The organism is Vibrio sp. 1978 (genome assembly GCF_033344345.1).
On record NZ_JAWPOP010000007.1, the window covers coordinates 1 to 57087 of the forward strand.

At 46.4% G+C, this 57087-nt stretch carries 59 protein-coding genes, 1 rRNA gene, 1 pseudogene and 1 riboswitch (1 of these 62 only partly in view); of the genes and pseudogenes, 36 read left to right on the forward strand and 25 right to left on the reverse strand.

Annotation, left to right across the window (positions count from 1 at the left end):
- Both R8N49_RS08845 and R8N49_RS08850 read right to left on the reverse strand, forming a co-directional pair.
- Positions 1-67: ribosomal RNA gene (locus R8N49_RS08845) — 16S ribosomal RNA — on the reverse strand; the annotation flags it as partial.
- A 468-nt stretch (positions 68-535) separates the two neighbouring features.
- The gene (locus R8N49_RS08850; RefSeq protein WP_170893875.1) at positions 536-1060 is read right to left on the reverse strand and encodes a DUF3087 domain-containing protein; all 525 of its coding nucleotides are present in this window, start codon (positions 1058-1060) and stop codon (positions 536-538) included.
- A gap of 158 nt (positions 1061-1218) precedes the next feature.
- Between R8N49_RS08850 and trmY the strand changes: the two genes are divergently transcribed.
- Positions 1219-1818, forward strand: coding sequence for a tRNA (pseudouridine(54)-N(1))-methyltransferase TrmY (trmY, locus tag R8N49_RS08855; RefSeq protein WP_017634347.1), 600 nt, complete (start codon positions 1219-1221; stop codon positions 1816-1818).
- Between the two features lie 78 nt (positions 1819-1896).
- Here the strand turns inward: trmY and R8N49_RS08860 are convergent, their stop codons facing one another.
- Positions 1897-3240, reverse strand: coding sequence for a TldD/PmbA family protein (locus R8N49_RS08860; RefSeq protein WP_054575237.1), 1344 nt, complete (start codon positions 3238-3240; stop codon positions 1897-1899).
- Complete coding sequence (locus tag R8N49_RS08865) at positions 3240-4625, reverse strand: TldD/PmbA family protein (protein WP_017820998.1); 1386 nt, start codon at positions 4623-4625, stop codon at positions 3240-3242. Before R8N49_RS08865 ends, R8N49_RS08860 begins: the two co-directional genes overlap by 1 nt.
- Before the next feature lie 311 nt (positions 4626-4936).
- Positions 4937-5044, forward strand: a riboswitch (TPP riboswitch).
- A 97-nt stretch (positions 5045-5141) separates the two neighbouring features.
- Here R8N49_RS08865 and thiD point away from each other — a divergent pair.
- The 8 genes from thiD (at position 5142) to R8N49_RS08905 (ending at position 11618) form a co-directional block, all read left to right on the forward strand.
- Positions 5142-5999 (forward strand): bifunctional hydroxymethylpyrimidine kinase/phosphomethylpyrimidine kinase, encoded by an 858-nt coding sequence (gene thiD, locus R8N49_RS08870; protein ID WP_186585539.1) that lies wholly within the window; start codon positions 5142-5144, stop codon positions 5997-5999.
- Positions 5989-6744 carry an ABC transporter ATP-binding protein gene (locus tag R8N49_RS08875; RefSeq protein WP_186585540.1) on the forward strand — a complete coding sequence of 252 codons (756 nt, stop codon included), beginning with the start codon at positions 5989-5991 and terminating at the stop codon, positions 6742-6744. Before thiD ends, R8N49_RS08875 begins: the two co-directional genes overlap by 11 nt.
- Positions 6737-7537, forward strand: a complete 801-nt coding sequence (locus tag R8N49_RS08880; protein ID WP_009706843.1) for an ABC transporter permease — start codon at positions 6737-6739, stop codon at positions 7535-7537. Before R8N49_RS08875 ends, R8N49_RS08880 begins: the two co-directional genes overlap by 8 nt.
- A 47-nt stretch (positions 7538-7584) precedes the next feature.
- Positions 7585-8535: an ABC transporter substrate-binding protein gene (locus R8N49_RS08885; RefSeq protein ID WP_005374293.1), complete on the forward strand. Its 951-nt coding sequence runs from the start codon at positions 7585-7587 to the stop codon at positions 8533-8535.
- Positions 8536-8589: 54 nt separating this feature from the next.
- Positions 8590-9258, forward strand: a complete 669-nt coding sequence (tenA, locus tag R8N49_RS08890) for a thiaminase II (protein ID WP_053304011.1) — start codon at positions 8590-8592, stop codon at positions 9256-9258.
- 12 nt (positions 9259-9270) lie between these two features.
- Entirely contained in the window at positions 9271-10062 is a 792-nt protein-coding gene (thiM, locus tag R8N49_RS08895) for a hydroxyethylthiazole kinase (protein ID WP_186585541.1), read from the forward strand.
- A gap of 63 nt (positions 10063-10125) precedes the next feature.
- A complete protein-coding gene (gene thiE / locus R8N49_RS08900) occupies positions 10126-10740 on the forward strand; it encodes a thiamine phosphate synthase (protein WP_167415781.1) in 615 nt (204 codons plus the stop codon).
- A 182-nt stretch (positions 10741-10922) separates the two neighbouring features.
- The gene (locus R8N49_RS08905) at positions 10923-11618 is read left to right on the forward strand and encodes a phosphatase PAP2 family protein (protein WP_167415782.1); all 696 of its coding nucleotides are present in this window, start codon (positions 10923-10925) and stop codon (positions 11616-11618) included.
- Between the two features lie 99 nt (positions 11619-11717).
- On the opposite strand, the gene R8N49_RS08910 is transcribed toward R8N49_RS08905, so the two are convergent.
- Both R8N49_RS08910 and R8N49_RS08915 read right to left on the reverse strand, forming a co-directional pair.
- The gene (locus R8N49_RS08910; protein WP_167415783.1) at positions 11718-14165 is read right to left on the reverse strand and encodes a trimethylamine-N-oxide reductase 2; all 2448 of its coding nucleotides are present in this window, start codon (positions 14163-14165) and stop codon (positions 11718-11720) included.
- Positions 14166-14187: 22 nt separating this feature from the next.
- Positions 14188-15306 (reverse strand): NapC/NirT family cytochrome c, encoded by a 1119-nt coding sequence (locus R8N49_RS08915; protein WP_318189931.1) that lies wholly within the window; start codon positions 15304-15306, stop codon positions 14188-14190.
- Positions 15307-15551: 245 nt separating this feature from the next.
- Here R8N49_RS08915 and R8N49_RS08920 point away from each other — a divergent pair, with 245 nt between their 5' ends.
- From R8N49_RS08920 to R8N49_RS08940, 5 genes are all read left to right on the forward strand, one after another.
- On the forward strand, positions 15552-16067 hold the full coding sequence (locus tag R8N49_RS08920) for a GNAT family N-acetyltransferase (protein WP_017634358.1): 516 nt from the start codon (positions 15552-15554) through the stop codon (positions 16065-16067).
- A 9-nt stretch (positions 16068-16076) separates the two neighbouring features.
- On the forward strand, positions 16077-16808 hold the full coding sequence (locus tag R8N49_RS08925) for a glucose 1-dehydrogenase (RefSeq protein ID WP_005374308.1): 732 nt from the start codon (positions 16077-16079) through the stop codon (positions 16806-16808).
- Between the two features lies 1 nt (position 16809).
- Complete coding sequence (locus R8N49_RS08930; RefSeq protein ID WP_005374310.1) at positions 16810-17280, forward strand: GNAT family N-acetyltransferase; 471 nt, start codon at positions 16810-16812, stop codon at positions 17278-17280.
- A gap of 119 nt (positions 17281-17399) precedes the next feature.
- Entirely contained in the window at positions 17400-17867 is a 468-nt protein-coding gene (locus R8N49_RS08935; RefSeq protein WP_005374312.1) for an HAD family hydrolase, read from the forward strand.
- 33 nt (positions 17868-17900) lie between these two features.
- Complete coding sequence (locus R8N49_RS08940) at positions 17901-18428, forward strand: GNAT family N-acetyltransferase (protein ID WP_005374314.1); 528 nt, start codon at positions 17901-17903, stop codon at positions 18426-18428.
- A gap of 37 nt (positions 18429-18465) precedes the next feature.
- On the opposite strand, the gene R8N49_RS08945 is transcribed toward R8N49_RS08940, so the two are convergent.
- From R8N49_RS08945 to R8N49_RS08955, 3 genes are all read right to left on the reverse strand, one after another.
- The gene (locus tag R8N49_RS08945; RefSeq protein ID WP_225474250.1) at positions 18466-19056 is read right to left on the reverse strand and encodes a type II secretion system protein; all 591 of its coding nucleotides are present in this window, start codon (positions 19054-19056) and stop codon (positions 18466-18468) included.
- A 153-nt stretch (positions 19057-19209) separates the two neighbouring features.
- On the reverse strand, positions 19210-19497 hold the full coding sequence (locus R8N49_RS08950; RefSeq protein ID WP_005374318.1) for a hypothetical protein: 288 nt from the start codon (positions 19495-19497) through the stop codon (positions 19210-19212).
- A gap of 66 nt (positions 19498-19563) precedes the next feature.
- Positions 19564-20463, reverse strand: coding sequence for a DMT family transporter (locus R8N49_RS08955; RefSeq protein ID WP_005374320.1), 900 nt, complete (start codon positions 20461-20463; stop codon positions 19564-19566).
- Between the two features lie 92 nt (positions 20464-20555).
- On the opposite strand from R8N49_RS08955, the gene R8N49_RS08960 reads away from it, so the two are divergent.
- A complete protein-coding gene (locus tag R8N49_RS08960; protein ID WP_005374322.1) occupies positions 20556-21992 on the forward strand; it encodes a PLP-dependent aminotransferase family protein in 1437 nt (478 codons plus the stop codon).
- Positions 21993-22088: 96 nt separating this feature from the next.
- On the opposite strand, the gene R8N49_RS08965 is transcribed toward R8N49_RS08960, so the two are convergent.
- The 3 genes from R8N49_RS08965 to R8N49_RS08975 all read right to left on the reverse strand — a co-directional run bounded on the left by R8N49_RS08965 (position 22089) and on the right by R8N49_RS08975 (position 25895).
- A complete protein-coding gene (locus R8N49_RS08965; RefSeq protein ID WP_005374325.1) occupies positions 22089-23225 on the reverse strand; it encodes a glycerate kinase in 1137 nt (378 codons plus the stop codon).
- Positions 23226-23241: 16 nt separating this feature from the next.
- Complete coding sequence (locus R8N49_RS08970) at positions 23242-24594, reverse strand: GntP family permease (RefSeq protein ID WP_005374327.1); 1353 nt, start codon at positions 24592-24594, stop codon at positions 23242-23244.
- Positions 24595-24752: 158 nt separating this feature from the next.
- The gene (locus R8N49_RS08975; RefSeq protein ID WP_005374330.1) at positions 24753-25895 is read right to left on the reverse strand and encodes a sugar diacid recognition domain-containing protein; all 1143 of its coding nucleotides are present in this window, start codon (positions 25893-25895) and stop codon (positions 24753-24755) included.
- Between the two features lie 234 nt (positions 25896-26129).
- Here R8N49_RS08975 and R8N49_RS08980 point away from each other — a divergent pair, with 234 nt between their 5' ends.
- The gene (locus R8N49_RS08980) at positions 26130-26303 is read left to right on the forward strand and encodes a hypothetical protein (protein WP_005374332.1); all 174 of its coding nucleotides are present in this window, start codon (positions 26130-26132) and stop codon (positions 26301-26303) included.
- A gap of 70 nt (positions 26304-26373) precedes the next feature.
- Here the strand turns inward: R8N49_RS08980 and R8N49_RS08985 are convergent, their stop codons facing one another.
- Positions 26374-26736, reverse strand: coding sequence for a hypothetical protein (locus R8N49_RS08985; protein ID WP_005374335.1), 363 nt, complete (start codon positions 26734-26736; stop codon positions 26374-26376).
- 276 nt (positions 26737-27012) lie between these two features.
- On the opposite strand from R8N49_RS08985, the gene R8N49_RS08990 reads away from it, so the two are divergent.
- The 5 genes from R8N49_RS08990 (at position 27013) to R8N49_RS09010 (ending at position 31046) form a co-directional block, all read left to right on the forward strand.
- Positions 27013-28860 carry a M3 family metallopeptidase gene (locus R8N49_RS08990; protein ID WP_054576491.1) on the forward strand — a complete coding sequence of 616 codons (1848 nt, stop codon included), beginning with the start codon at positions 27013-27015 and terminating at the stop codon, positions 28858-28860.
- A gap of 69 nt (positions 28861-28929) precedes the next feature.
- Positions 28930-29466: a DUF924 family protein gene (locus R8N49_RS08995; RefSeq protein WP_054576492.1), complete on the forward strand. Its 537-nt coding sequence runs from the start codon at positions 28930-28932 to the stop codon at positions 29464-29466.
- Positions 29467-29490: 24 nt separating this feature from the next.
- Positions 29491-29820 carry a DUF4144 domain-containing protein gene (locus tag R8N49_RS09000; RefSeq protein ID WP_186585542.1) on the forward strand — a complete coding sequence of 110 codons (330 nt, stop codon included), beginning with the start codon at positions 29491-29493 and terminating at the stop codon, positions 29818-29820.
- A 139-nt stretch (positions 29821-29959) separates the two neighbouring features.
- Positions 29960-30445: a VOC family protein gene (locus R8N49_RS09005; RefSeq protein ID WP_005374344.1), complete on the forward strand. Its 486-nt coding sequence runs from the start codon at positions 29960-29962 to the stop codon at positions 30443-30445.
- Positions 30446-30620: 175 nt separating this feature from the next.
- The gene (locus R8N49_RS09010; RefSeq protein WP_017634369.1) at positions 30621-31046 is read left to right on the forward strand and encodes a VOC family protein; all 426 of its coding nucleotides are present in this window, start codon (positions 30621-30623) and stop codon (positions 31044-31046) included.
- A 77-nt stretch (positions 31047-31123) separates the two neighbouring features.
- Here R8N49_RS09010 and R8N49_RS09015 read toward each other — a convergent pair whose 3' ends face one another.
- Positions 31124-32260, reverse strand: a complete 1137-nt coding sequence (locus tag R8N49_RS09015; protein ID WP_054576493.1) for an MBL fold metallo-hydrolase — start codon at positions 32258-32260, stop codon at positions 31124-31126.
- A gap of 181 nt (positions 32261-32441) precedes the next feature.
- On the opposite strand from R8N49_RS09015, the gene R8N49_RS09020 reads away from it, so the two are divergent.
- Positions 32442-32687, forward strand: a complete 246-nt coding sequence (locus R8N49_RS09020) for a Rho-binding antiterminator (protein WP_054576494.1) — start codon at positions 32442-32444, stop codon at positions 32685-32687.
- A gap of 96 nt (positions 32688-32783) precedes the next feature.
- Here R8N49_RS09020 and R8N49_RS09025 read toward each other — a convergent pair whose 3' ends face one another.
- From R8N49_RS09025 to ompW, 3 genes are all read right to left on the reverse strand, one after another.
- The gene (locus R8N49_RS09025; RefSeq protein ID WP_318189921.1) at positions 32784-34274 is read right to left on the reverse strand and encodes an MDR family MFS transporter; all 1491 of its coding nucleotides are present in this window, start codon (positions 34272-34274) and stop codon (positions 32784-32786) included.
- Complete coding sequence (locus R8N49_RS09030) at positions 34271-35296, reverse strand: HlyD family secretion protein (RefSeq protein ID WP_054576496.1); 1026 nt, start codon at positions 35294-35296, stop codon at positions 34271-34273. Before R8N49_RS09030 ends, R8N49_RS09025 begins: the two co-directional genes overlap by 4 nt.
- Before the next feature lie 214 nt (positions 35297-35510).
- Positions 35511-36155, reverse strand: coding sequence for an outer membrane protein OmpW (ompW, locus tag R8N49_RS09035; RefSeq protein ID WP_054576497.1), 645 nt, complete (start codon positions 36153-36155; stop codon positions 35511-35513).
- 495 nt (positions 36156-36650) lie between these two features.
- Here ompW and R8N49_RS09040 point away from each other — a divergent pair, with 495 nt between their 5' ends.
- From R8N49_RS09040 to R8N49_RS09050, 3 genes are read left to right on the forward strand one after another with little or no spacing between them, the layout of a single operon-like run.
- The gene (locus R8N49_RS09040) at positions 36651-37301 is read left to right on the forward strand and encodes a Qnr family pentapeptide repeat protein (RefSeq protein ID WP_005374358.1); all 651 of its coding nucleotides are present in this window, start codon (positions 36651-36653) and stop codon (positions 37299-37301) included.
- A gap of 9 nt (positions 37302-37310) precedes the next feature.
- Positions 37311-37622: a cupin domain-containing protein gene (locus tag R8N49_RS09045; protein WP_005374359.1), complete on the forward strand. Its 312-nt coding sequence runs from the start codon at positions 37311-37313 to the stop codon at positions 37620-37622.
- Positions 37623-37660: 38 nt separating this feature from the next.
- Positions 37661-38281, forward strand: a complete 621-nt coding sequence (locus tag R8N49_RS09050; protein ID WP_031778857.1) for an HAD-IB family hydrolase — start codon at positions 37661-37663, stop codon at positions 38279-38281.
- 116 nt (positions 38282-38397) lie between these two features.
- Here the strand turns inward: R8N49_RS09050 and R8N49_RS09055 are convergent, their stop codons facing one another.
- Together R8N49_RS09055 and R8N49_RS09060 are read right to left on the reverse strand one after the other, a co-directional pair.
- Positions 38398-39576 (reverse strand): lytic polysaccharide monooxygenase, encoded by a 1179-nt coding sequence (locus R8N49_RS09055; RefSeq protein WP_054578559.1) that lies wholly within the window; start codon positions 39574-39576, stop codon positions 38398-38400.
- A 214-nt stretch (positions 39577-39790) separates the two neighbouring features.
- A complete protein-coding gene (locus R8N49_RS09060; protein ID WP_318189922.1) occupies positions 39791-40231 on the reverse strand; it encodes an Lrp/AsnC family transcriptional regulator in 441 nt (146 codons plus the stop codon).
- Between the two features lie 114 nt (positions 40232-40345).
- Between R8N49_RS09060 and R8N49_RS09065 the strand changes: the two genes are divergently transcribed.
- Complete coding sequence (locus R8N49_RS09065; protein WP_054578560.1) at positions 40346-40930, forward strand: LysE family translocator; 585 nt, start codon at positions 40346-40348, stop codon at positions 40928-40930.
- A 179-nt stretch (positions 40931-41109) separates the two neighbouring features.
- Positions 41110-41883, forward strand: a complete 774-nt coding sequence (locus R8N49_RS09070) for a siderophore-interacting protein (RefSeq protein ID WP_053303996.1) — start codon at positions 41110-41112, stop codon at positions 41881-41883.
- A 99-nt stretch (positions 41884-41982) separates the two neighbouring features.
- Here R8N49_RS09070 and R8N49_RS09075 read toward each other — a convergent pair whose 3' ends face one another.
- Together R8N49_RS09075 and R8N49_RS09080 are read right to left on the reverse strand one after the other, a co-directional pair.
- Positions 41983-42855 (reverse strand): LysR family transcriptional regulator, encoded by an 873-nt coding sequence (locus tag R8N49_RS09075; RefSeq protein ID WP_017633836.1) that lies wholly within the window; start codon positions 42853-42855, stop codon positions 41983-41985.
- Positions 42856-42935: 80 nt separating this feature from the next.
- Complete coding sequence (locus R8N49_RS09080; RefSeq protein WP_017821026.1) at positions 42936-43742, reverse strand: arylamine N-acetyltransferase family protein; 807 nt, start codon at positions 43740-43742, stop codon at positions 42936-42938.
- Positions 43743-44035: 293 nt separating this feature from the next.
- Between R8N49_RS09080 and R8N49_RS09085 the strand changes: the two genes are divergently transcribed.
- The 5 genes from R8N49_RS09085 (at position 44036) to R8N49_RS09105 (ending at position 48503) form a co-directional block, all read left to right on the forward strand.
- Positions 44036-45184, forward strand: a complete 1149-nt coding sequence (locus R8N49_RS09085; RefSeq protein WP_017821027.1) for an S-(hydroxymethyl)glutathione dehydrogenase/class III alcohol dehydrogenase — start codon at positions 44036-44038, stop codon at positions 45182-45184.
- A 62-nt stretch (positions 45185-45246) separates the two neighbouring features.
- Positions 45247-46086, forward strand: a complete 840-nt coding sequence (gene fghA / locus R8N49_RS09090; protein ID WP_005374382.1) for an S-formylglutathione hydrolase — start codon at positions 45247-45249, stop codon at positions 46084-46086.
- Positions 46087-46530: 444 nt separating this feature from the next.
- Positions 46531-46986, forward strand: a complete 456-nt coding sequence (locus tag R8N49_RS09095) for a hypothetical protein (protein ID WP_005374384.1) — start codon at positions 46531-46533, stop codon at positions 46984-46986.
- Positions 46987-46991: 5 nt separating this feature from the next.
- Positions 46992-48089, forward strand: coding sequence for a GGDEF domain-containing protein (locus R8N49_RS09100; protein ID WP_005383270.1), 1098 nt, complete (start codon positions 46992-46994; stop codon positions 48087-48089).
- A gap of 24 nt (positions 48090-48113) precedes the next feature.
- On the forward strand, positions 48114-48503 hold the full coding sequence (locus R8N49_RS09105) for a hypothetical protein (RefSeq protein WP_005374387.1): 390 nt from the start codon (positions 48114-48116) through the stop codon (positions 48501-48503).
- 93 nt (positions 48504-48596) lie between these two features.
- Here the strand turns inward: R8N49_RS09105 and R8N49_RS09110 are convergent, their stop codons facing one another.
- Together R8N49_RS09110 and R8N49_RS09115 are read right to left on the reverse strand one after the other, a co-directional pair.
- Positions 48597-49400: an HAD family hydrolase gene (locus tag R8N49_RS09110; RefSeq protein WP_258474540.1), complete on the reverse strand. Its 804-nt coding sequence runs from the start codon at positions 49398-49400 to the stop codon at positions 48597-48599.
- A 94-nt stretch (positions 49401-49494) separates the two neighbouring features.
- The gene (locus R8N49_RS09115; protein WP_005383264.1) at positions 49495-50382 is read right to left on the reverse strand and encodes a LysR family transcriptional regulator; all 888 of its coding nucleotides are present in this window, start codon (positions 50380-50382) and stop codon (positions 49495-49497) included.
- A gap of 126 nt (positions 50383-50508) precedes the next feature.
- On the opposite strand from R8N49_RS09115, the pseudogene R8N49_RS09120 reads away from it, so the two are divergent.
- The 3 genes and pseudogenes from R8N49_RS09120 to R8N49_RS09130 all read left to right on the forward strand — a co-directional run bounded on the left by R8N49_RS09120 (position 50509) and on the right by R8N49_RS09130 (position 53786).
- Positions 50509-51375 (forward strand): annotated as a pseudogene (locus R8N49_RS09120) (MBL fold metallo-hydrolase).
- Entirely contained in the window at positions 51369-51989 is a 621-nt protein-coding gene (locus R8N49_RS09125) for a DsbA family protein (RefSeq protein ID WP_151515205.1), read from the forward strand. The pseudogene R8N49_RS09120 and the gene R8N49_RS09125 overlap by 7 nt, the downstream one beginning before the upstream one ends.
- Positions 51990-52106: 117 nt before the next feature.
- The gene (locus R8N49_RS09130) at positions 52107-53786 is read left to right on the forward strand and encodes an RluA family pseudouridine synthase (protein ID WP_253657607.1); all 1680 of its coding nucleotides are present in this window, start codon (positions 52107-52109) and stop codon (positions 53784-53786) included.
- A gap of 94 nt (positions 53787-53880) precedes the next feature.
- Here R8N49_RS09130 and R8N49_RS09135 read toward each other — a convergent pair whose 3' ends face one another.
- Positions 53881-55221 carry an MATE family efflux transporter gene (locus tag R8N49_RS09135; protein ID WP_025768746.1) on the reverse strand — a complete coding sequence of 447 codons (1341 nt, stop codon included), beginning with the start codon at positions 55219-55221 and terminating at the stop codon, positions 53881-53883.
- 507 nt (positions 55222-55728) lie between these two features.
- Here R8N49_RS09135 and R8N49_RS09140 point away from each other — a divergent pair.
- Entirely contained in the window at positions 55729-56877 is a 1149-nt protein-coding gene (locus R8N49_RS09140) for a GGDEF domain-containing protein (protein WP_025768745.1), read from the forward strand.
- 3 nt (positions 56878-56880) lie between these two features.
- Here the strand turns inward: R8N49_RS09140 and R8N49_RS09145 are convergent, their stop codons facing one another.
- Positions 56881-57087 carry the 3' portion of a hypothetical protein gene (locus R8N49_RS09145; protein WP_258490005.1) on the reverse strand. It continues 75 nt past the right edge of the window, so the window shows 207 of its 282 coding nt (coding positions 76-282); its start codon lies beyond the right edge, outside the window — the gene reads right to left on this strand; the stop codon is at positions 56881-56883.

Sequence of the window (57087 nt, forward strand, 5' to 3'; positions counted from 1 at the left end):
GCTCGACTTGCATGTGTTAGGCCTGCCGCCAGCGTTCAATCTGAGCCATGATCAAACTCTTCAATTTAAGATTTTGTTCGGCTCAATGAATACTGAACATTACATAAAGTAATGCTTGAATTGACTGTGCTGAATCCGAAGATTCAATGGTCACTTCGTTTCATTGAAACCTAATTTGATACCGAGGTATCTAATTGGATTATCATCAACGAGTGCCCACACAGATTGATAGGTCTATATTGTTAAAGAGCTTGCTTCGTAAGCTTTGCTATCGAAGCGGAGGCGTATTCTAAGGAATTAATTTTCAGTGTCAAACACTTTTTTAAATTAATTTTTAGAAGTTTTCTTTCGCCTTCTTGCCAACCGCTTTTGCGTTTCCGCTTTGCCCTGACAACGGAGGCGCATTATAGGGAGATGATTTTTCTTAGCAACCCCTTTTCAGAAAAAAATTCAAAAAAAAGCGTCGAATGATTAAATCTCACTCAAACGCTTATTTTTAGCACTCAGTTGTTAACTTCAAGTAGCAAATAGGCAATCAATATGTGTCTATCCAAGACTCTTCAAAGCCTGTGATATCGAGACTCAGTGATTGCGCCGCTTCGATTTGCTCGATAGCCTCTAGTTCTTTATTTACACTGCTCATCGTTAATGTGTTGTTGTCTAGCTCAAACACTTGGCGTTGCGTGGTGTAATAGAACTTAAGCGTAGTGAGCGCTTTTACATCGTCATTGCTCGCGGCTGCTTTAATGCTTTTTAGTTTACGAAAGATTTTGTTGTGCAGTTGCTTGAGTTTCCAAACGTACAGCACTTCTTCCATGTATGGTCGAGTTTTAATGTGATTCAATAAAGAGAGGGAAGTTGCAACTGCGAGAACGACACCAATCAAATTCCAATGGAAATTGCCCGTTGATTGTTCTGGTACGACTTCAGTGTTGCCAAACAAAACAATCAACAAGGTACTAAAGGCAAGAGAGGAGATGGCGAGCAACGCAACAAAACCGCCAATCACAAGGTTTACTTTCTTTTTATAAATGTCTTTATTTATCTGTTTGATTTCCATATACCGCTCCTAACAGGTTACCTCTATTTTAACCAGCACACTCCGCACGACAATCGAAGCTTTGTAAGTAAGTTCACATTTGCTATTAAACTCGCATCCCTTCCCTGCTTGGGTATATACTTCCGCGCATTCACTCTTCCTATATAGAGGCTAAATTCATGCGCTCTTTTGTTTTACGAGCTCGCGCGGCGCCAACCACCAGCAAAGCACTGTTAGAAGGTGTTGGTAATGAAGCGCATACAGAGATTCTTGCTCATACCATGATGAACACTATGTTCGTTGCTCAATCACACCGTGAAGATGTGGTTGTTCACTTGGTTTTGGAAAGCACAAAAGACTTCTCACGCACCATTACTATTCGCTCCAACGACATCACCAACATTGGCGGCTTCCATGAGTCAACCTTGATTGCAGCAGTGGCTCGCGCTTTGGATGCTTCGGTTGGTATGGGTAAAGAGCAACTTCGTGAAGTCGAACCTGGTATTACCGTTCGTACAGTGAGCTTTGAACGCCTAGTACAAGAGCTGGCAGAAGATCACCAACTATATATGTTGGATAAGAAAGGCGAATTTGTTCGTGATGCAGAAATTGGTGAAAATCCATGTTTCTTGCTAACTGACCATATACCGATGCCGAAAAAGTCTTTTAACAGCTTAAAGCGCCTTGGCACAGAGAAGATCAGCTTAGGTCCTAAGATGCTTTTCGCTTCTCAGTGTGTGGTATTGATCCACAATGAGTTGGACATACGCGAATTCTAGTTATTCGCGCACACGTTGCTAGGTAATGAAAGAGGACTCCATTGAGTCCTCTTTTTTGTTTCTATAGGGATGCTAAGTTTACTTACCACCAATGCTCAAACGAGCAAAACGAACGTCTGGCGAGAAGAAAGTTCGGCTATCGTTAATTAACTGAGTATCACCCACTGCCTCAACTTCTTGCAGCATCTTGTAGAAGTTACCCGCTACCGTGATCCCACGAACTGGTTGAACGCGCTCTCCATCACAGCACAAGAAGCCACTCGCACCAAATGAGAAATCACCACTCACTGCATCCGCACCAGAATGGACACCTTGAAGCTCGACTAACTCTAGGTACTCACCCGCTTTTACTTCTGACGCACTGCTGTTGCCTGTCGCAATCACTTTGTGATTCGCTGATACGTCTAGGCTCGATTTTGCACCGCGAGCGGCACTTGCTGTCGAGACTGCGCCCAAGTAACTTGCGGTCTGGCTGTTGTGTAGCAAGGTTTTCAACTCACCATTAGCAATCATGACATTATCTTGAGTAGCGAAGCCTTCACTATCAAAACTCGCGATTGCCATACCATTTGGCATGTAAGCCGTATCAGTAAAGGTAATTAAATCACTCGCAACACGTTGACCAAGCTTGTCACCCAGTGGCGTAATGCCTTTCATCGCGCTTACGCCAGAGAAAGCACTGCCGAAAGCACCGAATAAACTTGCTAGCGCATTGATGTGGAAGATAGCAGGGTAGTTACCCGTCGCAACCGGTGCGCCTTCAAGAAGATCGCGAGCAAGGTTGTAGCCACCCTCGATACAGTAAGCTGGATTCAACTCATCAAAACGGCGACCCAGTGACATTCTACCCGCCATTGACTGTTTGCCGTCTTTTTCAAACAAGGTATACGCGTAACAAGTGAACGAGCGCTCGAAGTGTTGACACAATGTGCCTTGAGTATTGGCAATGATCAGTTGTGTTTCGCCATCGCTGTAACCATTGTAAGGTGCGCTAGAGGCGTGAGGCAGAGCCACTACGCCTTGCTCAAGAGCGAGAGACAGTTCGATTTTTTCGTCAACAGAAGTTGTATCTTCTTGCGCAATCTCAGCAACATCAGTCGCGATTTGACTGTTCACGCAACTAATCGTCTGATGTTCATCTTGCTTGGAAAAGCGAGCGCTTTGCAGTGCGTTGGTCAGCATCAAATCCAAGCTTGGTTGCTCTAACGACTCAGAATAGCTTGTTGCAACACGCGCATCTTTCACAACACGAACACCCAGAACTTGGCTTGAGCTTACTTTGTACTCATCCAGCTTTCCTTGGTTCGCTTTCAAAGAAAAGCTACTGTTACGGTTTACAATGACGTCCGCTTCTGCACCTTGGCGTTTTGCTTCTGATAGGACGTAATCAACCGCATTAAGAAGTTGTTGTTCTTGGCTCATTAGTTACCGCCTCCTACCAGAATGTTATCTACTTTCAGCGTTGGCTGACCGACAGTTGTTGGTACTGAACCACTCACGGAACCACACATGCCCGGCGCAAGCGCCATGTCTTTGCCGACCATGCTGATTTCTTTCAACACTTTTGGACCCGTGCTGATCAGCGTTGCTGTTTTCAGAGGCTTGGTGATTTTGCCATTTTCAATGAGGTAGGCTTCACGAACAGCAAAGTTAAACTCCCCCGTACCCGGTTGAACAGAGCCACCGCCCATCTTCTTCGCATAGATACCACGTTCGATGCCTGCCAGCATGTCATTAAGTGAATGCTCGCCCTCTTCGATAAAGGTGTTACGCATGCGCGAGGTTGGTGCGAACTTGTAGTTTTGACGACGACCAGAACCCGTAGGCTCATAACCTGTCTTCATGCCACCCATTTTATCGACCATGAAGCTGGTTAGCTTACCGTCTTTGATCAGTTGAGTGCGCTGAGTCTTCATACCTTCATCATCAATGTGAATCGAGCCCCATTCGTTGGTCATGGTGCCATCATCGACTGCATTCACTGCGGTGTGAGCAACCATTTCGCCCATCTTGTCGTGGAAGACTGATGCTTTCTTCGCAACTGAAGTGGTTTCTAGCAAGTGACCACATGCTTCATGGAAGATAACGCCGCCAAAGCCGTTACCAATCACCACCGGCATTTCACCCGATGGACAAGCATCCGCGCCAAGTTTTACTAACGCTTGCTGCGCGATAGTTTGACCTAGCTCTTTGGCATCAAGCTGTTCACTGAATTCCCAACCAGCAAGAGCGCCAGGACCTTCCATACCAGAAGACTGCTCATTACCTTTTTGCGCGACAGTGTTACCAGCAACACGAATGTAGTGGCGAGTATCGTCAACGTGTAGACCTTCTGAGTTGAAGATAGACACTTGTTGCTCGCGCTGAAGAACGCTGCCAATAAACTGGCTGATATGTTCACTCTCAGCACGTGCGGCTTGGTCAACTTTCAATAGAAACGCGATTTTTGAATCTAGGTTAGCATCCTTACCTAGCGGCATGCGGCAACCATGTTGGATTGGGTAGCGGTTCAAATTCAAAGAACCCGCTGACGCGATTTGCTCACGCTTGTCTTTTGCAGCAAGCAGCGAGGTTACGCGCTTTAGTTCGGCTTCATCTGTGCTGTTGGTGTAACCGTAAAGCACCTTATGACCGAAAAAAAGACGAATACCGATACCAAAATCGATACCCGAGTTAACCTTATCCACTTCACCAGATGCGATCTGGACAGTGTTGGTTTGGTGATGTTCAACGAATAGTTCAGCGAAATCAGCCCCCAAAAAGAGCGCATGATCGATCACTGACTTCGCTGTTACAGAATTAAGCATGAAGTCTCCTTGCTCGATGATCGTCTTAGCCTTCCTAATTAACTGTGAAAAAGTTCAACAAAGTTAAATTGGCAACACGTTAAATTTTAACAGTTTTTTAACCTTGTTTTGTGCTAATCCTTGCTTAACGAGACCACGATTATTTATTAAATATTCCAGGTTCTGCTCATTCACCAGAGCGTTGCACTAGTAAATTCCACCCAGCAAACCATTTAGGTGCTTACTTTATCACTCACCTCGCATAATTGAATACTCATTATAATTACGCTCAAAAAACGTATCCCTTCCGCAATGGTCCTGCTATCATCCGAACGAAATAGTCGGGGGGCCACACGACAAGTGTTGGCTGAGATCGAAATTCGAGACCCGTTGAACCTGATTCAGTTAGCACTGACGTAGGGAACTATGCACACTTTGCCTTTCGTCGCCCCTCTTAGGTAAGCGATAGCGATCGAAAAATCGATCTATCTGCAACGGTCAAAGTCAGTTCCTATACGTCTTGTAGTAGGAGCGACCATGACGCAGCAATCACAACCTCATTCACATCACACGCCAGCCTTGCCTACCCCTATCGTATTGACCATCGCGGGCTCAGACAGTGGTGGCGGTGCAGGTATTCAAGCCGACATCAAAGCGATGTCCGCAACCGGCAGTTTTGCTTGCTCGGTAATCACGGCGATTACTTCGCAAAATACCCAAGGCGTTTCTGCGATTTTCCCCATTCCTCTCGACCATGTAGAGAGCCAACTTGATGCAGTATTTACCGACCTCAACATCGTTGCAGTCAAAGTGGGCATGCTGGCAGATTCCAACATCATCAAAGTCGTTGCAGACAAAATTAAACAATACCAGCCAAAACACCTCGTGATTGACCCTGTGATGGTGGCCACCAGCGGCGATCTATTACTGGAACAGTCGGCAATCAGCACTTTAAAAGAAGAATTGATTCCGCTCGCAGACATCATTACCCCTAACCTACCCGAAGGCGCAGCATTGACGGGTAAGCCAATGCCTCAATCAGAATCTGAAATGAACGATATGATTGCTGACTTGCGCGCATTAGGGGCAAAAGCGGTGCTGTTAAAAGGCGGTCATCTGGAAAAAGACAAAAACAGCAACGATCTGCTGATCATGCAAGACAATGCCGAGTTAATTAGCGCTAAACGCTTTCCAACCAAAAACACCCATGGCACAGGCTGCACACTGTCTTCTGCTATCGCGTCTTACCTTGGTCAAGGCAACAACCTGCACAAAGCGGTGCACCTTGGTAAGCAGTACATCAGCCAAGCTATCGCACACGCTGACGAATTGGATGTCGGTAAAGGTCATGGTCCTGTGAACCATTTTTTTGCAGGTCACACGCATGTGCGCTAATGCACTCGGCATTCAGCTTACCGAAGCAAGTCTGCAATACAAAGACAGCCAAACACCAACATTAGCTGGGTTGAGTATGACCATCCCTGCCAATCAATGGACGGTGTTACTTGGTCGCAGTGGTTGCGGAAAAACGACGATCCTTCGTTATCTAGCGGGTTTGTTAGACGACAAAGTTGAATGGCATGGCGAGTTAACGACCACGGATGGCATCACCTTACACAAGCGTATTGCCTACATGGCGCAGCAAGACTTGTTACTGCCGTGGTTAAATGTGTTAGACAACGTCTGCCTCAGTTCTCGATTTTCTCAAGACCAATCACCAGAGCAAAATAGACAACGTGCACTGACTTTACTAAGCCAAGTGGGACTCGCCGATTACGCGGATGCTAAGCCAGCTCAGCTCTCTGGCGGCATGAGACAACGTGTTGCCCTTGCTCGCACTCTGATGCAAGACAAGCCTCTAGTTCTGATGGATGAGCCTTTCTCTGCACTGGACGCGGTTACTCGTCATAAGTTGCAAACCTTGTCTGCCGAATTGCTGAAAGATAAGACGGTTGTTCTGATTACCCACGACCCACAAGAAGCGGTGCGATTAGCTCACCAACTCTATGTGTTGCAAGGCACACCTGCGCAAGCTCAGCACTTGGTCGTTCCAGACTCCAAGCCGCCCCGAGTTCTCGATGGAGAGTGCGCGGCGTTACAACAAGCGATTTTGGATCAACTGGAGAAAGACTATGAGTGATATGACTCAGTACAACTCCGTTTCGGCACGCATTAGTAAAAAAGAACGCGTGACCCATCCGGCTCTGCGCTTGGTCATTAGCACAGCGGTGATCTTGGGATTGTGGCAGTTGGTTGTTGTGGTATTCGACATGCCAAGCTTCATCTTACCTTCACCAATTGAAGTGCTGGATAGATTGGTCACTCGTTACGATGTCTTGCTCAAACATACTTGGGTTACCGCGCAAGAGATTTTACTTGGTTTGGCGCTTGGATTATCAATGGGTTTGCTGTTCGCATTGCAAATGCTGATGTTCGAACCGCTGAAGCGTTGGTTACTGCCCATTCTGATTGCTAGCCAAGCGATCCCTGTGTTCGCCATCGCGCCAGTACTCATGCTTTGGCTGGGTTACGGCATTGCATCGAAAGTCGTCATGGCGGCGATCATCATCTTTTTCCCCGTCACCACATGTTGCTACGACGGCTTACGTAATACACCAACAGGTTACCTCGACCTTGCCAAGACCATGGGCGCGTCTAAATGGCAGTTACTTCGTCATATTCAATTGCCAGCCGCCCTACCAACTTTAGCCTCAGGCATTCGTGTTGCCGTCGTTATTGCGCCGATTGGAGCAGTGGTCGGTGAGTGGGTAGGTTCAAGTGAAGGCTTGGGTTATCTGATGCTCCAAGCTAATGCTCGCATGATCATTGATGAGATGTTTGCGGCGCTGTTTATCCTAGCCGTGCTGTCTATCTCACTCTACTTCATCACCGATAAATTATTGAAAAAAGCCATCCCTTGGGAAAGCAAATAATTACAGAAAATAACCAAAGAAAATTGGGAAAGAAAAGGAAGAACCCCGTGAATAAAAACAAACTTATGAGCGCTGCTGCTCTACTCGCTTCAGTGGTATCAACCAATGTGCTTGCAGCAGAAAAAGAGATGACACTGATGTTGGATTGGTTCGTCAACCCAAATCATGGTCCTATCGTGATTGCCAAAGAGCGTGGTTACTTCAAAGAACAAGGTTTGAAGGTCAACATTCAAGAGCCGGCAGATCCAAGCACGCCACCTAAGTTGGTCGCGGCGGGTAAAGTCGACATGGCGATTTCTTACCAACCAAGCCTAACTATCGATGTCGCGGCGGGTTTGCCACTAATCCGCTCTGCGACTTTGATTGCTACGCCACTCAACACGTTGATGGTGCTGGATAACGGTAAGAATGAAAACCTTGGCGACTTGAAAGGCAAGAAGATCGGTATTGCGATCGCAGGCAACGAAGAAGCGACAATCGGCACCATGCTAGCGCAAGAAAACGTGAAGTTTTCTGACGTACAAATCATCAACGTAGGTTGGGCGCTGTCTTCGTCTCTTGCGTCTGGCAAGGTGGATGCGATTTGGGGCGGTCTACGTAACTTCGAAACCAACCAACTGGCACTAGAAGGTTATAAAGCTAAGGCCTTCTTCCCTGAAGAACACGGCGTGCCAGCGTATGACGAGTTAGTCTTCGTAGCCAATGCAAAAAACTACGACAAAGAAGCCATCAAGGCATTCAACAAAGCACTAGAGCAAGCGACCACTTACATCGTTAACCATCCAAAAGAGTCGTGGAAAGAGTTCGTGGCTTATTCACCAGACACGCTCAACAACGAGCTTAACCAACGCGCTTGGAACGACACGCTAACTCGTTTCGCTCTTCGTCCATCCGCAGTAGATCTGAAACGCTACGATGATTATGCGCAGTTCATGTATTCACAAAACATCATCGAAACACTGCCAAAAGCGAAAGATTACGTACCGAGCTTTGACTAATTCTACTGACCTTAGGATCTAAGCCTAGGGTCTTTTGATAACGAGATACTCATAATGAAATACCAAGATTTGATCGACGCTTGCCGCCAAGATTGGCAAGAATACACTGAGCATGCTTTCGTGCAGCAATTGGCGCAAGGCACTCTGGCTCAGCCTTGTTTTCTGCATTACCTAAAGCAGGATTTTCTTTTCCTAAAGCAGTACGCACGAGCTTACGCATTAGCGATCTACAAAGCACGTACTTTGGATGACATGCGCCGTGCCCTACCAAGCGTACACGCATTGCTCGATTCTGAAATCGCCCACCACGTGACTTACTGTGAGCAATGGGGACTGACAGAATCCGACTTAGAAAACGAGCCAGAAGATTTCGGCACTGTGGCTTACACCCGTTACGTATTAGATGCTGGCATGACGGGCGATCTTGTTGATCTATACGCGGCACTAGCACCATGCTCTATCGGTTATGCCGTAATCGGTAAGATGCTGATTGAAGACGAAAGCACTGTGCTCGAAGGTAACCCATACGCAAGTTGGATCAACCTCTACGGTGGTGAGGAATTCCAATCTGGTGTCGCAAAAGGTGCAGAACACTTTAATCAGTTATTGGCGGAAATCGATATCAATAGTCAGCGTGGTCAAAACCTGATTCAGGTATTCAAAACTGCAACGCGTATGGAAGTGGCATTCTGGCAACAAGGTCTAAACGCTCAGCAAGATTAATCGGAGAGTCTCATGTTAATTGAACAAATCACCCAAGCATTAACCGCAGTACGCCAGCAAAAGCCGTTAGTCGTCAACATCACTAACTACGTGGTGATGAATAACACAGCAAACGCACTATTAGCGATCGGCGCTTCTCCAATCATGGCGCACTCCAAACAAGAGATGGCAGAGATGATGTCGTTCGCTGGCGCACTGGTTATCAACATCGGTACCCTAGACAGCGTTTGGACACCGCGCATGAGCTATGCCGTAGAGCAAGCCAATTCCAATGGTAAAATCGTTGTACTCGACCCTGTCGGTTGCGGAGCAAGCTCACTACGTACCGAGACATCACGTGAGATCGCACGCCTTGCAAACAAGCTGATCATTCGTGGTAACGCCTCAGAAATCATTGCACTCGCTGGCGAGCAAGCACAAAGCAAAGGCGTCGATGCGTTAGACAGCAGCGACGCAGCACTTGGCGCAGCGAACTTCTTAGTCTTAGAGTACGGCGCGAGCGTAGTGATTTCTGGCGAGACTGATTACATCGTCACGAAAGGGCAAACCGTGCAGCTAAACAACGGTCACGAGATGATGCCATACGTAACCGGAATGGGTTGTACACTAACGGCTCTAACAGGCGCTTTCGCAGCAATCGGCGACGAAACGGGCCTTGCTGCGGCAGCGGTGCTTGGCGTTGTGGGTGAAATTGCGGCTGAGCAAGCGCGAGGGCCAGGTAGCTTGCAAATGCATCTTTTGGATGAGCTTTACCAACTGGATGAAGAAACACTGGCAACACGCCTTAAATTACAAGTGAGATAAATCGCTTCTCAATGCTTTAAACGCCTCTCACTCCAACGAAAGTGGGAGGCGAAAGGAAACACAATGAACGCCTATCGTTTGTATTTGGTCACCGACGACCAACAAGATTTAGCCACACTAAAACGTGTCGTGAGAAAAGCCGTGGAAGGTGGCGTGACCATGGTACAAGTCCGCGAAAAACACGGCGATGTGCGTGCGTTTATCGAACGTGCTCAAGCCGTCAAAGACATCCTTAAAGATACCGATGTGCCCTTGATCATCAATGACCGCGTTGATGTCGCACTGGCTGTCGATGCTGATGGGGTTCACCTCGGGCAATCAGACATGCCAGCAAATATCGCTCGTGAGTTGATTGGACCAAACAAAATCCTCGGCTTATCCATCGAAAATGAAGAGCAGCTTGCACAAGCGGATTCTCTTCCAATTGATTACATCGGTTTGAGCGCAATCTTCGCGACGCCAACCAAAACCAACACCAAAAAACATTGGGGTATTGATGGTTTGAAAATGGCGTTAGAGACGACTTCACTGCCGATTGTTGCCATTGGCGGCATTAACGAAACCAACATTCCTGCCCTGAGTGCGACAGGTGTACATGGTTTGGCTTTGGTTTCTGCCATTTGTCATGCAGAAAACCCAACCAAAGCAGCAGAATACTTACTTTCTCTGATGGATTAAGACCCCAGCGCTTAAGGATGAGCGCCTTTACCCTCCGGATAAGTGTCATCAATTCATCACTCAACCTTCATTCTCTCGTCAAATTGACAGAGCGTTGATAAGTTTTTCACGCCAGATAACGTAAGATAAGCCCATTATTTTCACGTGGTTGAATAACCCTCAATAAAAACAAAACGCTCTCAATGAAAACCAAAAAATATGGATTGATGATGCTCGCCTTGTTTGTTCTTGGCATCATCCCAATGTCGCTGTTTGGCTCTTATCACAATCTCACTTCACAGGTGCCTGAAAGTCTGGGTATTACTTTTACTTTGCTCACAGATTCTGCTGGTAGCAAAGGTTTTTTAATTACGTTAACACTGCTACTGCTTTCTTTATTTCGCTTTAAACCAAGTCGCATTGAGTGGATACAAAAACTCTCAATGTTAGGGTTGTTACTGGTGATTGGTTTTGCCAGCAAAACGGGGCTAAAACTGATGACAGAAAGCCCGCGTCCCTACGCCGAACTGCTTGCTGCAGAGCAATTGATTGAGCACCCAGAAGCGTTTTATCAGTTGGATACAAAGCAGCAAGCCAACGTAATTAACCAGATTTCTGAACACGTCAGTGATTGGCGAACGCGCCATTGGCAAGGCGAGAAAGACTATTCTTTCCCATCCGGCCATACGATTTTCGTTTCGATTTGTTTGGCTTTCTTTGGTGGTTTGTTCTTACAGAACAAGTGCTATATCTCTGCACTGTCATTGTGGATGTGGGGAATGAGCGTCGCATATAGCCGCTTATGGCTGGGCATGCATCGCCCTGAAGATTTAATAGGCTCGGTCTTGTTTGTCGCGATTGTATTTACTTTACTCCCGACATTTCAGATTAAGAAATAGATGCCGTTTGTTTCTCTCGCTTCGCGCTAATGTGAACGATGACTAGATAAAAAGAAGCCAGCGATTCGCTGGCTTCTTGCTTTCAATCGCTACTTTTTTCTAGCCATTTCTTGGTGGTTCAAACGCTGTTAGTTCTAATTCTGGGCCAGTGTATTTTTCAATACGAACCAGTGCCGAGTTCGCCGCACAGCCGTTTGCAAGTCGAGAGGTCGGAATATCCAACGTTAACACGTTACAACCGCCGTTCTTACAAATGCCGGTTTTAGGATCCAAATCCGGCCAACCGCCTTCATGAATACACACTGAACCTTGCTTGATTCGGTCAGTCACTTCTGCACCAACCAATACTTGGCCACGGTTGTTAAACGCACGAACTAGATCGCCCGTTTTAATACCACGCGCTTTCGCATCTTCAGGGTGAATCCAAATAGGTTCACGGTTTGCAATTGCGTACTCTTCGCGAATCTTCGCGTAGTTGAATTGGCTGTGTAGACGATGCGCTGCGTGCGCGGTCATTAGCTGCAACTCGCCATCTTTCGCAGTACCCGTGTACTCGGTTGGTGCCATCCACGTTGGATGTGGAGGACAGTCTTCCAACTGATAGCCTTCAATGGTTTTCGAGAAGATTTCGATCTTACCACTTGGTGTACCGAGTGGATTCATGATCGGGTCTTCACGGAAATCTGCGTAACGAACAAACTGTGCGTTCTTCTCGTTCCACTTCATCTCGATCAGTTGGTTATCTTCCCAGAACTTGCTGAAGTTCGGCATTGCTACGCGAGAGCCACGGCCACCTTGTTGCGCCGCCTTGTAGAAGCCGTACAGCCATTCCATTTCGGTTTTGCCTTCGGTGTATACGTCACGGCCACCCGGAGCTAGCATCTCTGCCATGTCCGCGAATACATCGAAGTCATTACGCGCTTCACCTTGCGGCTCAACCACTTGCTTCATTGGCACCAAGTGTTGGTTACTGTAGTCACCCGTCATCGTTAAGTCGTTACGCTCGAACGATGTGGTGATTGGCAGAACAATGTCCGCGTGCTTCGCAGCCGCCGTCCAGTAAGGCTCTGAAATCACGATCAGCTCAGGCTTTTGCCACGCTTTGATCAGACGGTTGGTGTCTTGGTGGTGAGTAAAGTTCGCACCACCTGCCCACCAAATCATCTTGATGTCCGGGAACGTCAGTTCATGACCGTTATGATGGTAGGATTGACCTGGGTTTTCCAACGCCTCGACAATACGCGCCACAGGGAAGCTTTGCACCGCGCCAGACACCGCCCAGTCGTTCCCCGCAGAAGAGCCGCCACCCAGCGATGCCGAAATCGCAGGAAGTACGCCAGCATCACGAGCAGGGTTACCACCGTTTGAGTAGTGGTAAGAGAAACCAAAACCACCGCCCGGTAAACCGATTTGACCCAACATCGTTGCCAGTGTAACCAGCATCCAGTGACGCTGCTCACCGTATTGTTGGCGCTGCATGCCCCAACCCGCCATCAGCATGGTGCGGTTTTTACTGAAGATGTCAGCCAGTAGCTCAAGTTGCTTCGCAGGTACGCCACAGATTTGTGATGCCCATTCTGCTGATTTTTCTACGCCGTCTTCTTCGCCCATCAGGTACGCTTCAAACTTGTCGTAACCTGCGGTGTATTTATCGAGGAAGGCTTTATCGTGCTTACCTTGTTTCACTAAGGTGTGTGCGATACCCATCATCATTGCCACGTCGGTCATTGGGTGAGGAGCAATCCACTCCGCATTCTCACCAAAGAACTCGATGGTTTCAGAACGAATAGGGTCAATAGCGATAACCGTCTTGCCTGATTTTTTCAACTGATGGAAGAACTCAAGACCAGCACAGTCTGTTGAGCTCCACGCGATTTTTAGAGTGTTAATTGGGTTTAAGCCCCAAAGCACAACCACATCGCTGTGCTCTAGTACCACTGGGTACGTGGTTTGTTGCTCGTACACTTCGATAGAGCCCACAACGTGCGGCATGATGACCTGCGCAGCACCCGTTGAGTAGTCACCCAAGTGGCCTGAATAGCCACCCGCCATGCTCATGTAACGTTGCAGCAAGGTTTGTGCTTTGTGCAGCACGCCACTTGAACGCCAGCCGTAAGAACCAGCAAACACAGAAGCCGGGCCATATTCTTTACGAATGCGCATGTGCTGCTCGTGTATCAACTTGTAAGCTTCATCCCAAGACACCCGTACAAATTCATCGCTGCCACGAACTCCTTCGGGAGCTGATGGGTTTGCCAAGTAACCTTTGCGAACCATTGGGTACTTGACACGCGCTTTAGTGTGCACTTGGTCAGGACCGGTGCTTTGTAGGCTGTTTGGTACCGTTTGTGGCAATGCGTTCGTGGTTGAAACCAGCTTACCGTCTTGCACTTCACACAGCATTGGGCCCATACGGCCCGCTGTCAAAATGCCCTTGCCACGCTGGTTTGAAGACGCAACAGACATAGGTGCAAATGAAGTGAATGCCATTGCACCAGCCGCCATACCAGTGCCTTTTAGAAATCCGCGACGGGTCATATTAGTCATAATCTTATCCTTCTATTTATCGTTAGTGACCAACCACATCTTTTGCATGGTGCTGGAAGAACTTGGTTAGAATTTCTAGGTTCTCGGCTGAAATATCAGTTCGATCACCCATACTCTTCGCTACCGGTCCCCATGCATTCACTGTGAAGTGATTTGAAGGAATTTTCGCGTGACAAGTTGCACAGTAAACGTTGTCCAACTCTTCTGCGTATGACCATACTGGTTCAAGCGTGTCAACAACTGGAGAATCAATAGCGCCAGTTAAAGAAACCGCGCGCCATTCGTTGCCGTAAACATCTGCCTCAAATTCACCAGTTTCAAGCGCTTGTTGGCCTTGCTCTGTTAGCGTTGCTACGATGGCACGTTGACCTTCTCCCATGTAAAGCACTTGCTCTGCGCCTTTCATTTGGAATGCGTTCAACTTAACAGTGCGGTTGTCGCCTTCAGAGCTGATTACTTCCAACTTCGTCGTTGGGTTAATTTTACCCATCTCACCCATTGCGATTTCAGTCACAGGGTAAACGACTTTGGCACCAGGTGATGTTTTTGTGGTGAAGCTCATCAACGTTTCAAATGCCTTGCTGTCTAGCTCTGCTTCTGGTGCAAAGTGCGCCACACCTTTATGACAATCGATACACGTTTGATCGTTTGCTTTCGCGTAAGCGTGCATCTTCGCCGCATCACGTGATTGCTCAAACTCTTCCATTGCATCGAAATCATGACACGAACGACACGTCGCTGAATCGTTTTCACGGAACTGAGCCCATACCGTTTCAGCCATATCTTTACGATGTGCTTCGTATTTCTCTGGCGTGTCGATCTTGCCTGTCACAAATTCGTGGTAAATGTCTTTCGACGCACGAATTTTGGTGATCAGGTAATCCATTGGTTCTTGAGGAATATGACAGTCAGAACATTCCGCGCGAATGCCTTTCGCATTACTGAAGTGCACTGAGCCTTGGTACTCTTTGTAAAGGGTTTCCATAGAGTGGCACGAGAGACAAAATTCAGTATCTGAGGTGTAATGCATTACTGCCGCACTCCCCCCCAAAGTTAACCAGCCCACACCAATGCCGGCAGCAACCAGCAGTGCAACATATCGTTTTTTATTGACATAATTAGCAACACTTCCAAATAAAATGTAATTATAGGTCGCAAATTACTACTTTATGGGTAGCCCTCTCTTGATCCACATCATTTCCGTGTTGCTCTGTATGCCTCAAGTATGAAATTTTGTTATTTGCATCTCAAAGATGAATATATGGCAATAATCCATTACCCAGCCAACTATTCACCACATAAATCACTTTTATGAATGCAACTATTTGATTAAACAGATAAGAGGATGAGAGACTGAATCTCCACATTGATGCAGTAAGGACACGCATGTCAGTTTATATCGAGACGCACAGAAGCCAATTAAGACCCATCAAAGCCAGTGACTGGGAACTCTTTCAACGATTACTCTCCGAACAAGAGGTTATTGCGCTCTGTTTCGATCGTCCCAGCGAAACAGAAATAAGAGAAAAATTTGCTTCGCGATTATTACCATGGACCCCAAATTGCCAGCATTGGCTTTGCCTTGTAATACTCGATAAGCAATCTGAACAACCCATCGGCATCACTGGCTTTGCTATTGAAAACGGTAAGGCAGAAGTAGGTTACTTACTTTTGCCGGAATTTCATGGCCAACAGTTTGGAACAGAAACTCTTCAAGCGCTTCTATACTGGGCAACCTCGACACATAACATCAACCACTTTTCCGCGACGGTCACTGAAGGCAATATTGCGTCAGAACGTGTCCTGATAAAATGTGGTTTCGAACTCATTGAGGTCATTCCAGACGCATACCAAATTGGTGGCAAACCCTACGCCGATAAAATCTACTCACTACAAAAATAAGGACGTATTTTGAATAAAGTAGTCATCATTACCGGCGCAAGCCGAGGCATTGGAGCCGCAGCGGCGAAAAAGCTGGCCGAGCAAGGCTATCGCGTTTGCGTTAATTACCGCACTCAGCAAGAGGCCGCCGACCAAGTTGTGGCAGAAATACAAGCAAACGGTGGCAAAGCGATTGCCATCGCCGCAGACGTAGCCGATGAGAAGCAAGTGCTCTCCTTGTTTGATGAAACAGAACGTGAATTTGGTGCAGTGACGCACTTGGTCAACAACGTTGGCATCCTATTTACTCAATCGCCTTTGTCAGAAATCAGCTTGGAACGCTTTCAGAAAGTAATGAACACCAATGTGAATAGCTGTTTTCTCTGCTGTCGAGAAGCGGCGAGGCGATTCAGTGCAGGCGGTGCAATTGTGAATGTCTCCTCTGGAGCGTCGCGCTCAGGCGCGCCATTTGAGTATGTCGATTACGCCACATCAAAAGGCGCGATGGATACCTTAACTAAAGGGCTCTCGCTAGAGTTGGCAGAGCGCAATATTCGCGTCAATGGCGTTCGACCTGGTTTCATTTACACTGATATGCATGCCGACGGCGGAGAACCAAACCGAGTAGATAGACTCAGCCCTCAAATTCCTCTTAAACGCGGTGGCACGGTAGAAGAAGTAGCAAATGCGATCGCTTGGCTATTAAATGACGAAGCCTCTTATGTCACAGGATCATTTATCGATATTGCAGGGGGCAGATAGAATGCAAGTCCATATCCGACAAGCGATTCCCGATGATTTAGACGGAATTTTTCAGCTTAATTTTCAAATTAATTCACTGCATTTTGCGAATGCGCCAGAAGCCTTTGTTGCGCCATCAGAAGCTGATCGAGAATTTCTTGCACAAGCACTAGAGAACAAAGAGCGACTCTTTTTGATTGCCGAACGCGAACAGCAAATTCTCGGCTTCTTAACCGCGATGATCACCCAAAACGACACCGTCAGTTTTCTGATCAAAGACCCAATTTGTCGCGTGGGAACAATTGTTGTCGATGAAGCGCAAAAGCAGCAAGGAATCGGCCGCCAACTGCTCCAAGCCTGTGAGCAATGGGCGCGCGATGCCAATGCCACACAAGTTCGATTGGAAGTGATGGAATTCAATCAGCCAGCACAGCGCTTTTACGATAATCAAGGTTTTAAAACTAACTCACGCATTATGCTGAAACATTTGTAACGATAACGACAATTAAGCGCTTTTCACGACTAAACCCACCTAAATCGCATTTATCGATGCAATTTACCCCCCTGATTTTAGAAAAAGACGATATGATGTGCGGATAAGGAGATTCGAACATGATTTATCTTTTCGATTGGGGGAACACCTTGATGGTAGATTTCCCTCACGCACAAGGAAAAATGTGCGATTGGGAACACGTAGAAGCAGTTCCTCAAGCCAGAGAAACACTGGCAATACTTTCCCAAAATCATCCCATCTACATTGCGACCAGTGCATCTGATTCCAACATGGAAGAGGTTCAGCGTGCATTTGTTCGCGTCGACTTAGACCAATACTTAAATGGCTATTTTTGTTTTGCCAACCTCGGTATCGCTAAAAACCAACCTGAGTTTTATCTCGCCATCGCAAAACAGTTAGGGGTTAACGTGAGTGGAATAACCATGGTTGGCGATTTACCTCACAAAGATATTTACCCTGCGATGAAAGCGGGCGTAAACACAATTTGGTTTAACCCAACGGGCGCTGATGCACCAGCCGAAGCCATTCCTAACCAAATTCGTTGTTTATCTGAGCTTATCCCCTAACCGTTACTAACCTGCACTAATCAAGGAAGATGAATGCAAATCAGATCCATCAAGGTGAGCGATATCGCGCGCTTCACCGCGCTGTGGAATCGAGTGTACTCCGAAGGGGAATTTTTGATTTCTCCTGCACCCGATAACGCAACGCTTCGCAGAATCCTGCAACGTGTGGAAAACGAGTCCATCCCTCAGTTTGTCGCGTTTGACCGCCAAAAACTTATCGGTAGTGTTGAAATCTACCCAGCTGAGATGTGCGGTTACGAAAGAGGGCAACGCCTTCGCGTCGGTATTCTTGGTATTCACATCGACAAAAACTACCGAGGCAAAGGATTGGGGCGGAAACTATTGGCAGTCGCGATCGCACGTGGTTGGGAATTTGGTTACGACCAAATCGCACTCTACGTATACACAACCAACACACCAGCGATTGCTTTATATGAACGGTTTGGATTTGAACATCAGGGGGAACTTGGGGAAGTGACCTTGCCAAATGGTAAAGTCTTGATGAGTCAAAAAATGGTATTGTATAAAGCGCAAAGCCCTTCGAAAAACCCCGATTTGTAGACTCACGATAACCGTTGTTCGCAACACTTATTCGGGATTAACACCCTTGCGTCACATACCCTCGAACAATTGAATCGTTAGAGGCTTGATTCACGTAGTAGAAATAGCATGCTTCTTCTGCCAGTGTGTAACCTTGCGGCCAAATGTACACCACGCGATCAACACCCGATTTATCTAAGAACTGATAATCAGGAATAGCGACAAAATGAGCACTGTTTGGGTGCTGCTGACCGATGATGCAAAAATCACTGCCTTTGCACGGCACGTCAATTTTCGAATAACCTCTGGCTGGTAGATCGATTTCTAACAAAGCTCGAATACTATCGGCACTCGCTTCTGGCATGCCTTTGCGTGTTTTGACATGTCGGTCAATGTAGTGAACGTGCTCTTGGCCGTAAGCGTTATCAATCACTGATTGAGCATGAAAGAATTTGAGAGCCGTACCCAAAGAAGACTGAGAACTGTGCAGCATCGCAGCGTATGCTTGGCGATGAATATCGAGTAGTACTGGTAAAGCAGCTAATGCGATGAAAGCCAAAGTGGTAAGCACTATGGTGATTTCCATCAGCGTAAATCCCTTTGATTTCACGTTTCTTATCTCAACTAGCCCAAGACAATAGCCCCACATCCATGTGAGACCGAGCCAATATATCGCCAATTTCTTACGATTAAAGGCTTAAGGGGTAAGAAGAGACAAACACCACTCAAACTTGAGAACAGCAGCCAAAGAGCAGTGTAACAAAACGACGCTATGTGTCAGATATTAGACGGTTTTTACTCTCTAGTTACTGAGTAAAGGCACATTATTTCGCACCAGACCACGACGAACATTCGTGCACATTTTGCCAAAACGACGAATCTCATCGAACTGCGGAACAATGCCGCGCTCCATGGCTGACTCCCAATAAGTGACTTCTGAATCGACCATTTCCAACAATTTCTTCGGACAGCCAATGCACTGCCCTTCTGGTCCACATACAAACGTTTCTGGTTCATAAATTGGTAGTTCCGCTTTTACTTGCTCGATGATGCTACGCATGGCGGTCATTCGATCTGGCTTTACCTTCATCATTCTGCTCCACGGATTAAGATGAAGCAGATTGTACCCACTGATACGCAAATGTCCCTACCCAATTTAGGTATATTCTGTTTGAATCGATTTCTTTATCGTCAGATCCGGCTTTTTAACCACCAAATACACCGCCGTAGCTGCCAGTACGAAACCAGAAATCCCCATCCAATCAAATGACTCTCCAAACGCGAGCCAAGCCTGAATCGCCGTCGTTGGCGGCACCAGGTAGAATACAGAAGCTACGCTCGATGCAGCACCGTTCTTAACCATGTACAGCAGCAGTAGAATAGCTACACAAGAGAGCACGACGACCAACCACAACACAGTCAAAATAAACTCCAGTTCCCACTGCACTTGCATGGTTTCAAACTGCATCGCAACGGGCAGAAACATGACGAGCGCGGCCAAATATTGCACCGTCGCACCACCCACCATATCCACTTGTTGGCAATGTTTTTTCTGATAAAGCGTCCCTAGCGTGATACCAACCAAAGCCAACAAACACAAACCAATGGCCAACACTTTATGCTGCTCGGATTGCCACTCCATTTTGCCCATCAACACCATAGCGATACCGACAAAACCAAGAGCCAAACCCAACCATTGCGAGGGTTTAAATTCCTCACGAACAAACACCACCAGCAAAGCCGCGGTTAAAATCGGTTGAATACCCACCAGCAACGAACTCAACCCCGCAGGCATACCTAAGGCGATAGCGAAATAAGTACCGCCCAGATAGAAACCGTGGATCAATGCACCAACCACACAGCTGTGCCATAAATCTTTTCCTGTCGGCAACCTTCTACGCAATACCGCCACAAGAACCAAAAACAATAAGACATTGAATGCCATACGGATAGAAAGTAGTGTCGCTGGCTCGGCATATTGCAAACCAAAACGCGCACCAACGAATCCAGAAGCCCAAAGGATGACAAATACAAAAGGGATGGCTCGGATTAACATGATCGCCTCACTCACGCTTGTTTTATGTTTTGAGATACTGCTAATGTAATTAGGTACAGTGTTTTCAAAAAGTGACAGATGGAAGTGTTTTTATGGGTACAGATTTATTGGGAAGCGGTGAAGGGAATAAGTACCTCGTGGTGGAAAAACACCTCAAACAAGCCATCAGTGGTGGCGTTTATCAGGCGGATGATCGACTGCCCTCCATTCGCTCGTTGAGCCAAGAATTAAACGTCAGTAAAAATACCGTGATTCGTGCGTATCAAGAGCTGGAAGCACAAAACTTGGTGTACTCGGTTCCCAAATCGGGTTATCGAGTTAAAGTCGCTTTGCCGACCTCTCGCTCAATTCCGGATCCGACTCGCGTGGATTTGCTCTCGATCTGCAAAGAAATCCTTACTTATCCTGAATACCAAGAGCGTTTGCCTACCGGTTCTGCCCACCCAAACATTGACTCTCCCGCGATCAAAAGCTTGTACGCCGAGATCGGCCGTCACAGCCGCCAGCAAACACATGTACCGAGCCATTACCAGTTGCCACCCGGTGATCACCTCTTAATTAAACAACTGGCGAAAATCACGCAAGATTTGGGCACACCAGCCAAATTGGATGAAATCATGGTGACGCACGGCGCGCAACAAGCAATAAGCCTAGCGCTGCGCGCAACGACACAAAAAGGCGATATCGTCGCGGTGGAGTCTCCTTGTTATTTTGGAAACTTATTGATGCTCGAATCACTCGGCCTCAAAGTGGTGGAAATCCCGAGTTGCCCACGAGACGGTATGTGCCCCGAAGCCTTAGCAAAAGCAATGGCGACATGGGACATAAAAGCGATCATCGTAACACCAAACTTCACCAACCCTACTGGTGCCATGATGCCGTTAGAAAAGCGCCAGCAATTGCTATTGGCGTCCGGCAATATTCCTATTATCGAAGACGATGTGTTTGGCGGGTTAAGTTATGATAAGCCGTTGCCAAGCTTGAGATTGCTCGATGACAAGCAACGCGTAATTTACGTGAATTCGTTATCCAAAACGCTCGATTCGCGTTTGAGAATTGGTTGGATGTTGGCGGGGCGATATCGAGACCAAATTGAACAATATCTACTGTGTGAGAACATGGGCAGTTTGAACCTGATGCAATCCGCCGTGGCAACGTTTCTAACGTCAGGCAAGTATCGAACGCATACTGCGCGAATGGGTCGGGTTTATCAAAACAACATGCGACGATTTATCCAGATGCTTCATCAATACTTGGATGAATACGAACCTCTAAAAAATCGATACCAGATCAACGCCGTACAAGGCTCGTTCTTACTTTGGTTGCGACTGCCCGAAGACACGGACAGCTATGCGTTGTATCAAGCATGCAATAAGCACAGAATCAGCCTACTTCCCGGTACCGTATTTGGCACTCAAGGGCAATATCGGCATTGCGTACGCCTCAGCGTGGCAAACTTTGGTCATGAAACCGATTGGAGTCACGCGATGCAAACTCTGGCAAAATTGATAAAAAAACATGCCTGTTAACTCGCTCTTGCTAAATGAACTTATGCCGACATACGCAAACAGGTAACAACAAAAAACTCCACACAAAGGTGGAGTTTTTTCATATCGTCATCGCCTTCAGTTCGACTTAATTTGCCACATTCTCGCGACGTTTTCGGCTAAATTAGCAACGTTGACGTCGGCCTCTTTCATGGCCTCAGGTAAGCTCATCGCCCTTGGTACACAAGCAAACACCGCATCAATGCCGCACTCATAAACCGCCTGATAGTTGTCGCCCACACAGCCTGCTAATGCAATGACTGGTAAATTACACTGCTTAGCCACCTGAGCAACGCCCATCGGCGTTTTGCCATGTGCGGTTTGATGATCGATTCGACCCTCGCCTGTAAATACGATATCCGCATCCTCAACATGCTGAGCAAGTTTGACCGTTTCAAGCACAATCTCAATTCCTGGTTGCAAACGTGCTGGCGTGTACCCGAGCAAGGCCGCGCCCATACCACCAGCAGCACCCGCCCCTTCACGAGTCAGTACATGCTTACCCGTCGCTTGTTCCGTCAACTCGCCAAACTTGCGCAATGCGTTATCGAGCAGAGTGACGTCTGATACCGTCGCTCCCTTTTGAGGGCCAAAGATAGCCGACGCGCCTTTGTCACCACAGAGTGGGTTATCAACATCGCACGCTACCAACACTTCGCAAGTTGCTAAACGAGGGTCAAGACCAGAAATATCGATGGACGCAAGCGCCGCTAACCCGCCTCCATTTGGGGTAATTGCATGACCAGATTCATCAAGAAACGCCACCCCCAACGCGGTCAACATGCCCACGCCACCATCATTGGTAGCGCTGCCGCCCAAACCAATGATTAAACGTTGAATGCCTCTGTCTAGCGCGTGTTTGATCAGCTGTCCGGTACCAATGCTACTGGTCAGTTTTGGGTCGCGAGCGTCACTCGGCACAAGGTGTAGCCCACTGGCCTCCGCCATTTCAATAACCGCAGTTTCGCCGTCGCCGAGGATGCCATAAAACGCTTCAACATCATTCCCTAATGGCGCAGTCACTGTTGTGAAGACTTGTTCGCCTTGAGTTGCATCTATCAAAGATTGAACCGTGCCTTCGCCACCGTCTGCGACCGGAACCGTAACAAACTCGGCATCATGCCATACGCGAGCAAGACCCGTTTTGATCGCCTCGCTCACTTGTTTGGCGGTTAAGCTTTCTTTAAATGAATCAGGTGCAATTACCACTTTCATACGTATTTCCAGAGACTTATAAGAGAACGAGACTCAAAATGTACACCAATGCCATTGCCGTGACACCTTGAACGAGCGTAGCCATGGTTTGCGCGCGGTACGCTAAGCCCACTGACATGCGGCTAAACTGCGAAACTACCCAGAAGAAGCTGTCGTTTGCATGAGAAACCGTCATCGCACCTGCACCGATCGCCATCACCGTTAATACGCGGCCCATTTCTGAATCTAGCCCCAATTGCGTAAGCATAGGCGCAACCAAAGCCGATGTGGTCACTAGTGCAACCGTTGACGAACCTTGCGCCGATTTTAGCGCAGCCGCAACGATAAATGGCATGAAAATACCCACGCCCAGCGCCGATAGCGTCGTACCCAAGTATTCACCTAGCGGCGTTGCTTTTAATACCGCGCCAAATGCACCACCCGCACCGGTAATCAAAAGAATAGGCGCAGCAGCCGTAATACCTTGGCTGATTCGCTCGCCAAATTCTTCAATCTTGTTGTCTGACTTGAGTAGGCAAACAGAAAGGAACAGGCCAATCACCAATGCCGTTAGTGGCTGTCCTAAGAAAGTCAGAACATCAAACACAAAACCTTCGCCCAGCGGTAGGCTTGGGAATTTCGCGATAGAGCCAAAACAGATCAATAAGATAGGAACAAAAATAGGAGCGAATGCTTGGCTCGCCGTTGGCAATTTGCCGTAAGACGCTTTGAGTGCTTGCCAGTCTTGCTGAATTTCTTCTACGGCTTCAATGCCATCTGGTTCAACATGTTGGAATCGGTTCGCCCACAACATACCCGCTAACGCCGCAACCGCTGCAACAAACACACCCACACCAATCACTAAACCAAGGTTAGATTCCAGGCCTAAGTTACCCGCAGCGGCAATCGGGCCAGGAGTTGGCGGCACAAACGTGTGCGTTGCGTATAGGCCAGTTGCCAACGCCACACTCATCGCAACGCTTGAGGTTTTTAAACGCTTAGCGAGTGATTCTTTGAGCGAGTTCAGAATGACAAAGCCTGAATCACAAAATACTGGAACAGAAACGATGTAACCGATGATGCTCATGGTCAATGTTGGGAAACGCTCACCCAACACTTTGATGACCGTATCGGCCATGGTGATCGCCGCACCACTTTTTTCCAAAATAACACCAATGATGGTACCTAAAACGATAACCAAACCAATGTAACCAAGGATGCCGCCAAAGCCAGAAGCAATGGTTTTGGCAATGCTATCTGCCGGTAAGCCGTAAGCAAATGCCGCAAGGAACGCCGCGATGATCAGCGCTAAAAAGGGATGTAATTTGAATTTGGTGGTCGTGAGCACAATAAATGCGATCACCCCGAGCAGGATTAATATAAGGTTCATGATAACTCCATTTATTCTTATTTTGCTGAGCGAGTCCGTGTTGGCTCACTCAACATGTAGGGACGCATGAATTATTAATCGTTTGCTTTCGAATTCCTTTAGGCGGAGTGACAAATGATGTGGTCAAAAAATAACGCGTATTGTGCAAATGCACAACATCACGACATTTTTGAGAGCCGAGTCGCAATATAAAGCTCCGCTAACCCCACAAAATTGGTTGTTGGTAGCCCTGTTATCTCGGTGATTTTCTCTAACCGATAGCGCAGAGTGTTCCGGTGAATAAACAGCATTTTAGAGCATTCTGTTACATTGCCATTGCATTCAAACAGTGCATCTAGGGTTTTCAATAATTGCCCAGATTTGTCTTTCTCTTTCAACCGTTTCACGCCATCAATAATTTGTTCACCTTGCCAAATATCCGCCAACGGCGCTAACAAAACAGGCAAACGAAGTTCATCGAACAGGTACTTACGTTTCTCTGGGTAGAACTGCTTGCCAATGGCTAATACCTGCTTCGCGCTTTGGTATGACAACGCGACATCTTTAGGCTCATTAAACAACTGTCCTAGCGCAATGTGAAACGTATGCGAATCGTGATCGCTTAAACGCGACATCAACTTATCAATGCGCTCACTTTCAACTTGGCTATCCCACTGCTTGGCGGAATGACACGGTTTCAACACCACAATTTCATTCACCGAGACAATCGCAACTAGGTTGTTACGCTCTGGGTATTCAAGCAGCTCAACAATATTGCGCACACTCTTCATGCTTTTCGAGGCGGACGGCGTCGAGACTTCAATCACCGTTGCCACCCGTGGTTGAGTAACATCGATAGAAAGACGCATCGCCCAATCTTTCAGCTCTTCATCGGTCAATTTCCCATTGATCCAAGCCAGAATAAACTCTTCGCGATGACGTCTGTCCCACTGAAATTTTTCCACCAGCGCGGCTTGCTCGATTGTCAGTTCAGCGGTCATTTTAACCAGTTTTGCAAAATCTCGGATTTTCTCCGGCTCGCCTGTGACGCCAACAATACCGACCACGTCGCCATGTAATTTCAACAACATATTGATACCGGGTTTGACACCCTGCAACGTCAAACATTGTTGCTCATTAAGCTCTAGCGAATCGCCATGATTCAGCGCCAGTACCGCGCCATCATGCACTTGCCCAACACGTTTAGGGTCGCCACTGCCAATGATGATGCCTGCCGAGTTCATCACATTCACATTGTGACCAATGATGGACATGGTTCGATCAACAATTTGTTGTGCTAAAGCGTGGTCGAGAATCACCATTTCGAGTTTCCAAATTGACCGTTTAACCACTCAATAAATCACAAATGGCAAACTATCGCGATGCTGCGGTTCTAAATAACGGAAGCAGCTCAAAGCATTATCCAATTACCCATATTTAAAAAGTGGATTAAACCTTCATTTTTAGCAGAGGGTTATATACTTAGAACAAAGGTTACCAATGCATTCTTCACTGTGCATTGATGCCACTCGTCTACCTACAGAGGAGAGATCAACATGGAGTTACGGAATAAATCGGGGGAAGTTGCAAATATTGCTGATAACCTCACTTTGAAGGAAATCACAGAAATGGGCTACACCGTAGATTTATGCGATGAAGCATTTGCTCCTGGAGAGCATTGGAAAGCTGAAGGTAAAACGCAAGGTATGGGCGAGTATCCAGAGGAGTAAACGTCCTGACTAACCAGCGTACAAAAGCGTTCCACAAACAGAAAAGCCGAGCGACTTAACGCTCGGTTTTTTACTTCTGAACTTCTTGAATAAACAAGCTCATCTCTTCAAGATAATTGCCGTTTGAGCATCCCCAGTCGGTGACCTCAATCAACTCAGTAACTAACTGTCCAGACTCATCATCTTGCACGCTCTGCATAAACGCTTCAAAACGTTCCAGTTGTACCTGACTCTTAACGCCATGCACGGCATATTCTACAAGCAAGCCGTTGTACGTCTGCCAGCGCTGATCGCCCGCAACATCATTGCTTAAAATCACAGAACACTTTTGTTGAATGCTTTCAACCGCATCATTTCTTGGTGGCGCGACTGTGGAACATCCAACTAAAATCGTACCTACCGCCAATAACGTAACTTTTGTCTTATTTATCATATCGTTTCCAACTGTATCGCCACGATATGGAAATCTTATTACACCTGATAAGGATCATCGATAGCGCACCGCAGATTAATTACTTAATAAACTGTAAACTCCATACCAGTCTTAACACTGCAAGCTCATAACTCCTATTAACTCACCCAAATGTAAACAAATAGTAAAATCACCTTTACGCGATGCAAAATCGACATATGAGATTAGCGTTCCTTTCTCGCGACCAAGCGTGCAATAATCAACTGTCTACATAACGAAACCATTTGAAGGATCAAAATGACCGCAACGGATTATCTCAACGACCTCAATCAACGTTACCTTGCGATTCACCGCACCAAAGAAGATTTCTTTTGGGAAACTTACATGGGGATCAGCGATGACCATGATGGCTCGACGCAAGCACAAACGGCATGGACAAGCTTTTTAAGCAACGCCGAGCAAATTACCGCCATCAAACAACAGCTTGAAGCCGCGGACTCAATTACCGACCCACAAGAGAAACAACAAACCATTACGGGTCTATCTGGTTGGCTGGCGATGTTTGAATCTCACGCTATCGAGGGCGAAAAAGCACAAGCGTTGAAAAATCAGCTCATTGCCTTTGAAGCTGAGCTCTTCGAGAAAAAACAGAACCACGTACAAACATTTACCGATGAGAACGGCGAGCAAGTAGAAGGTTCACTTCCAGTATTAAGCTCAACCATTCGCACCAGCAATCATGAAGAAGTTCGCCAATCGGCTCATCAAGCGTTGCTGAACCTTGAACAATGGCTACTGCAAAACGGCTTTATTGAACTGATCAAACTGCGCAACCAGTTCGCTCGCTCACTGGGTTATGCGACTTTCTTTGATTACTCCGTGCAAAAAACGGAAAAGATGAGCACTGAGCAGCTATTCGAGATTTTGGAAGATTTCGAACAACGCACGCGAGATGCGCACCTAAACAGCTTAGAAAACTTGGCGAAAGAGAAAGGCGCAAGCGCACTAGCAGGCTACAACTTTGTTTACTCATTCGCGGGTAACGTTATGCGTGACCTTGACCCATACGTGCCGTTCTCAAAATCTCTGAGACGCTGGGTAGAATCATTTGGTCGCCTAAATATTGATTACTCTGGCGCGACGCTAACGCTGGATTTACTAGATCGCAAAGGTAAGTACCCGAACGGGTTCTGCCACGGCCCTATCCCTTCTTTCTATAATCAAGGCGAATGGGTCGCAGCACAGGTGAACTTCACCAGTAATGCCAAACCAGACCAAGTGGGCAGTGGCTACGATGGCATTAACACGCTGTTCCACGAAGGCGGCCACGCAGCACACTTTGCGAACGTAAAAATGAACGCGCCTTGTTTCTCGCAGGAGTTTTCGCCGACGTCAATGGCTTATGCAGAAACTCAGTCGATGTTCTGTGATAGCCTGTTAACCGATGCCGATTGGCTAAAACAGTACGCACTGGATGATGAAGGGAATTCTGTTCCTGATGAGATTATTCAAGCAATGATCAACAGCCGTCAGCCATTCAAAGCTTATGAAGAACGTAGCATCTTGGTTGTGCCATATTTTGAGCGCGCGTTGTATCAACTGAGCGATGACGAGTTAACGCCAGAGCGCATCACTAAGCTAGCTCGCGATTGTGAAAAACAGATCCTTGGTTTGGAATGCAGCCCTCGCCCACTGATGGCGATTCCACATTTGCTATCCGACGAAGCAGCTTGTGCGTATCAAGGTTATCTACTCGCGCACATGGCGGTGTATCAGACCCGTGCATACTTCCTTGAGAAGTTTGGTTACCTGACGGATAACCCAGAAATTGGCCCACTGCTGGCAAAACACTACTGGCACGCAGGCAATCACTTGTCGCACAACGAAACCATTGTCAGCCTGACTGGCGAAGGCTTCAATGCCAAATACCTTGCAGACGTGTGTAACCTGTCACCAGAACAGGCATGGGAAGTGCAGCAGAAGAAAATCGACTCACTTGCGACGCGAGAGCGAGCATCAGTCGCTTCACTGAACGCCGCGATTAAAGTCGTCGACGGCAGTAAAGAGCTGGCAAGCAACACCATCTCTGACGAACAAATGTGTGACGATTTTGAACGTTACATCGTAGAGACTTACGGTCGATAAAACACAGAAAGCCAGGAGCTCGCCTTCTGGCTTTTTATTCTTTAGCTAATGCAATAGGAAGGAAGATCCATGTACCAAGAAGTCATCAAATTTTGGTTCGAGGAGCTATCGCCCCAAAATTGGTTTGAAAACAACCCAGAACTGGACAAGCGTATTACATCGCGATTTGCCTCGATATTAGAACAAGCCGCTCGTTGTGAACTGTTTAATTGGCGTGACAGCGCACAAGGGCGATTGGCCGAAATCATCGTCCTCGACCAGTTTTCACGTAATGTGTATCGCAACACCCCAAAAGCGTTTGCACAAGACCCACTCGCATTAGCATTGGCTCAAGAGGCAATTCGGTTAGGTCACGACAAAGAATTAGCGCCTGAGCAGCTAAGTTTTTTGTACATGCCGTTTATGCACAGCGAATCTCGCCTCATTCATGTCGAAGCTGAAAAATTGTTCCGCGCATCAGGGCTTGAAAATAACTACGATTTTGAGCTAAAACACAAAGCCATCATCGACCAGTTTGGGCGCTATCCTCATCGCAATGCGATACTGGGAAGAAAGAGCACTCCCGAAGAGTTAGCGTTTTTGCAACAACCTGGGTCAAGTTTCTAAATAACAATGAATAATGAGTTAACCATGAGAGACCACGCAGTATGCTGGCCATGCTTGCTAAAACTAGCCGGCGACGATGAGCTGATCTACACGCATTCCCAGTCCGACTTAGACTCTGAATGCGAAGCCCTCATTTTTGGGCAAGATGATTACGTTATTGACTCAAATGGCAACACGTTCGAATTGAAAAACAATGGTTCGAACACCACTCTTTTACACCCAAAAGAACGAACGCTGTCCGTAGAAGAGGTTACGTCATTAATCCAATCGCATGAATTCAGCCTCGCGCAACGGTGCATTATCAAGATTCATTTCACCTCGGTGAGGCAAGCTGTTGAGGCCTTAGCTCACTAACTCAATCCCAACACCCACATCATTAAATAAAATTATTATTTTTATAATTTATGATAATTTCATGTAATTAATATCACGCCATATACTGTCCCACATCGAAACAAGACAACGTTCAAACACACATGTTGGGAGCAAACAAATGAAAATGAATCATGTCGGTATTATGGTCGGAGATATGGACAAAGCGGTTGAGTTTTACACGCAAGCGCTAGGTCTAAAAGTCGTTATGGGCAACACGAAAGTAATTGAAGAACGCGAAACGGCAATTGGCAGAATGTGTATTGCGGTCTTTGGGGAAGGCTTTAAAGGCTTCAACATTGCGCACCTTGTGACAAGTGATGGCATCGGCCTTGAGTTATTCGAAATGAAAGAGCGTCAAGAGCGCCATGAAGTGGATTTTTCTCGCATCGGTATCTTCCATTTCTGTTTGCAGACAGACGATTTTGAAGGTGCTATCAAACGCACCGAAGCACTAGGTGGCAAAGTTCGCATGGACATCATGCGTTACCACCCAGAAGACGATAATAAGCCTGCGAAAATGGTTTACCTAGAAGACCCATTCGGCAACCTATTCGAGCTTTACTCACACACTTACGAAGAAACTTACGCTTCTGATTACGAGTAATAGCCCCATCCATATTCCAAAAGGCTAGCAATACGCTAGCCTTTTTTTGTTTGCTTTGAGTTGCAGTGTTTCTGCACTCGCTCTAGCAAAAAAACATCTGGAATTTGATCATTTCTCTCACCACTTTTAAGGTCACTTTATACTTACCTCAACACAATGCAAAAAGGAGTGAAGCATGCCCACCAAAAATCCAATCGCCATCAAAGCGCTTGATCATGTTGTTTTAAGGACCTGTAACCTCGATGCTATGTTGCATTTCTATCGAGACATTTTGGGCTGCCCTGTCGAACGCGAAGTAACGGAACTTGGTTTAACTCAACTTAGGGCAGGTAACGCATTGATTGATGTAGTGACGGTAGACAGCGAATTGGGTCAACTCGGCGGTAAGCCACCAGTTCAAAATGGTCGTAATATTGACCATTTTTGCCTGCAATTGGCGCCTTTTTCCGAGGATGAATTACTGGAATATCTGCGTGCGCGCGGCATTGAAACCGAAGAGTTTGCGAAGCGGTATGGCGCACAAGGGTTCGGTAGATCACTCTATATACATGATCCGGAAGGAAATGTCGTCGAGTTAAAACCTCAAGTGATTGATGAGTAAGCGAGTAAAAAACCTTGTTATATTCTGAAAATAACAAGGTTAACTTCTAAAATAATTATTGAAGTAAGAACATATTATTAAGTCAAAATTATATCTGGCTCACCTATTTCTTTTTCTCGCCACCATTGTTTATTTATATGTTCTTGATGAACGTAAAAACTCTCCCCCGGCATTGGCGTCAGCAGCGTTATATGTTCTTTTTGACAATGGGTAAGCAAATCTAAAATCGGTTCGTCCCAGCGGTGAGTAAATAGCTCGTATGTAGCCCAATGCACGGGCAACAGTTTTTTCGCATTTAAATCGCGAAACGCTTGCACGGTATGATGAGCCTGCATGTGCCCCCAGTTTTCGACCGGATAACCTTGGCCTTTCACATCAGCAGCCACTTCCAAACAGGCAATGTCGATTGGTCCACATCGCAGTGCGATCTCGGAAAAGTGCGAATCGTAAGCTGAATCGCCACTAAAATAGAGCGTCTCTTCTTTGCCTTTGATGACCCAAGAAGCCCACAGGGTCGAGTTTTTATCGAAATAAGTACGACCCGAATTATGGTTAGCAGGCGTACAAATCAGTTCGATTCCGGCATAGTGCACGCTATCCCACCAATCGAATTCCACGATGTTGTCTGCGCAAACGCCCCACTTTATCAGATGCTTGCCAACCCCTAAGGGTACATAAAAAGTCACGGGTTTATCGGCGTAGAAACGTATGGTCGATGCTTCTAAATGGTCGTAATGATCGTGCGAAATCACGATAATTTCAGGAATCGGCAAACAATCTCTGGCATGGGTATTGGGAATATTGCGTTCAAACCACGCTTTTGCGATGAACGGAGAAGCGTAATCAAATACCGGATCAGTCAGAATTCGAATGCCATCGACCTCCACCAGCATGGTGGAATGGCCCAGCCAAGTAACGCGCATCGATTCACTTCTCTGCGCAAACTGCGTAGGTTGAATTGGGAAATGTGGCAGATGTTCGTTAGGACTCAATGGCGTTCTACCACCAAGATAGCTCCAACACACCTGCCAGAATGATTGCGGGCTAGGGATATTTGGCATCTCGTTTTTAACGCGGCCGTTTTCAAATTGAGGCGAGTGGTGAACACGGTGCGCCAACTGCGCATGGTAGGTTTGAGGGGAAATCAGTGAACTTGGCTTTTGTGTCTTTTGTTCACTCGTTAGGTATGTGCGCTTAAGTATCGTTTCAGACATATCGTAGTTTTGTCTCGCTTGCGAACGCTCAACAGTAGGTTTATTAAAACGTGCGTGTATGTCTATTTCGTGACCAAAATGAGGTGTAAGATGAAGATTCAGTTTCAATCAAACGTTTTCTATATTAAGGAAGCGGTTCTCAAACCTTCTGAATACTGCGTCGGTTTGAAAGGAGAAAGCTATGGTGACTTGCAGCCAATACGATTTTATTGAAATCGCCTGTATGTTTAAGCTCCCTATCGAGATCACACTAAAAAATGGTGAAACTCATCAGGGCAACGCGTTCGACACAGGCTACGACATGCAGCGACAAGAGTGCTTGTTTTTAGATATGGATGGTGAGCACACCGCCTTCCCGACTGAACAATTAGTCGCAATGCGCGCGCTCAAAACCAATCCGCATTTTGACGAAGTGACATTAGAGTAAACGTCCTTCTTTCACTGGCACTGTCCAATAAAAAACGCCTCTCAAGCTGACACAACTTGAGAGGCGTTCTCTTACACTATTCACCGGAACTTCATGTTATTCACGCGACCGAATGAAAACCAGCATCGGCATCATGATCACGAACATCACTCCCACAAGCTGGAAGGTGTGCACAAACGCGACCATTTGCGATTGCTGCTGCAACATCTGTTGGTATTGGTCTAACGCAACCGGGTCGGTAATAGAAAGCCCCTGATTGGCCGCCCAGTCATGCAAGTTAGGATTATAAGGATTAATACCCTCTCCCAGCGCATGCCATTGCTGCTGACTATCACGATATTGGAACGTGGTGGCGATAGAAATACCAAACGAGCTACCAATGGTACGGAACAGATTGTAAATACTCGCCGCCGCAACAGATTGCTCTTTCGGAATCGTTAAATACGCCAAGGTGGATAGCGTCGAGAAGGTTAAACCAAGCCCCATCCCCTGAATCATACTCGGCATCACAATCCAAAATGTATCGATCTGCAGTGAGTACTGCGTCATCAAATAGCTACCAATCCCGATGCAGCTCAAGCCAAAGACTATTTTGATTCTGGGATCGAATTGCGGATTGAGCTTAATCACCAAAATCAACATCGCCGCTGACGCCAACCCACGCGGTGCCATTAATAAACCAGTGGTTGAGACCGGATAATCCAGCAAGCTTTCCAACAGCATTGGTTGTTGAGTCGTCAGGCCAAACATCGCCATCGACACCACGGCAATCATCAATGACGAGACCATAAGGTTTCGGTCTTTCAGCAGCAACAATGGCGCTATTGGACTTTTGGTTTTCCAACTGCGATAGATCCACATCACCAATCCCATGACTGCGAGCAATATCGCCGTCTGAATCATGCGTGAGTCGAGCCAGTCTTCTTCATTCCCTTTATCCAACACAAACTGCAACGCGCCCACACCTAACGCCATGTAACCGATGATCCACCAGTCAAAGTTAGGTTTGGATTTGTTGTCGATGTGGATATAGCGATAAATCAAAGAGGTACAGATCAAACCGAATGGCAAGTTGATGTAAAAAATCCAGCGCCAGTTAATGTTGTCGGTGATCACACCACCCACAACTGGGCCCAAAATAGGACCAAGCAAAATGCCGATGGAGAAAATCGCCATCGCTTTGCCTTTTTGCTCATACGGATAAATCTGCACTAACGTCGACTGCGCCAATGGAATCACCGACGCGCCGAAAGCGCCTTGGATAATGCGAAATAGCACCATCTCTTCAAGAGACTGTGCTTGCCCACAAAGCGCACTGGCAATCACAAAACCGATCACAGCAACCAACATGACTTTGCGTTCACCAAAACGCGACACCCAGAAACTGGTCATCGGAATGAAGATCGCTTCCGCCATGCTGTAACCCGTCAACACCCACGTAATTTGGTCTGCCGTTGCGCCCAACGCGCCCATCATGTGCGATAGCGACACGTTCGCAACGGTCATATCGATTAACACCATGATGGCAGAAAGCATCACGGCGACGGTGGCAATCCCCCGTTTGTCTGCCGTAATTTGATGGCTCATTGCACGCTACTTTGCAAATCAATGGTGACTTCTGAGCTCGCACCCACGCGAAGTTGCGGCGCATCGGCCGGTACTTCTAATGCCAAACGTACAGGGAAACGCTGTTTGATTTTAACCCAGTTACCCGTTGCGTTTTCTGGTGGCATCAAGGAGAACGATGTACCACTCGCAGGCGATAGTTGTTCTACCGTTGCTTTCCACACCACGTCTGGGTACATATCAATCACCACATCCGCATGCATGCCAGGTTTAATATGAGTAAGATCGGTTTCTTTAAAGTTCGCGCGTACCCAATAGCTGTCTTTTAAAATCACAGGGAACAACGTTTGACCCACGCTAACGACCGAGCCTACGTGCGTATTGATTTCACCGGCAATGCCATCCACTGGTGACGTAATGTCGGTGTAGCTCAAGTTCAGCTCCGCTTGCGCTAACTGTGCTGCCGCTTGTTGAACGACCGCAGCCTCTACGCCTTCTTCACCACGGTTCGCAATGGCTTTTTCTACCGTTGCGCGCGCTTGCTCCAGGCTCGCTTGGGCATTGGCGAGTTTGTTTTTTGCCGTATCTAAATCTTGGTCCGACGCCAGTTTGCGTTTCACTAGGGAATCCGTACGTTTGTACTCTACTTGCGCTTCTGTCAGGTTAGAGCGCGCCGCATCTAAGCCCGCAACAGCTTCAGTTACCTGCTTATCGGCAACGTCATGTTGCTGGACCGCCAATTGGTATGCCGCTTTTGCTTGCTTCACGGCCAACAAATATGGGCGTGAATCTATCTTCAGCAGTAGGTCACCTTTATTAACAGATTGGAAATCTTTAACATCCACAGAAACCACTTGGCCTTTTACCTGAGGCGCTACCGACAAAATTTTTGCCCTAACGTAGGCATCTTCCGTGCTTGGGTGACTGTCTGAATACTGCCAAGACCAATACATCGCACCAAATGCGATAACACAGAGAGTAAAGAAAAGAGTTTTTACCAGCTTAGATCTGGAGGAAGAATGCTTTGCGATGTCGTCGCTCATTTATATTGTCCACTTGTTCAATTATGTGATCAGTGTAGGACTTTTCGATCTTCCGACAATAAAATGATCTGCAAGGTAAAGATCCAATTTTGCATGTTGCTAAGTGGAGTAAATGATGTGCAATCAAAACGAGGATAAAAAAGAGGGGCAGTCCCCGTAACCGCCCCCAAAGTCATGCCAATAATAGTAATGTGCGTGTAACTACTGGTTTTTCTTAGAACTTGTAACCGCCGCTGATCATAAATACCCAAGGGTTAATTTTGACGTCGGTTTTTTGCTTCACTCCACCTGCTTTATAAGTTGCTTCTGTCTCAATGTTTGCGTACCACGCAGCGGCGTTGAGGAACCATTGATCGTTGATCATGTAATCCACACCAATATTCGCTGCTAGACCGAATGAATCATCCAACTTAAGATCTGAAAGACCAGCGCCTTTACCCGTGCTATTGAAGCCCTCATCAAAGAACATGGTGTAGTTGAGACCTGCACCCACGTATGGACGGAACTTACTTTGTGGCTCGCCAAAGTAGTACTGCACCATAAGCGTTGGTGGAAGGTGTTTGGTGTCCGCGATATCACCAAGACCTAACAAGTCTGTTGAAATATCGTGGCTGAATGGTGTTGCTGCTAGAAGCTCTAAACTGATGTTGTCTGTAAACATGTAGCCAAACGTCAAACCAAGCTGCGTATTTGAGTCAACTTCTAACTCTTCTTGAGAACCAAGAATCTTATCACTGCTGTCATTTGGAACGACAGACGCCGCACCAACACGAAGAACGAAGTCACCTTGTTTATGAGCGAAAACACTTGGTGACACGAGTGCAGCAACCACTGCTAGACTGCAGATTGTTTTTTTCATTTTTATTTCCTTTCGTAGGGCTTCGTTATGTCGTACCCAAAGGGGTGCCTGCTAACTGATCTGAGATTTCAAGTAAACTCAGCGCCTTGAAGCACACGGGTATCTATATCTTTTTGAGCTGTGCGCAATCTAGCACATAGAAACCCTACTATTTTGATGGAAATCAATTTGTGAAAAATATAGGTTTTTTGTATGGAGAAACGCCATATTGATCAACAAATTATGCAAATAGGATACAATTCTGTAATGCAAACTGTGCGTGTGAGTTGCCATGCATACCCATAAATGCGAATCCTCTCGTTAAGGCTCGTAGCCAGCAAAAACTTTTTTCGCCCTCTACGTCTTCTATTTTCAAAAAACAACCCACTTAAAAAGCTCGTTTGACCCCTTAAAATCGCGATTTGAGGGGTTTGTAAAACACTGAAATACAAGAAGTTATTTTTCTGGAAAATCAGTCACTTGGAGTGCTAGTCTGCTCGCAACTAAGGAGAAGACATGTTAAAAACCGATCTCATTTTTGAACGAGAAAACTTTTCTCATCACGATTTTCAGAATGCTACCTTTAAAAACTGCCACTTTTATATGTGCTGTTTCGACCATGCCGATCTGCGCGATGCTAAGTTCATCGACTGTCGCTTTATCGAATCCAAAGCGCTAGAAGGGTGTAGTTTTCGCTTCGCGAACTTAAAAGACGCTAGCTTTACGAACTGCATGTTGGCGATGAGCCTGTTTAACGGCGCAAATTGTATGGGCTTGGAGCTACGTAAGTGCGATCTCAAAGGGGCAAACTTCCAAGGTGCGAACTTTGCTAATCGCGTCAGTAACACCATGTTTTTCTGTTCTGCTTTTATTACTGGCTGCAACCTCACCTACTGTAACTTCGAGCGAGTGTTACTAGAAAAATGTGACCTCTTTGAAAACCGTTGGAACGGTGCGAACCTCGCAGGGGCAACTCTCAAAGGCTCGGATTTATCTCGCTGCGAATTCTCGCCAGAACAATGGGGAACCTTTAACGTTGAGCAGTGTGATCTGACTCATGTCGAACTAGACGGGCTGGATGTTCGCCGCGTTTCTCTGTTTGGTGTTAAAATTTGTGATTGGCAACAAGAGCAATTGCTTGCGCCTTTTGGACTGATCATTCTCTAAGGAAAGGCCATGAACCTGTTTAAAGACTTACCGAATAACCTCGACGAGGAAGTGTTCGAAGACCTGCTGACCCACAAAAACCTGCGTATAGAACGCATTCTCTCAACGGGGCAAACCTCTCCCGAAAGTGGCTGGTACGATCAAGAAGAACATGAATGGGTCTTGGTTCTTAAAGGAGCAGGTGAGCTGACTTTTGAATCAGGTGTCGTGCAACGACTTGAGGCAGGCGATCACGTTACGATTCCAGCTCATACCAAACACAAAGTGAGCTGGACTGACCCAACGCAAGAAACCATCTGGTTGGCGGTGTTTTATCAATAAACACAAAACGATCTTAAACCAAAAAATAGGCGCTGAGTTTGCTCGATACTACTAAGCCGTCACTGGCACTGTTTGATTTTGATGGCACCATCACCCGAGAGGATATGTTTAGCCTTTTCCTCCACTATTCTGCTTATGGCCTGCGCAAACGAGTGGGAAAGGTCGCTATCATGCCATTTTATGCGCTGTACAAACTCGGAGTGTTACCCGCTCGTGTTATGCGTCCTCTCAGCAGTTTTATTGCATTTTCAGGGAAAGAAACGCAGAAAATTGAAGCGATTGGCGCTCAGTTTGCCCACGAAGTGATCCCGCTGTACTTACGGCCAGAAGCGATGGAAAGGTTGGCGTGGCATCAGCACAGAGGCGATACCATTGTGGTGGTGTCGGCATCACTCAATGCGTATCTCAAGCCTTGGTGTGAAGCGAACGGTTACCACTTGCTGTGCAGTGAACTGATCTCAGAACAGCCAAAACTGAGTGGCTTTTACCAGCAAGGTGATTGCAGTTTAGAAAAAAAAGTCTCGCGCGTTAGGGCCACGTTTTCGCTCGACGAATTTGCGTCTGTTTATGCCTACGGTGATACGCACGAAGACATTCCGATGCTCAAACTGGCAGACTACGCGATGCTCAACTGGAACGAGTGGAGAGCAAGCGAATAACGATATGTGCTCTGATTTTCAAGACAACCACTCGACCAAAGTGGTCGTTTTAGACTGAAAAAACAAACCCTTCTCACATGAGAAGGGTTTTATTGTTCAGAGCCAGAATAAATGGCTTAACGCCATACACCCCATTGACCCGTTGTGCCAGGTTCCTCACCAGACGTCCACCACTGGGCAGTCCATTCTTTGCCGTTGTGCGTCACCACATCACCTTGGTTGTAAACGGCTGTCTTGTCCCACAAATTGGTTGGTTCAACTGGTGGCGTGACATCCGCTTTGAGCAGTGACAACGCATAACTGAAGTCTGCACTTGGCGCTAATACTTGATTCGCATTCACGTTGTTACTGTCGAACATGTAGTGATTCATCTCTTGATGCCAAATACCCACATACCAATCGCCCGTTTGCTGCGCGTTAAATTGATCAGCAATTTCTGCCGCCCAAGTCGTCGTATTGTTTGCGCTGATTGGCAGTGAAATATCGACAATTTCATTGCCTGTCGCATTAAACGTACGGAAACGAATGGTGTCACCCGCTTCTACTGGTCCGAAACCTTGCTGAACAAAGTAGCCTAGAGATGTCAGATTATTGCCCGGTTCGGTTGGATCAACGGGGTCAGTCGGCGGCGTCGTACCTGTTCCGTTTAACGTAATGTCACTACAGTTGTAGAAACCTTCACCAGCCACATCAATGCGCTGCCAACGAGTATAAAGCACTGCATCGCCGGAACGATCAGCAGGGAAAGTCACCTGAATACGGTAGCGTTTTTCCGCATCAACATACACGTCACCTGCGGTGTCGATCAGCTCTAAATCACTCCAAGTAAGCGGTTTTGAATCATCATAAGTCGGCTTGGTGAGATAGAATTCCCAGTACGATGGGTTGTGCGGCGCCTTGCCGTAAAACACCAATTCAATCTGGTTGTTTGCATCTGGCGTAACATTGGTGCGCTGCCAGTTTGGAGAAGGAATGTTCAAACCTTTCTTAGCGGCATCGCCGGCAGAACACAGTTCGCCGTCACGGACTACGGCTTTAACATGCTCCATATCTCGGTAATTTGGTACGTTTGCTGCAATTTCACTGCGTTGCACAAACGGGTAAGCACCAGATTCTTCAAAAGCCGCTTTACACGCTTGGTTGGGGATCTCATTGGTCCAAAAACCACCGTCTAAATAACACGTATTCTGACGAGCACTTGGAAATTCTACCCAGCCGTGGGCGTTGACGTTAAATGAGCTCAATGCGGCAACAGCGCTTAAGCTCAAAAGAGGAAGTGTTACATGTGATTTCATCGTTCATCCTTAAATTTGCTGACTCGCCGCTCATGAACACAAGCGGTTTAAGCAAAACTAGCAGGATGAGATTATTTCGAAGGTGAGAATAAAGGTGGAAATTGTAAGAGTGCCATCTGCTTTCCAGCATTTGTTGTGTACTTATCTCATACTCGACTGACTCTTTCGAGTCACTTCAAATTCATGTGCCACAAAAACTGTCACTCTCGTTTGGCTATCGCTCGTCTTTTGGTGTGTCCATCACCACCATCGTTGTGATCGACTTGACGTGTTCGCACTCACCCAACACATCAGCATGGAACGCTTTATAAGCGGCGAGATCTTGCGTCTCTACGCGTATGAGATATTCGTTAGATCCCGTAATGTTGTGACATTCCACCACCTCATTTACAAAACGCACATGCTCTTCGAAACCCAGCTGCGCCAGCTTAGAGTGCGAGGCCAAACCAATCGACACATAAGCGACAAAACCCACGCCAAGTTGCTGATTATCCAGTACTGCTCGGTAGCCTTTGATCACGCCTTTACGCTCTAAATCTTGCACTCGGCGTAAGGTTGCAGATGGAGATAAACCAACGCGTTCCGACAGCTCTACATTGGAGATTCTTCCATCTCGTTTGAGCACTTGCAATATTCTTTCGTCAAATCTATCCATGATGATGTTTTATTGCTTATTTAGTTTCTAATCATCAAATAAAAGCACAATATTGACCTCAGTTCTACTTATAGTTGTTCTCAACTTATCGAGAACTGATTCAAGGAACAATCTATGGAATATCATCAACTGGGTGCTTTGGCGTTGTTCGCTTTTGTCTCCACTTTTACGCCGGGTCCCAATAACATTATGTTGATGACCTCAGGGGCAAATGTCGGCTTTAAACGCACTATCCCACACATGTTGGGCATTACCTTCGGCTTTGGTGCCATGCTAATTTTGGTGGGTATTGGCTTGATGAGCCTGTTCCATGCCTACCCGCTAACCCACTCCATTTTGAAAGTATTGAGCTTGAGTTATTTGCTGTACTTGACGTACAAAATCGCCACCAGCGACAAAACCGAAGCAAAACACGATTTTCGCCCAATGTCTTTTTTAGGGGCTGTCGCATTCCAATGGGTGAACCCGAAGGGTTGGTCGATGGCGTTGACGGCCATTACGGTATACAGCAGTGGCGGTGCATGGCTCGAACTGACTTTTATCGCCGGTATCTTCTGTTTAGCTAACTTGCCATCGGTGACATTTTGGACGGCGGCAGGTATGCAATTGCAGCGTTGGTTGACCACCGATAAACGCGTTAAGGGGTTCAACTACAGTATGGCTGCGCTGTTGCTTTTGTCTACGATTCCAATGATATAAGTCCATTTATGGTTAAAAAACGACTCACTTTACGTGGTTAGAGAAAGGATAGAGGTAATATTTTTCTTGAGGCTTTGGCGTTAATTCACAGTGTAAATTTGTTTAAAGACGCTACCCTCTTGTTAGGGAACTTGATAATCTTTAAATGAGAAAGAGAATAATTATCGAGTAAAGTAACAATGAAAAAGAAGCCTCAACCTAAAACGCTTGTTGTCACAGACACAGAAACCATCACTCCAAACATGCAGCGCATTACCTTGCAAGGTGAGGCGCTGAGCCACTTTCCTCGTGACTGCGAAGGCAGTTACATCAAATTACTGTTTAACGATATGGGCGGCGCGGATCTGAGCATCCTGTCAGAAGACGACCGACCAATCATGCGCACCTACACTATTCGACGCTTTCATCCAGAAACCAGTTCAATCGAAGTGGATTTCGTCCGACACGTAACGCAAGATCTGCAATGCGGATTTGCAGCGCGTTGGGCAATGGCTGCGCAAAAAGGCGACACGATCAGCATTGTTGGGCCAGGTAGCATCTCCAACTTAAATACTGAGGCGGATTGGTTCTTCATGGCTGCCGATATGACAGCACTTCCAGCCCTTTCTGCGAAAATTCGTACGCTGCCAGAAGAGGCCAAAGGCTACGCTGTGATCAGCGTGATGTCTCCAGCCGACATTCAACCCCTAAACACGCCAGCCGGTATGGAGTTGATTTGGCTAACCGAACAGCAAACCTTGGCTGATAGCGTTCGCGAACTCGAGTGGTTAGATGGTAACGCTTCGGTATGGTGTGCGTGTGAGTTCGATTCAATGCGTGCGCTGCGCCAATATTTCCGCAACGAAAAAGAAGTCGATCGCGAGAATATCTACATCAGCAGCTATTGGAAGCAAGGCGTATCTGAAGATGGGCACAAAGTGATTAAACGTGAAGACGCGGAATCCAACCAATAGTGATTCATGTCTTTTCGATTCCAGCTCTCATCCTAATAAAAACGCCCGGCATCACCGGGCGTTTTAGCGACTTCAGTTGTATTAAAGTTCATGAAAACTCTAATCCGCTAGTTCCTGCGCTAAAAAGTCGATTAACAACCTCACTTTGGGCGATAAATTTCGGCTTTGTGGATACAGTGCCCAAATGCCTTCACGGTCGTCTCGGTAATCGGTCAGCACCTCGACTAGCTCACCGTTATCTAGAGCTTCTTGAACGTAATAGTCCGGCAACTGCACTAAACCCAAACCACGTTTTGCGGCGCCCATTAGCGCAAAACCACTATTGCATTTAATTCTCCCCGATACGCGCAAAGACTTATCGCGTTTATTTTCCTTAAAATGCCAATAATCGACCGAACCAACTAGGCACTGATGTCGAGCCAGTTCGGATAATGTGTGAGGCTCGCCAAATCGCTCCAAATACATAGGGCTAGCACACACGTAATTTTGACGCGACGAAAGACGCTTTGCGATCATGCTGGAATCTTGCAGGCGGCCAAGACGAATCGCCACGTCTACCCCTTGCTCTATCAAATCCAGTTTTTGATTGGTCAGAACTAAATCGAGGTCCACACGCGGGTACTTCTCCAAAAACTGATGCAAGAGCGGCGCGAGGTTCATTTCCCCATAGGTCACAGGCGCTGTCACACGCAGCAAACCTCGCGGTTCGGTCTGCATTTGCGTTACGGCAAGCTCGGCCAGTTCTAGCCCTTCGACCAAATGTTTGCACTGCTGATAATAAAGCTGTCCAGCTTCAGACAGAGAAACTTTTCTCGTCGTGCGATGCAGTAACTTAACCGCAAGACGCTCTTCAAGTGCCGATACGCGGCGACTGATTTGTGCCACTGACGTTTTCAGTTTAGCCGCGGCAGCTGTAAAGCTGTTAGTTTCCGCTACGGCAACAAACTCGCTGACTCCTTCCCAATTCGCCATGCTGTATTCCTGTCGACCTCTTCTAGACAAATAGTGATTACATTGTTCTCGTCGCGCTACGCTTTGAAAACGGGAAAACTTTACGCGTCAGGTAACGGACGAAGTTCGTCGTATTGCGCATCAAGCTCAATGCCAAAATATTCTTTCAACGCATCCAGGTAGGTTTGACCTGGCTCTAGCTCTATTTCTGTTAGCTCTTCATGATTGGTGCATCTGAGTGTGTAGTTAAGCAGCGTCACCAACCCACTTTCTGTCGCTCTAGCAGCGACTCTTGCGCTAGTAAAACGCGAATTAGGCGAAGTCGAGGTAAAGAAGTTGCTACATGCAATGTCACCAGCACACACGAACTCTAGGTCAAAGCTGTATAGATTGTTCCACACGTCTGTTCCATCGGTTGAAAGCACTTGGAGGAAATAACCAAACTGAGCATCTTTGACAAAACGGAAGGTTTGTAAATCCGTCTGAATCACTTGGTCAAGGATAAATGGCAATGGCGCTCGAGGGGTATTGGAGCCAAAACCCACATCGACAATCCATGTTTGTTCCTCTAACGTCACTAACGTGATTTGATGACTACGACCTGTTGGTGTACCAGACACATGTACACGCCCTAACAAACTTCGCGCTTCAAACCCAAGAGTGTTGAGCACATCAAGCATTAAACCATTTAATTCAAAGCAGTAACCACCGCGAGAGTGGTACACGGTTTTTTGAATAATATCTTCAATCTCAACAGAGACGCCTCGCTGCAATGCGATGTCAAAATTCTCAAACGGCAGGCAACGATGCTGCGCCACGTGAACTCTGTGCAATGACTCCAAATCGGCGGGCAATTCACTAGGCAAGCCTAGCTTGGTTAAATAGGCACTCAGATCCGTCTTATTCATAATCACTCTTACCTAGCTGATGGTTTGACTGTTTTCTACTTTAGCCCCTCTATCTAACTTCAGGTCAATCACCTTTTCCATTTCCCTTCCGCTTTAAGGAGGCATAGCACTCTTTTTACACGCTCACCTTATCATTATTACGCATATGTAAAAATCATTTTCAATATGGACGGATTATCATTTTTACTGAAACACCTAAAATGAGCACCAACAAAACGACGCAGCGCGGTAAGCAAACCTTAACTACGCTTATTACGTCACTCCATATACTGAAAATATAAAGGAAACATCCAATGTCGCTTGAAATCAAACCTGGTCAAACTCACATAAAATCAAAAGCAATGGTCGCTTGGGCTGCAGGTGAGCCGCTTAAGATGGAAGAAGTTGATGTACAACTTCCAAAAGCCGGCGAAGTGCTAGTACGTATCGTAGCAACTGGTGTTTGCCACACTGACGCATTCACTCTATCAGGCGATGATCCTGAAGGTATCTTCCCTTCAATCCTTGGCCACGAAGGTGGTGGTATCGTTGAAATGGTTGGCGAAGGCGTAACAAGCGTTGAAGTTGGCGACCACGTTATCCCACTTTACACTGCTGAATGTGGTGAGTGTAAGTTCTGTAAATCTGGCAAAACGAACCTATGTCAGGCCGTTCGTGAAACGCAAGGTAAAGGCCTAATGCCAGATGGCACAAGCCGATTCTCTATCAACGGCGAAACTATCTTCCACTACATGGGTTGTTCTACTTTCTCTGAGTACACGGTTCTTCCAGAAATCTCACTAGCGAAAGTAAACAAAGAAGCACCACTTGAAGAAGTTTGTCTTCTAGGTTGTGGCGTAACCACTGGTATGGGTGCGGTATTAAACACAGCTAAAGTTGAAAAAGGCGACACAGTGGCAATCTTTGGTCTCGGCGGTATCGGTCTTTCTGCAATCATCGGTGCTCGCATGGCTGGTGCCAGCCGCATCATCGGTGTAGACATCAACGAAAGCAAATTCGACCTAGCGAAACAACTTGGTGCAACTGATTGCATCAACCCACAAAAATTCGACAAGCCAATTCAAGAAGTGATTGTTGAAATGACAGACGGTGGTGTTGACTACTCATTCGAATGTATCGGTAACGTAAACGTGATGCGTCAAGCACTTGAGTGTTGTCACAAAGGTTGGGGTGAGTCAGTCATCATTGGTGTTGCTGGTGCAGGTCAAGAGATCTCAACTCGTCCGTTCCAACTAGTAACTGGTCGCGTATGGCGTGGCAGCGCTTTCGGTGGCGTTAAAGGCCGCTCTGAGCTTCCAGAAATCGTGAACCGTTACATGGCTGGTGAGTTCGGCTTACAGGAGTTCATTACCCACACAATGGGATTAGCAGACGTCAACAAAGCGTTTGATCTGATGCATGAAGGTAAGAGCATCCGAACAGTTATCCATATGGATCAATAATGCTGCCTCAGGCTCTCCTTTTGGGGAGCCTGAATTCCTTCTGCTAATTAGAGAGTTTATTCATGACCATTGAAAATGTAAGCCAAGCCAAAGTGTTTGGCGGTTGGCACAAGCAATATACACACGAATCCAATGCCCTAAACTGCACCATGCGCTTCGCGATATTCTTGCCACCTAACGCAACGAAATCAAATCCCGTACCCGCGCTATACTGGCTCTCTGGTTTAACGTGTACCGATGAGAACTTTATGCAGAAAGCGGGCGCATTTCGTATGGCGGCCGAGCTTGGCATTGCGATCATTGCACCAGACACAAGTCCGAGAGGCGAAGGTATCGCTGACGACGAAAGCTATGACCTAGGAAAAGGAGCTGGCTTTTACCTTAATGCGACGCAAGCACCTTGGTCACTGCATTACTGTATGTACGACTATGTGACTGAGGAGTTGCCTGCGATCATCGAAAGTAACTTCCCAGTCTCTGACGTGAAGTCAATTTCCGGTCACAGTATGGGCGGCCACGGAGCGCTCACCATTGGTCTGAAAAATTCAGAACAGTACCGTTCTATTTCAGCGTTCAGTCCAATCAGTAACCCAATGCAATGCCCTTGGGGACAAAAAGCCTTTACTGCTTACTTAGGCAAGGAGCTTGAAAGCTGGAAGCAATACGATGCAAGTGAACTTCTAAAACAACAACAATCACCATTACCAATTTTGGTTGATCAAGGTGATGCTGATGGCTTCTTAAATGAGCAGCTTAGACCGGAAGCGCTGATTGCTGCGGCAAAAATACACGATTCAAACCTAACCTTGAGAATGCAACCAGGCTATGACCATAGCTATTACTTCATCTCAAGCTTTATTGAAGAGCACCTCAACTTCCATGCAAAATATTTGTTTGCATAGTTAATTTAAGTAAGCTCATGAAATAAAAAATAAAGTCACCAAAACTAGGTGACTTTATTTTCTTTACGTACTAACAAATACATATCTGAATATCGATGATTTAAATATGTAAAATAATGTAACTTAAGAACAAATTCGACATCCATTTCTCGCCTTATTAAATTCTCATTTCCGACACAGTATCTTTATTAAAAATGACACAAAGTTGCAATAAAAACCAATTAAATACCGCGAAATCATTACGAAACTCTACCATCATCCCAATACTCTGAGCTTTTAATTAAGAAGCAACTTAATAACCTTGACGTGACGTAAACCGACAGTTATTTTTGAAACATAACGTATTATAAAATCTCATCCGGTTGGCTCTATAATTATAAATAAATTACCGCTAGCACCTTTGTCCTAGCTAAGAAAAAAGAATAAAACTCAAAAGGGCATATGATGAAAAAGATAGTCGCGCTAGGTCTGTTTTTTGTTGCGCCATTCTTGTCTGCAAATACGATCGTATTTAGTAGTAGCCAGCAGCCTAGTGTCATACTGGAACTGGAAGAGATCCAAGCTTTACCTACCACTAGCTACACGATGACATTGCCTTGGCTTCCTGCTTCGTCAGAGTTTTTAGGCGTTAAACTCAGCACGCTTCTTACACACGTCTACGGAAAGGTACCAGAGCAGGTTGATATCAGCAGCTTAAACGACTATCACTCGACATTGTCCCGACAAGATATTCTTCGATATCAACCAATACTGGCTTATCAACAAGATCAGAATTACATAAAAGTCAGGAATAAAGGCCCTTTCTGGGTGATATATCCACTCAATCTCTATCCAGAGCTAAACTACAATAAATATCATGCGCAAATGGTATGGCAAGTAAATGAAATAAAAGAAAAATAATAAGAATGAAGTTATCAGAACCCTATTCTAAGAAACAAAGAATATTGCAATATTCTACCACCAGCAAAATGCTGCTGGTGGTGTTTGCCGTTTCTTTGCTTCTCGCGAATGTCGTGCTTTTACAGCAAACACGTTCACTCTCACAAAATTTTAATAACGAACAAAAACAAGCGACTTGGTTTTTATTCCAACTCTCCAAAGAACTATCAGAACTTGTCGGCGAGGCCAGACGGTTAGATGAAAACGTATTGAATATTGATGGTGCAGAGCTTCAATACGAGTTAGCGTGGAGTCGCTTTGACTTATTGACCAGTAGCACGAAAGCCAATAAGTTCTTTTCTCGGAACAACATGCACCTTTACTTCATTAATCTTTTTGAAGAATTCAAAGAGCTAGAAAAACAACTAGTAGAAGCTAGAACAGGTGATAGCCAAGCTGCTGCTGCATTTTATCGTTCAACTCAAACACTATATTTAGGCTTAATAGACTTCGTTAATCAAAACTTCCGCCTAAGCAGTAAAGCTTATGAAGCACAAAAAGGTCAAACCCAGCGCTTAATGCAAGCACAATATATGTTGTTTGCGACGTTCGTTTTGTCGATTATCTCTCTAACTTATTTCTTTTATCGTGAATCCCATTTTCATAGAAAATTGGCGCTCAGCGACCCTTTGACGAACCTAGGGAACCGCAATGCACTATTCATAACCCTAAACAAATTTACTCAAGAAAAAAGGCCCTTTTCTCTCTGGATTCTAGATTTAAATGGTTTTAAAGAAGTCAACGACACACACGGACACCAAGTTGGCGACACTGTACTGCGGGAAATCGCTAGGCGGCTTAATTCTATGGCACTCAATGATTTTACTGTTTATCGCATGGGAGGAGATGAGTTCGCGGTTATCCTTGAAGGTGAACATCTCAATGAAGAGAACGTACGTGAGCAGATAAATACCGTCTTTGATGCACAAATATTAAACTCCGATAAAGTCTCAACACTTTCAACAAGCATGGGCTTAGCGCAATACCCTAAAGACAGTGACAATGTTGACTTTCTTATCAGCATAGCGGATAAGCGCATGTACAAAATGAAATTTCAACGTTAAACGGTATATATGATGAGAAAGTTCATGCAAGTACTGCTTCTACTGGCAGTCATTGCGGCAGGTGTGTTGGCTTGGGTATTTATTCCATCGCACGAAACCATCGGGCAAAAAACGCTTGAGCAGGCACTCAACGACGACTACAGCCTCGTTGGACATCGAATCTACTCAACCGATCCGGATGCTGGCAACCGATTCGGCTACTTCGTATTGGCAACGGGCCAGAGCATTGAAGAGCAAGAGCCGTTTTTGGTCACTTCGGATCAGTTTATTCGCATGGAGAAAACGGGTGATAATACCTTGTCTGTGACCGTCAATGGCCGTATTTACCATTATCATAACGACTTGTGGGTGCCAAAATCAGACGGGAAATTGCAACACTTTTTAGTCAGTGCAACCGCCAAGTACGTACGCTAAAACGGGAACCTTACTCCCCCCAAAAAAACAAAGCCCCGCATACACTGCGGGGCTTTTTACGTGAAGAAGAAAATAACATCGAAAGAATGAGCGTTACTTCGCTAATACTTTCTCTTTAATCACTTTGAGTACCCCAGCCTCTTGGTTGCTTGGCGCAGAATAACGAGCAATTTTCTTAATCTCTTCGTGCGCGTTGGCAACCGCGTACGAATGCTCACTGACTTGCAGCATTTCAAGGTCGTTGAGGTAATCACCAAACGTCATGGTTTCTGCCGGAGTAAAATTCATCGTCTCTTGAAGGTGCTGAATGGCCGCGCCTTTAGAGGCCTCGGCATTCATCACATCCAGCCAGATTTTTGCACTCACCACGACTTTATGCGTTGCGCCAAACTTCGTATTCATGGTCGGGAACAAGAGCTCTTCCGAACCGCCAAAGTGACAAATTGCCACCTTAATGAACTCGTCTTCGACCTCAAGCAAATCCGGCACATATTCACAGCGGTGGTAGTACTTTTGAAATTCTTCCAGCGATAGCTGATCATGCGTTTCGATGTACGCCGAGCGCTTGCCACACAATACGATGTTCGCCCCGTCAATTTCACGAGCCGCTTTCACAATCTCCAACACTTCCGCTTTAGGAATGGTACAACTGTAGAGCTCTTTGTCTTGGTACATCACTAAGGTGCCGTTTTCAGCCACATACAACAGTCTGTCTTTGATTGGCGCGAACGTGTCTCGCAGACTGTAATACTGACGACCAGACGCAGCGGAGAACAAAATACCTTGCTCTTCCAGTTGCAAAAACAGATCGAAAAACTCCGGATCCAAACGACCGTATTGGTCAAGCAATGTGCCATCCATATCGGAAGCAATAAATTTGATGCGAACTTGTGACATTAACTAAAACTCTAAATGACGCTGCGAAAATATATTCATGTAAGGTACAGGATCTTGTATGAATCTCAAGTCGGGATGACTACGCCTTTCGCTATTACCAAGGATGCTGTTTAAAGTAATCTTCACTGTGATCGATGAAAGCTCTCACCGCAGGAGACAAGTGTTTACGTGATGAATACAGCGCGTAAATGTTGAGATCATTTGGCTTCCAATCTGGCAACACCGACTCAAGCTGACCCGATTTGAGATAGATATTGCTCAAGTAAGTTGGCAGCATCGAAATACCCATGCCTTGTAAAGCGCCATGCAATAACGCCGTGGCCTCATTGCTGGTTAGGCGACACTCAATTCCCACTGATTCGAACTGGTCGCCCTGAGACAAATGCCACACGTGACGCTCAAAGTTTTTGTATCCCAAACAGTCGTGTGAAGATAAATCTCGCGGATGCGCAATCGCGTGGTGAGTTTGCAAATATTGCGGTGATGCCACCAACACCGATTCGCACACCGCAATCGGCTTACCAATCAAAGAAGGATCGGGATCTGACGCAATTCGGATCGCCAGATCGATACGTTGTTCGGTTAGATCACTCACTGAATCTTGCAGATCTATGTCGATATGCACTTTGGGGTGCTTTTGCATAAAACTGTTTACTACGGGGATCAACTGTGAGAATCCAAATGAAGTACTAGACGCAAGACGGATTTTTCCGGATAGCTCACCATCAGCGGCAATGTTCGACGTTAATGTATCGGCCTGTTTTAACCAGCGCTCAATCTGAGGCAAGCTGCGCTCCCCTGCGGTGGTGAGCGACACCTTGCGCGTAGTGCGGTGCAACAAACGAGTTTGCAACCAGTTCTCCATCGCCTCTACGTAACGAGTCACCATTGGCCGAGACATGTCTAACCGTTCTGCGGTCGCGGTAAAACTGCCAGAATACACCACATCCACAAATACTTTTGCTGCCGTTACTCTGTCTATACATTTGCTCGAAATAAGAAATAGTGATGCACATTATTGTGTATTTTTCCGAGCGTATCAATTTCCTAATATAGCTCCCGTTCCCAAGCCATGGTCGCTTGGCCCCAAATTCTTTAGGAGCTTATTATGAAAAAATTCACTTTGATTGCTGCATCCATTTTAATGGCAAGCCCTGTTCTAGCGGCAAACCACTCTCCCCTTACTCTTGAGGTTTACAACGCCGACGGTAACAGCTTCCACGTAAACTCAACCTTGGTATACGGTGAGACTGACGCCATGGTTATCGACACTGGATTCACCAAAGCTGACGCGATGCGCATTGCCGCTAAAGTTCTGGACTGAGGCAAAACACTTAAAACCATTTTTATCAGTCAAGCGGACCCAGATTACTACTTTGGCGCAGAGGCCTTACACCAACAGTTCCCTGATGCGCAGATCATCACAACGCCTGCGGTTCAAAAAATTATTAAAGAGAAATTGGCTGGAAAGCTGGCGTACTGGGGACCAAAGCTTGGCGCAAACGCACCGGTAAAACCAGTGATCCCTGTCGCGTACGATAAAGCATCATTAGAGCTAGAAGGTCATAAGATTGAAATCCGTGGTAACCATGGCACATCAGCACACCGCCCTTACCTATGGATTCCAGATAACAAAGCGATTCTGGGTAACGTAGCCGTGTACTCAAACGTACATTTGTGGATGGCAGATGCCGCAGACCAAACCGCCATCAATGCTTGGGAGCAGCAACTTAGCGAGATGCTTGCGCTTAAACCTCAAGTGGTCATTCCTGGTCACATGAAAGCAGGCACAAAGCTGAACGCAGACACCATTCGCTACTCGCAACAATACTTGCAGGATTTTCAGCAAACGAAAAAACACAGCAATAACAGCGCTCAACTCATTGACACCATGTCAGCGAAATACCCAGAAGCTCAATTGCCAATCGCGCTAGAAATCGGTGCAAAAGTGCATACTGGTGAAATGTCATGGTAACCGTGCATTACTTCTTCGATCCCATGTGTGGTTGGTGCTACGGGGCATCACCACTCATCGAAGCCTTGATGGACACCTCTCAATTTAAGGTAGAGCTTCATCCCGGCGGTATGATTGAGAAACGCGCGATTGAGCCTGAATTTCGTCAGCACATCATCAACAGTGACGCTCGTATCGCAACCGAAACCGGAGCGACGTTCGGTGAAGCATATCTGCAACGCGTGAAAAGCGAAGATGCGTTTGTTCTTGATTCTTATCTACCCACACAAGCGATCTTGAGTGCGGAGAAAATGGGCCTGAATCCATGGCACATGCTAAAGGCCATCCAATCTGCGCATTATCAGCTCGGGTTAAAAGTGAATGAAGCATCGACGCTCAAAGCCATTGCAGAATCGCTAGGTTTAACAAGTGATGCGTGGGAGCAAAACATGGCGTTAAGCGAAGCCGAACTAGATGAGAGAATTCGCTCTAGCCGACAATTGATGCGACAGTTACACGTTGGTGGTTATCCAACCCTGATTGCAGAAGTAAATGGCGAGTACTTGACCTTGCCGCACTCGACCTACTACGACAAACCGGCACAGTGGAAGCTTGCATTACGAAAACTGCAATAAAATCTTCCCCACTCGCTCTTGTCCTTAATCCAAGAGCGATTGCCAACACCGACATGGCAATCCTGACTCAAACAGGTACAATCCTCGCTCGAATTTTTACTCGCGCGGATACCCACCATGCACTCGCCTGAACATTGTTTTACTCGTTTTACTGCTGACACTTCTGATTATGAATTACCAACGCAGTTTACGTTTCCGTTCTACTACACGCCGCATCCTCTTTGCGTTATAGCCGCAAAGCAATTGCAACAGCATTTATTAGCGCAAACCGACTTCGAACACGATTTTGGTTTGGTTAATGAAGAAACGGGGCGAGGCAAAATGTTTGGCGTATTGCTGGTAAAAAGCCCTCAAGGCGAGCTCGGCTTTTTAAGTGCGTTTTCTGGCAAAATTGCTGACCAAAACTTGATTCCAGGATTTGTCCCTCCTGTGTACGACATGCTGACCGATGAAGGCTTCTTCCGCGCAGAAACGGATGCCATCAACGCCGCCAATGCGGAGTACAAAACCTGTGCCGCGAATCCGGAATTGGCAGATCTTAAAGCGCAAATACAAGCCGACCGAGCCGCTTATCAACAAGAAGAGCAAACACAGCGCCAAGTGATGATTGACGGCCGCGCCGCTCGCAAACGACAGCGTCAACAGGGCGAGCAAACACTCAATGCCGATGATCTCAAAATCTTGTTGGATGAGTTGGGTAAGCAAAGTGTCGCCGAGAAAAACGTTCTCAAATACTTAAAGCAAGCGTGGGATGAAAAGCTTGCAATCAAAGAAGCGCGCTTGGCCGAGTTAGAGCAGCAACTTGCTCATCTGAAAGAGCAGCGCAAAACACTCTCCAACGCTTTACAGCACAAACTGCATAAACAGTACCGCTTTCTAAACAGCCATGGCGAAACACGCGACTTGGTGGACATTTTTGCGGACACCACAAACCCAGTACCACCAGCAGGTGCAGGGGAATGTGCTGCGCCAAAACTGCTCCAATACGCGTTTAAATACGGATTCAAACCGCTGGCGTTGGCAGAATTTTGGTGGGGTGTGTCGCCAAAGTCTGAGGTTCGCCAACACAAAAAATTCTACCCATCGTGCAACAGCAAATGTCAGCCGATTTTAGGCCATATGATGCAAGGGCTGGATGTCGAACCTAACCCATTGGCGGAGAATTGGGCAGAAGACAAAGAGCTAGAGATAATCTACCAAGACGACGCTATGGTCGTCGTCAACAAGCCCTCGGGCTTACTTTCAGTGCCAGGTAAAACTATCAAGGACTCTGCTTATACACGCCTACAAGCGATGTACCCTGATGTGGAAGGGCCGTTTGTGATTCATCGCCTCGACATGGCGACCTCTGGCATTTTGGTGTTTGCCTTAACCAAGCGCGCGAACAAAAGTCTGCAAAAACAGTTTATGGCTCGCGACGTACAAAAACGTTATATGGCACTGCTCGAAGGCGTATTGACCGCGCCAGAAGGGGAAATCTCACTGCCAATGCGTGGTGACCCCGACGACCGCCCACGTCAACTGGTGTGTTTTGAACACGGGAAACATGCAGAAACCTACTGGCAACTGATTGAAGTCAAAGGTGGACGCAGCAAGGTATACATGTATCCGAAAACCGGGCGAACTCACCAACTACGTGTACACAGTGCCCATCACATGGGGTTAAACATGCCGATGGTTGGTGATGGTTTATACGGCGAAAAAGCGAATCGCTTACACCTGCATGCTGAGATGCTAGAGCTGGATCATCCATACAGCAAAGAGCGCATGGTGTTCAAAGCTGAGTGCGAATTCTAACGTCTTCCCGAGTTTAAATAACAAAAAGGCACTGACTATCAGTGCCTTTTTTTTCTAACACCAGAATAAGCGTGATGCGCGATACCGAAAACCGTTAGCTCACCTTAAACTTGGTCCACACCTGAGAGCGCCAACGTCTTGCCATGATGATACCACGTACCCATTCATCGAGTGCGATTGCCATCCAAGCCCCTAAAACGCCATAACCCAAGTGGATGCCAAAGATGTAAGAGAAAAGCACGCCTAGTCCCCACATACTCAAAATCCCCATTTGCACTGGGAACTTGATGTCACCCGCGCCTTTGAGCCCCGCGATAAAAATCAGGTTAAACACACGTCCGGCCTCGAGCAAAATTGAGCCCATGACTAACGAACCTGCCAATGCGAGTATCTCTGGTTGATCGGTAAATACGCGCAGAATCTCTTCTCTAAACAGGTAAATCAGTGTGGTTGCCGCCGTTGATGCCACAAATCCCACTAAGAAGTAGATTTGTACGCGTTTTAAAATGCTGCTCACCCAACCTTTACCGATGTAGTAACCAGTCTGAATTTGCGCTGCCTGACCAATTGCCAACGCGAAAGCAAACGAGAAACGGGCAATGTTTTGTGCATAAGTGAAAGCCGCCAACGATGCCGTCCCCATTTGCACCACAAAATACACAATGCAGATTTGCGCCACGTTGTAAGACAGCACTTCACCCGCGTTCATGCCGCCGATTTTTAAGATCTTTTTGTAAATCTCTGCGGGCACTTGTTTCATGGTCGACATCGGTAGTTCAATGCTGCTGCGAGCGAGAATAAACCATAACATTAACGTACCGATGACTTGGCTGACGACGGTTGCTATTGCTACACCTTGCACACCATACACAGGTAAACCGAATGGCTGGTAAAGCGCAATATAGTTACCAATGATGTTGAACACACCCGAGATCAAATTCACCACCATTGGGGAACGTGAATAACCATGACTACGCAGAATAGTTGTAAAAACAACGCCAATCGTAACGTTAAACGTCATCGCACCGCTTATCAGCAGATATTCATGAGCGTACTGCTCAACTTGCGCTTCCAAGCCGTAATACGGGAGTAGGTATATCGCACCAAGTACGGCAATCACACTCAATAGCACACCGACGAGCACAGACAGCGCAATACTCGCAACACCAACGCTCACTGACTCTTGCTCGCGTCCAGCGCCATTGTATTGGGCAATCAAAATCCCCGTACCGCTACTGACAAACGTCGAAACGATGATTAAAAAGAAGGTAATCTGCGTGATCACACCAACAGCGGATACGGCTTTGTCTGAGTAGCCACTCAGCATGAACACGTCACTGGTTCCTAAAGCCGTCCGTAGCAAAATTTCGACAAGAATTGGCCAAGCTAATGCCACGATGGACATTCGTTGGTTGATGTTTTGGCTTTTAGGCATGCTTGTAACCTTTCCTACAACTAAAAACTGCCTCACAATATTTGTGAAGCAGTTTAAAAATAGTGACTCGAACGAAGCTCGATATGAGGTTGTGATTTAGCGCGGATTCTAGTCGCATATTGGTCATAACGACAACAATATTTCGCCCTGTTTCGGAAAAATATTTCTAATGCATTTTCGAAACGACATATGCCTTGACGATACGTAGAGCAGAGATTGGTGAACAATACTCTCAATCAACGAGCACCGAACAGAATCAGGATAATCAATAGAAATGCGTCTAACTAGATACATTACTTTGAGTTATCAGTCCAACCATATAGAGCCATGAAGAACCGTCATGAAAACCTGCATGCGCCACCATTCCTCTTTGAACACTCGCACCAAATCACACTGATGGCTTTGCACTAAAAATGACTGATATCACATTTGGAAACTTTGTTGTTCTATTTATCGCGAAAATACCGCCTAGAATAAGCGTACACGTTAATTAAGCAAGGATACGTAATGTCGACATTGGCTGGGGCGCGCTTAGAAGAAATGGCGGACATCCGCTCAACAAGAAAAAAGAAAATTGTCTTTTTATGCTCCAGTATCGCCGCTGCCTGTTTAACTTATGGTTCCATTGCTCAATCACTTGAGAATAACTGGGGTTTAAGCTTTTTCCATGCTTTATGTGCCCTGGCATGCTTAGCAATCAGTTATGTAATAAAAGTCCAGCGGCACCATCAATACGCCGACTTATGGCTAAGTGCTGTCTTAATGTTCGAAGGGTTATTGTTACTTCTGTATAACGACGCTCCGTCAGGCAAAATGTTATGGCTATATCCTATTGTCGCCACTCTGGTATTAATTAATGAGTTTAAGGTCGGTCTGCTGTTCAGTGGCACCTACATTTTACTGATCTTTTTTGGGGTCGCTTTTTTAGATCGACTGCCAACAGCCACAGAAATCATAGAGCGGAGATTGATGCTGACCCTGATAGCGACCGCGTTTGTGTGTCACACGTTCTCGTATTACTACACGAAAGTCCTCAATTACATTCAAACACTGTATCGTGAGGGGATTGAGGAGTTAGCATATTTTGACCAGCTCACTGGGCTTGCCAATCGCTGGAGCTTTGAGACTTGGGCGCGCGCAAAGCTCGATGAAATCAAGCACTCATCTGATGACAGCATCACCGCATTGGTCTTTCTCGATATCGATAACTTCAAGCACATCAACGACACCTACGGGCACGATATTGGTGACCAAGTACTTCAAGCCTTCGCCACTCGATTAAAAAATAACATTCGCAACAAAGACAGAAAAACAGATAAACACGACTACTCCATCGCTCGATTTGCGGGCGACGAGTTTGTAATCATGCTTTACGATGTAAAAAGTAAAGATGACCTCGACAGCATCCTAAAACGGATCGTGAATCTGTTTCCGACAGGTTACCGAAGCTACGATATGATTAACGAGTTAACAATGAGTGTAGGTGCTGCTATCTATAAGCAAGATGCAAAGGATTTGTCTGAATTGACTCGATGTGCAGATAAAGCAATGTACGCAGCTAAACATACTGGTAAAAACCAGTACGCCTTTTATGAGCACTGCAATACGGAAGAACAGTCAACATCTGATGCGCCAGCGGTACCAGAAGCTTGCTAATGACTAAGCGAACACATGCATCACCCAAAGCCCCACAACGAGGAATACGATTAACCACACTACTTGCAACGTTCTGTTCGGCTTGTCTTGCTGACGAGTGGGGTGATCTTTAAACGCACGGCCCTTCATTTTGCCCATTAAGCTCTTTCCTAGAGCACGTCGATAAAATTCACGTCTCTTATGAGCGGCATTGGCAACTTCGGTAAAGCG

Bases quoted from the DNA above. Each gene is read 5' to 3' on its own strand.
- R8N49_RS08850 (WP_170893875.1), bottom strand. From the start codon at position 1,060: ATGGAAATCAAACAGATAAATAAAGACATTTATAAAAAGAAAGTAAAC.
- trmY (WP_017634347.1), top strand. From the start codon at position 1,219: ATGCGCTCTTTTGTTTTACGAGCTCGCGCGGCGCCAACCACCAGCAAA.
- R8N49_RS08860 (WP_054575237.1), bottom strand. From the start codon at position 3,240: ATGAGCCAAGAACAACAACTTCTTAATGCGGTTGATTACGTCCTATCA.
- R8N49_RS08865 (WP_017820998.1), bottom strand. From the start codon at position 4,625: ATGCTTAATTCTGTAACAGCGAAGTCAGTGATCGATCATGCGCTCTTT.
- thiD (WP_186585539.1), top strand. From the start codon at position 5,142: ATGACGCAGCAATCACAACCTCATTCACATCACACGCCAGCCTTGCCT.
- R8N49_RS08875 (WP_186585540.1), top strand. From the start codon at position 5,989: ATGTGCGCTAATGCACTCGGCATTCAGCTTACCGAAGCAAGTCTGCAA.
- R8N49_RS08880 (WP_009706843.1), top strand. From the start codon at position 6,737: ATGAGTGATATGACTCAGTACAACTCCGTTTCGGCACGCATTAGTAAA.
- tenA (WP_053304011.1), top strand. From the start codon at position 8,590: ATGAAATACCAAGATTTGATCGACGCTTGCCGCCAAGATTGGCAAGAA.
- thiM (WP_186585541.1), top strand. From the start codon at position 9,271: ATGTTAATTGAACAAATCACCCAAGCATTAACCGCAGTACGCCAGCAA.
- thiE (WP_167415781.1), top strand. From the start codon at position 10,126: ATGAACGCCTATCGTTTGTATTTGGTCACCGACGACCAACAAGATTTA.
- R8N49_RS08905 (WP_167415782.1), top strand. From the start codon at position 10,923: ATGAAAACCAAAAAATATGGATTGATGATGCTCGCCTTGTTTGTTCTT.
- R8N49_RS08910 (WP_167415783.1), bottom strand. From the start codon at position 14,165: ATGACTAATATGACCCGTCGCGGATTTCTAAAAGGCACTGGTATGGCG.
- R8N49_RS08920 (WP_017634358.1), top strand. From the start codon at position 15,552: ATGTCAGTTTATATCGAGACGCACAGAAGCCAATTAAGACCCATCAAA.
- R8N49_RS08930 (WP_005374310.1), top strand. From the start codon at position 16,810: ATGCAAGTCCATATCCGACAAGCGATTCCCGATGATTTAGACGGAATT.
- R8N49_RS08935 (WP_005374312.1), top strand. From the start codon at position 17,400: ATGATTTATCTTTTCGATTGGGGGAACACCTTGATGGTAGATTTCCCT.
- R8N49_RS08940 (WP_005374314.1), top strand. From the start codon at position 17,901: ATGCAAATCAGATCCATCAAGGTGAGCGATATCGCGCGCTTCACCGCG.
- R8N49_RS08945 (WP_225474250.1), bottom strand. From the start codon at position 19,056: ATGTGGGGCTATTGTCTTGGGCTAGTTGAGATAAGAAACGTGAAATCA.
- R8N49_RS08950 (WP_005374318.1), bottom strand. From the start codon at position 19,497: ATGAAGGTAAAGCCAGATCGAATGACCGCCATGCGTAGCATCATCGAG.
- R8N49_RS08955 (WP_005374320.1), bottom strand. From the start codon at position 20,463: ATGTTAATCCGAGCCATCCCTTTTGTATTTGTCATCCTTTGGGCTTCT.
- R8N49_RS08960 (WP_005374322.1), top strand. From the start codon at position 20,556: ATGGGTACAGATTTATTGGGAAGCGGTGAAGGGAATAAGTACCTCGTG.
- R8N49_RS08965 (WP_005374325.1), bottom strand. From the start codon at position 23,225: ATGAAAGTGGTAATTGCACCTGATTCATTTAAAGAAAGCTTAACCGCC.
- R8N49_RS08970 (WP_005374327.1), bottom strand. From the start codon at position 24,594: ATGAACCTTATATTAATCCTGCTCGGGGTGATCGCATTTATTGTGCTC.
- R8N49_RS08975 (WP_005374330.1), bottom strand. From the start codon at position 25,895: ATGGTGATTCTCGACCACGCTTTAGCACAACAAATTGTTGATCGAACC.
- R8N49_RS08980 (WP_005374332.1), top strand. From the start codon at position 26,130: ATGGAGTTACGGAATAAATCGGGGGAAGTTGCAAATATTGCTGATAAC.
- R8N49_RS08985 (WP_005374335.1), bottom strand. From the start codon at position 26,736: ATGATAAATAAGACAAAAGTTACGTTATTGGCGGTAGGTACGATTTTA.
- R8N49_RS08990 (WP_054576491.1), top strand. From the start codon at position 27,013: ATGACCGCAACGGATTATCTCAACGACCTCAATCAACGTTACCTTGCG.
- R8N49_RS08995 (WP_054576492.1), top strand. From the start codon at position 28,930: ATGTACCAAGAAGTCATCAAATTTTGGTTCGAGGAGCTATCGCCCCAA.
- R8N49_RS09000 (WP_186585542.1), top strand. From the start codon at position 29,491: ATGAGAGACCACGCAGTATGCTGGCCATGCTTGCTAAAACTAGCCGGC.
- R8N49_RS09005 (WP_005374344.1), top strand. From the start codon at position 29,960: ATGAAAATGAATCATGTCGGTATTATGGTCGGAGATATGGACAAAGCG.
- R8N49_RS09010 (WP_017634369.1), top strand. From the start codon at position 30,621: ATGCCCACCAAAAATCCAATCGCCATCAAAGCGCTTGATCATGTTGTT.
- R8N49_RS09015 (WP_054576493.1), bottom strand. From the start codon at position 32,260: ATGTCTGAAACGATACTTAAGCGCACATACCTAACGAGTGAACAAAAG.
- R8N49_RS09020 (WP_054576494.1), top strand. From the start codon at position 32,442: ATGGTGACTTGCAGCCAATACGATTTTATTGAAATCGCCTGTATGTTT.
- R8N49_RS09025 (WP_318189921.1), bottom strand. From the start codon at position 34,274: ATGAGCCATCAAATTACGGCAGACAAACGGGGGATTGCCACCGTCGCC.
- R8N49_RS09030 (WP_054576496.1), bottom strand. From the start codon at position 35,296: ATGAGCGACGACATCGCAAAGCATTCTTCCTCCAGATCTAAGCTGGTA.
- ompW (WP_054576497.1), bottom strand. From the start codon at position 36,155: ATGAAAAAAACAATCTGCAGTCTAGCAGTGGTTGCTGCACTCGTGTCA.
- R8N49_RS09040 (WP_005374358.1), top strand. From the start codon at position 36,651: ATGTTAAAAACCGATCTCATTTTTGAACGAGAAAACTTTTCTCATCAC.
- R8N49_RS09045 (WP_005374359.1), top strand. From the start codon at position 37,311: ATGAACCTGTTTAAAGACTTACCGAATAACCTCGACGAGGAAGTGTTC.
- R8N49_RS09055 (WP_054578559.1), bottom strand. From the start codon at position 39,576: ATGAAATCACATGTAACACTTCCTCTTTTGAGCTTAAGCGCTGTTGCC.
- R8N49_RS09060 (WP_318189922.1), bottom strand. From the start codon at position 40,231: ATGGATAGATTTGACGAAAGAATATTGCAAGTGCTCAAACGAGATGGA.
- R8N49_RS09065 (WP_054578560.1), top strand. From the start codon at position 40,346: ATGGAATATCATCAACTGGGTGCTTTGGCGTTGTTCGCTTTTGTCTCC.
- R8N49_RS09070 (WP_053303996.1), top strand. From the start codon at position 41,110: ATGAAAAAGAAGCCTCAACCTAAAACGCTTGTTGTCACAGACACAGAA.
- R8N49_RS09075 (WP_017633836.1), bottom strand. From the start codon at position 42,855: ATGGCGAATTGGGAAGGAGTCAGCGAGTTTGTTGCCGTAGCGGAAACT.
- R8N49_RS09080 (WP_017821026.1), bottom strand. From the start codon at position 43,742: ATGAATAAGACGGATCTGAGTGCCTATTTAACCAAGCTAGGCTTGCCT.
- R8N49_RS09085 (WP_017821027.1), top strand. From the start codon at position 44,036: ATGTCGCTTGAAATCAAACCTGGTCAAACTCACATAAAATCAAAAGCA.
- fghA (WP_005374382.1), top strand. From the start codon at position 45,247: ATGACCATTGAAAATGTAAGCCAAGCCAAAGTGTTTGGCGGTTGGCAC.
- R8N49_RS09095 (WP_005374384.1), top strand. From the start codon at position 46,531: ATGAAAAAGATAGTCGCGCTAGGTCTGTTTTTTGTTGCGCCATTCTTG.
- R8N49_RS09100 (WP_005383270.1), top strand. From the start codon at position 46,992: ATGAAGTTATCAGAACCCTATTCTAAGAAACAAAGAATATTGCAATAT.
- R8N49_RS09105 (WP_005374387.1), top strand. From the start codon at position 48,114: ATGCAAGTACTGCTTCTACTGGCAGTCATTGCGGCAGGTGTGTTGGCT.
- R8N49_RS09110 (WP_258474540.1), bottom strand. From the start codon at position 49,400: ATGTCACAAGTTCGCATCAAATTTATTGCTTCCGATATGGATGGCACA.
- R8N49_RS09125 (WP_151515205.1), top strand. From the start codon at position 51,369: ATGGTAACCGTGCATTACTTCTTCGATCCCATGTGTGGTTGGTGCTAC.
- R8N49_RS09130 (WP_253657607.1), top strand. From the start codon at position 52,107: ATGCACTCGCCTGAACATTGTTTTACTCGTTTTACTGCTGACACTTCT.
- R8N49_RS09135 (WP_025768746.1), bottom strand. From the start codon at position 55,221: ATGCCTAAAAGCCAAAACATCAACCAACGAATGTCCATCGTGGCATTA.
- R8N49_RS09140 (WP_025768745.1), top strand. From the start codon at position 55,729: ATGTCGACATTGGCTGGGGCGCGCTTAGAAGAAATGGCGGACATCCGC.